Genomic DNA, 53377 nt, shown 5'->3' with positions numbered 1-53377 from the left:
AGGTAGATCGAGACACAACCCGGCCGGAGCGGGGCGAAGTCACGAATCTGCCGGGCGCTGGTGTCGTACAGGCGAATGGCCACGCGTGTCTCCCTGCTTCTCGCGGCAGTGACGCTCATGGTTGACGGGGGTCAGACGTGGGCACGGGCGGCCTTGATGAACGCTGTGATCAGCTCCGGGTCCTTGACCCCTCGGCTCTGCTCGACACCACTCGACACGTCGACGCCCCATGGACGGGTGACTTCCACAGCGTTCTGCACGTTGTCCGGCGTGAGGCCGCCGGCGAGAAGCCACTTCTCGCCGGGGCTGGTGAGATGCTTTCTGGTCCAGTCCCAGGGGGTTCCCGAGCCCGGAATGGGGGCGTCCAGGAGGAGGATGTCCTCTCCCATTTCCCCGCAGCGTGGGACGTGGTCGCTGAACGCGGTGCCGCGAATCAGCGTCCAGCCTTCATGCGCCAGGTCGTCGTAATATCCGCGGCCCTCCTGCCCGTGCAACTGGATGCCCGAGACGCCGGCGATGTTGGCCAGGGACCGCACATCTCGCAGTGACTGATTACGGAAGACTCCGACGGTCAGGACGCTTTCCGGAACGCGACGGCACAGCTTGGCGGCCGTGGTGGCGTCGATGCGGCGCGGACTGTCGGAGAAGACGAAGCCGATGGCGTCGGCTCCCCCTTCGACGGCCGTGTCCACGTCCCTTTCGGTTCGCAGACCGCAGATCTTGATGAACAGACGTTGTCTCACGCTGGGGCTCCGTTGCGGAGTTCGATGTGTCAGCCGGAGGTCATCGCCAGCTGAAGGCCGATGCCCACGAAGGCGGCGGCGAAGGTTCGGCGCATCCAGGCGAGGACCTTCGGCCGGGAGATCACGTGGTCCCGGACCGCTGCCGCGAACCCTCCGTAGAGGACGAAGACGACGAAGGTCATCACCATGAAGACCGTGCTCAGTTCGAGCATGGGCGGGAGGGAGTTCTTCGCGTCCACGGGGACGAACTGAGGCAGGAAAGCCAGGAAGAAGATCGACAGCTTGGGGTTCAGGAAGTTGATGAGGATGGCGGTTCCCGTGATCCTGGCGGCCGACGTGTTGCCTTCGTGACGGTCCTCGACCTTCAGGGTGCCCTGTTCACGCAGCGTGTTCCAGGCCATGTACAGAAGGTAGGCCACGCCCAGGTACTTGAAGGTCTGGAAGGCGACCGCGCTTGTGTGCAGGATGGCTGCGAGGCCCGCGATCGCCGCCGCCAGGTGCGGGACGATGCCGAGGGTGCAGCCGAAGGCCGCTACGACGCTCTTGCGAAAGCCCCGGGACAGCCCGGTTGCGATCGTGTAGAGAGCGCCGGTTCCCGGTGACACGACGATGACGAACGATGTGATCAGGAACTGGATGCTCACCAGTGCCGCTCCTTGGTCCGTGTCATGGCGTCCGCAAGGGAGGCCGCCTCCACGCCGGGTTTTGTGCATGGCCCCGGCGCGGCAGACCGCCGTGTGCTACTGCAGATGCCTGGTCTACTCAACAGGGCGAAGGCTACCGGGCGTTGATGCGAGGAGTTCGCGCGTTGCGGATTCGACATCGTCGCGTCGCATCAGGCTTTCGCCGATCAGGAAGGTGTGAATTCCCGCCTTGGCGAGACGGTCGAGATCCGGCCGTCCCTTCAGGCCGCTCTCGCCGACGACGACCCGTCCCTCCGGGACCTTCGGGGCGAGGAGCTCTCCGGTGGTGAGCGTGGTTTCCAGTGTCCTGAGATTGCGGTTGTTAATACCAAGGAGACGCGAGCGCAGTCGCATCGCGCGGTCGAGCTCCTGCTCGTCGTGAACCTCGACCAGTACGTCCATGCCCAGACCGAGCGCGGTGTCCTCCAGGTCCTTGGCCGTCGCGTCGTCGACGGCGGACAGCAGCAGCAGAATGCAGTCGGCTCCCCAGGCCCGGGCTTCGACGACCTGATAGGGGTCGTACATGAAGTCCTTGCGCAGCACCGGGAGCGCAGTCGCCGCCCGCGCGGCTGCGAGGTGTTCGCGGTCGCCGTCGAAGGACGGACCGTCGGTCAGGACGGAGAGGCAGGCGGCCCCGCCCCGCTCGTAGGCCTGTCCCAGGGCGGAGGGGTCGAAGTCGGTGCGGATGAGACCGGCCGAGGGACTGCGCTTCTTGATCTCGGTGATCAACGCGTATCGGCCCTGGGCAAGGCGCTGCTCGATCGCGGTGAGAAACCCCCGGGGCTCCGGAGCGCCTTCGGCGTGGCGCTGCAGTTCAGGCAGGGGGACAGCCTTCTTCGCGGCGGCAATCTCCTCGCGCTTGTAGGCTTCGATCCGCGTCAGAAGGTCACTCACATCAGTCTCCTGTCCTGTGCGAGGCCGCGGCCAGCCGGTCGAGACACCGCTTGGCCTGGCCGGAATCGATCGAGTGCTCTGCCATCGCCACACCGTCCGCCAGGCCGGTGGCACGACCGGCGGCCACCAGCGCCGCGGCCGCGTTCAACACGGCCACGTCACGATAGGGGCCCCGCTCGCCGTCCAGCACCGCGATCAGGGCCTTCGCGTTGCTCTCCGGCGGGCCGCCGCGGAGGTCCTCCGGCCGGCAGCGAGGAAGACCCACGTCCTCGGGTGTGATCTCGTAGGTCCGCACATCTCCGTCGAGAAGTTCGGCAACGGTGGTGGGACCGGTGCCGGTGATCTCGTCGAGTCCGTCCGAGCCGTGCACCACCAGAGCCCGCTTCGAACCTAGTTCACCCAGCACGCGTGCCATCGGTTCCACCCACTGCCGGGAGAACACTCCGACCAGGTGGTGGCGCACTCCGGCCGGATTCAGCAGCGGTCCCAGGATGTTGAAGATGGTCCGGGTGGCCAGTTCGATGCGTGCGGGCGCCACGTGTTTGAGCGCGGGGTGGTGGGACGGGGCGAACATGAAGCCCACGCCCGATGCTTCGATGCACCGCTCCACTCCGGCAGGGTCCAGCCCCGTCTTCACGCCCAGGGCACCGAGCACATCCGCCGCGCCGGACCGGGAGGACAGCGCGCGATTGCCGTGCTTGGCCACGGGGACGCCCGCACCGGCCACGATGAACGCGGCACAGGTGGAGATGTTGTACGACCCGGAGCCATCGCCCCCCGTGCCCACCACGTCCACGGCCCCTTCGGGGGCCGCGACGCGGCGCATCTGCGAGCGCAGGGCGGTGGCGGCTCCGGTGATCTCCTCGACGGTCTCGCCACGGACCCGCAGCGCCATGAGGACCCCGCCCACCTGAGCCGGCGTGGGCTCGCCGGACATCATCTTGGTGAACACGTGGGCGGACTCCTCGCGGGTGAGCGAGGCACCGTTGGCGACTTTGCCGATCAGTGACCGGAAGCGCTCCATCAGACCCCCACCCCCGCGTCGGCACTGCCGGCCGGGAAGGGCTGGTCCCAGTCCAGTTCGACGTTCTCGCGTCGGTACGGAGTCCAGTCGGTGAGCCCCGTGTCCAGGGTCCGCGCGAAGAGGTGGCCGCTGTGGACGGCGGCGGCGATGATGCCTGGACCCAGGCAGTCGCCGATGCGTACGACCTTGCGCACACCGGCCTGCGCCATTTCCTCCGGAGTCCACTGCCCGAGTTCGTGATACAGGCCGTCCCGGGGCACCATGCTCGTGGCCAGGACCACCGCGTCGGCCTGGACGGCCGTCTCCCGACCGGTGTAGACGCATGCCAGATGGGCCGTCCCCGCTTCGGTGCGGGACAGCGCGGTCGACGTGTGGACCGATGCGCAGAGTTCGAGCATGCGGCGGCCGACACGACGCTGCTCCGCAGTGTACTGGGTGAAGGCGGCGACCATGCTCTCCGGAGTGACGAAGGTGACCTCGCACCCCTCCGTCACGAGTCGTTCGGCGAGGACGGTCGCCATGTAGTAGTGGTCGTCGTCGAACAGGACGACCTTCCCCGCCGGAAGACGGCCGTCCATGATGTCGTCCGGCGTGAAGACCGGCAGCCGGTCCAGTCCCGCAAGGGGAGCGAGGTGATGGCGGCCGACGCCGTCCCGGCGCCAGCCGGCACCGGTCGCCACGGCCACGAGCGAGCATTCGGCCTCACGCACGAGATCGGCTGTGACCTCGTTGCCGGGGAGCAGCTGTACGTTGCGCATCGAGCGCAGCTGCTGCAGACGCCAGTCCCGGATCCGGGCATAGGTCCCGAGACCCGGCAGACGGCTCTCGCGGGTCACCCGGCCGCCGAGCTCGCGGTTGCTGTCGGCGAGTATCACGCTGTAACCGCGCTGGCCCAGCGCCCGAGCCGCCTCCAGACCGGCGGGACCGGCTCCGGCGATCAGAACCGTGTCGTTCGTCGTGCGAACCTCGATCTTCTCGGGGTGCCAGCCCCGGCGCCATTCCTCGCCGGTGGTGGGGTTCTGTGTACAACGGAACGGCGCCCCGGCCCGGTCGTAGGCCACGCAGATGTTGCATCCGATGCACTCGCGGATGTCGTCGAAGCGGCCCTCCTCGATCTTGCGGGGAAGGAAGGGGTCGGCGATCGACGGGCGCGCGGCACCGATGAAGTCGAGCGTTCCACCGCGGATCATGGAGACCATCGTGTCGGGCGAGGTGAACCGGCCCACACCGACGACCGGCTTGGTCGTGACGCTCTTGACGAACTTGACGTACTGCTCCTGGTAGCCCTCGTCGGTGAAGCGCGCGGTGGCGCCGTCGTTGTCGAAGTTGCTGACGTTCACGTCCCACAGGTCGGGCAGTTCCGCGAGCATTTCGACGACGTCGTAGCCCTCCCCGTCCGCGGTGAAGCCGCGCTCCCCCATCAGCTCGTCGACACTGAAGCGCACGGCGACCGCGCAGGTGTCGCCGACAGCCTCTTTCGTGTCCTCGATGAGCTCGCGCAGGAGACGGGCCCGGTTCTCCAGGCTCCCGCCGTACTCATCCGTCCGCTGGTTGCGCCGGCGGGAGAGGAAGTTGACGGGCAGCGTCATGTCGTGCCCGGCATAGATGTAGACGATGTCGAATCCGGCCCGCCGCGCATTGAGCGCGGCCTCGCGGTGCCAACGGCGGAAAGCCCGGATGTCGCCCTTGTCCATGGCCCGTGCCGTGCCCGGGAAGATGCCGCGGGTCGCCTCCACGCTCGGGGCGATCGGCACGGTACGCGACTCCAGGTTGCTCACGTGCGCGCCGTTGTGGGCCAACTCGACCCCGGCGAGTGCGCCGTGCTCGTGGATGAGGTCGGTCGCCTTGGCGAGGTAGGGGATGTCCTTGGCGTCCCAGAGGCGAATCTCACGCTGGTGGTTGCCGGAGTGGTGGATGTCGCACTGCTCGGAGCAGACGACCCCCCAGCCGCCTTCCGCCTTGACGGCGCGCATCGCGGCCATCGAGCTCGGATAGGCGCGCCCCATGCCGTTGCAGTGGGGCACTTGGTAGAAGCGGTTCTTGGCGGTGACCGGTCCTATTCGGACCGGTTCGAAGAGTATGTCGTAGCGCGCGGGGCGAACCATGGTGTTCCTTCGCGGTGTCGTGGTCGTCGTGCGGGGCCGAGGCCCAGACGGGGCTCCAGAGGGCCGTCGGCCCCAGGTGATCGACGCAGATCCGCGGACCTACCGGTCCTGACGGGGCGGATAGGCGCGTGCGCCGAAGATCGCGCTGCCGACGCGTACATGGGTGGCGCCGTGCTCGATGGCGGAGGTGTAGTCGCCGCTCATACCCATCGACAGCAGCTTGAGGCCGTTGCGTTGCGCGATCTCGGCGAGCAGCGTGAAGTGTGGTTCCGGGGGCTCGCCGACGGGCGGGATGCACATCAGGCCCACCACGTCCAGACGGTGCTTGCCACGGCAGGCCTCGAGGAACGCGTCGGCCTCCTCCGGCAGGACTCCCGCCTTCTGCGGCTCGGAGCCCGTGTTGACCTGGACGAACAGGCGCGGCCAACGGTCCTGCTGGGCACACTGCTTGGCGAGGGCGGTGCACAGCGAAGGCCGGTCGACGGAGTGAATGACGTCGAAGAGGGCCACGGCCTCACGGGCCTTGTTGCTCTGCAGTGGGCCGATGAGGTGCAGCTCGACCCCGGAGAACCGCTCCAGCAGGCCGGGCCACTTGTCGCGGGCTTCCTGGACGCGGTTCTCGCCGTACACCAGGTGGCCCGCCTCGACGGTCTGCGCAAGGACATCCGGCGCTACGGTCTTGGACGCGGCGACCAGTGTCACCGACTCGGGCCTGCGCCCGGCCCGGGCGCAGGCCGCCGCCATCTCCTCCCTGACACGCGTCAGGCCACTGGCCGGGGTGCCGGTGGCCGGCGTCTCGCGGGCGGTGGTCACAAGGGTGTCCCCTCTCAGGAGTACGAGAAGTCGAGGCGGCGATGGGAGGGATCGATCATCGCCGTGGTGACGATCCGGACGCCGAGGTCCACCAGGCCGCCGCGCAGCTCCGCCTCCATCGCGGCGAGGTCCTCGGCCGCCGCCGCGTGGTGGGCCTCCGAAACGATCAGCACTCGATCGGTCTCCGGGGAGACGACGGACTTGCCGCTCTGCCGGTACGTCCACCGCCGCGAGTGGGCGTAGCCCTCCGGGTCTGCGAATACGACCTCGCCCTCGGCCGGGTTCTCCGACTCGCCCTGGAACGTGAGATACGTCTCCGATCCGGTGGCGGGGCGGACCTCGATGCCCTCGGCGACCTTCGACATGTCGAAGGCGGCGATGGGGGTCCCGAAGGCCATCGAAACGTAGTTGAGATAGTCGACGAGAGGGTGGAAGCTCGGCATCTCCTTGCTCTTGCGGTAGCGCCGCAACAGAGCCTCGGAGGCGCAGCGGTACTGGGTGGGCTTGAGCCCCATCCGGGCGAAAGCCTCACGCCATGCGGCGATCTCCGGCATCTCGGCTTCGGCGGCCGCGGTCTGACGCCGGTCGATGTCCTCGGCCAGCTTCTTGATCCGCTGGTGGCCCTGCTCGGCCCCGAGCACGTTGTCGGTGACGACGACCAGGGCGCGCAGGTTGGGGTGTGCGTCCCAGATCTCGTCCGCATGGGTGAAGTACATGGTGGCGGTCCTCGGAATGAGTAGTGGTTCACGTGTGGCCGAAGCCGGGGTGCTAGGGGTAGAGACGTCCCTTCTCCCAGGCACCTTCGGGCTTCTCACGGCTGAAAACGAGACGATCGTGCAGGCGATACGGCCGGTCCTGCCAGAACTCCAGATAAGTTGGCCGAATGCGGTACCCGTTCCAGTGCGGCGGACGGGGCACGTCGTCGTCGCCGAAACGCGCCGTTTCCCGCTCGACGGCGGCCTCCAGCTCGTCTCGGTCGGCCAGCGGCCGGGACTGCCGGCTCGCCCAGGCCCCTATACGGCTCTGGCGCGCCCGGGAGGCGAAGTAGCCGTCGGCCTCCTCGTCGGTGACGAGTTCGACGGTCCCCCGGAAGCGCACCTGGCGGCGCAGTGACTTCCAGTGCAGGACGGCGGCCGCCTGCATGTTGGCATCCAGCTCCAGGCCCTTGCTGGACTGGGAGTTGGTGAAGAAGACGAAGCCCTCGGGACCGTAGTCCTTGAGCAGCACCATGCGGACATCCGGCAGGCTGTCGCTGCCGGTGGTGGCCAGGGCCATGGCGTTGGGGTCGTTGATCTCGCTCGTGTCTGCTTCTTCCAGCCACTGGCGGAACAGATCGAAGGGATCGTCGGCCAGGATCTGCTGGTTCTGCATGGAAGCTCCTTGCTGGTGGCGCGGGCCGGGAGACGGGGGTGGGCGGGCGGGGCTCCGGCAGCTACGGCTTCGGCCACCGGCCCGCCCGTGGGAAACCTCGCTAGGCGGCCGCAGACAGCCCGTCGAGCGACTGCTTTTCGGTGAGCAGGTTCCGCCACTTGTCCCGCTCGTCTCCGGGAGTGCTGATCAGCTGGATGACACCGTCCGCCGCGACCAGGACCTCGGCGGCCGGAGGCACGTTCAGGAACTCCATGTGCTGGGTGGCGCAGTAGGCGCCGACGTCGAGGATCACCATGTGGCTGTCGGCGCCGGTCCCGTCCGGCACCGCGACTTCCCGGGGCAGGATGTAGTCGTTGCGCAGGATGGTGCGGCCGCGCACGGCCGCGCTCGTCGTCGTCTCGCTCCGGATCACCTGCATCGAGGAGTCCAGGAAGAGGACGTTGTGGTTGCGGTCACGGAGCTGGGCCGAGGGCATGAGCATGCGGCAGCCGTCGGTGACGAGGATGTTCGAGACGGGCGTGGTGATGAGGGAACGCTCCACGCTCAGCAGGAGGACCCCCGTGTCGGCCAGAACGTCGCGGGCCGGCTCGAAGAGGAGCTTCACGTCCTGCGGAATGTTCATCCGCTTGGCCGAGTCCGCGATGCGGGCAAAGTACTCCTGCCAGTCGAAATGCTTCTCCGACTCGTCCCACGCGTCGTAGTCGAAGCCATGGCCGCCGGCGAAGTTGATCGACCGGGCGGTGGGGAAGTATTTCAGGTAGATGGAGAATACCTGCTCGACGATTCCGACCATGTCCTCCAAAGAATTTCCGCTACCGCAGTACACCTCGAGTCCTTCGAGGTCGCGGTCGTATTCCTCGAGGAGGCTCGCCAGCTGGTCCAGCTCGCCGAACTTGATGCCCGGCTTCCCCGAGTCGAGGCTGTCGATCCGGACGCTGATGGTCGGCGCCTCGGTGCGCAGCGAGTAGGCGACCTCGTCGAGGCTGGCCAAGAACGTGGGATTCCCCGTCCGGTCCCAGAAAGCGATCTCGTCGTCGGATACATGCCCCGGCGAGACGATGAACTTTTCGAATCCGAACTCTCGCAGCAGGCGGTACTCGCTGGGAAGCTGGACGAGTACGCCGACCCCGTCCATCTCCTTCAGGGGTGCTAACACATGAGGGTTCGAGTTCGGAAAGAACGGTATGTACAGCTCGACCCTGTCTCCCAGGCCGGCTGCTGCCGCGGCGTCCCTTACACGCCCGAGGTTCTTGCGGAACTGCGCTTCGCTGTAGACGAAGGCCGGAGTGCCGACCTGCCCGGCGATGCGGGCCAGGTCGGCCTGTCGGAGCCACGGATGAGCCAGTGCGGTCATGTAGATCCCCCAGAGCCGCGCGGCTTCGGGCGCACAGGTAATGCATAACTGCTCAATGAAGCAGGCAGATCCCCCGTGCGCACTCAGAAGCCGCTGCGGGATGACGTTGGCGACGGTCTGATGGCGCTGCTCAACGTCTATCAACCTTCTTCACAAAGCTGCAATATTTGACACCTTCACTGGCTGAAATCAGATACCGATGCGCCGGCTGGACCCGAAGGAGCTCCAGGCAGGAAGCGGGAAACGCCATCCGTCCGAATACTGAGATAACCCGAGCGTGGCCGGAATCAGTCTTTATCCCAGCATGTGGACATTCATTTGACGCTGCTCCAGGGGCAACCCGTAGCATTGCTTTGCTCCTTCGCGTCGCGCCGGGTTAGCCCGATAGTCAAGTACGCAACGGAGCGCTTTATTTCTTACCGTTTTCTTGGTCGGTGGGACCGAGAGAACGGGGAGGGAGACCCTCTGGGTATTCCCCCCGGCACGGCCGTGTGCCCGAGTGGTGAGGGAGCCGCCTGCAAAGCGGTTTACATCGGTTCGAATCCGGTCGCGGCCTCTGTAAAGCCCTGCTGTGCGGCCGGCGGCCGCCCCGTGCGACGGGGCGGCCGCGCCGCGCTACGACGCCGTGGGCTTCCCGTACCAGTCGCGCAGCCAGGTGCGCATCTGCGTGATCTCTGCGCTCTGGCCGGTCACGACGGAGCGGGCCAGGGTGGTCAACTCGCCATGGGTGGCGCGCCCGGGCACGGTGCCTGCCACGAGGACGGCCGCCTCATGGTGGGGGATCATCGCTTCCAAGAACGCCTGATCGACATTTCCGCCCACGGGCATCGAGGTGAGGTGGCTGGTCATGGCCCCCATGTCCGCTTGCATCGCCCTCATCGACTTCCAGACGTCCGCAGGCACACGGGCGGCTGCCTGAGCCTGCGTGAGCCCGTCCCAGCCCTTCAGCCAGCCGGCCATTTCGCTGATTTCCCGGTCCTGGGCGGCAACGATCTGTTGCGCCAAGGCCTTGAGCTGCGGGCGTGTGCCGTGGGCGAGTTCAACCTGGGCCATGGCCATGGCCATCCGGTGGTGTGGGATCATGCCGACCACGAACGCCTGCTCGAAAGCGGGCCCCTGCAGCTTCTCCAGGGCGGCGGCGTACTGCCGGGCCGTCTGCACCAGCGGATCCCCGTCGGATTGCTGCTGCGCATCGGTCATTTGGGGGGCGCAGGCGACTGGAACGGCCGCTACAGCGGTGGATGCCAACACGAGTGGCATGGCGAGGGTGACGGGTGCGAGAACCGCGGTGACCGCACGGCGCGCGGGAGATGACATGGGCTACTTCCTTTTGGGAGCGTATCCGGATACCCCGAGCACTCCCAACCTGCCATGGCCGGAAACGGCGGGCAGGGCGAATGGGCGTCGGGCGTGACAGCCGCCTCGGCGAAGAGCCTGGGAACGAGGGGCAACACACGTTCGCGATGCGCCGTACGTCATTGATCCGACCGAGTGACCCGATGCCACGGCGGAAGCCGGCAGCCGGCGATGTGCACAGGAGCCGGGAGGCGAATCGCGATGCTGTTGCGCGGCCGGCCGGGGCTGGGCTGATCGCCGGGGGCCGGCAAGCAACGATCCCGGAGGAGACGCGCGTCGGGGGGTGCGGCCACGCCCGGACCGCGGTGCCGTGGTCTGCCCGAACGGCTTCCGGCCGGTGCCCTCGGCACCGGCCGACTGTCCGGGTCACCTGGGGTGTGGCGTCGTCGAGGGGAGCGCCTGCTCCGTCCGGACGCTCTTGCCGTCCGGCGTGTACCGCACACCCCGGTTCTGGGCCAGTTGGGCCACCGTGAACCACCAGGAGTTAACGGGCGGGCACCCCACTGTCCAGCACAGTGCGGAGCATGCTCTCAGTACCGGCCGGGTCGGACAGGTCGTAGACGTCGGTGAGGCGACGACCCACGAGCTCTTCAGGAGACTCGTCGCCCAGGATCGGCGTGGTGAAGATGGCGCGGACTATGCGCAAGTGCCGGTCCAGGACATGCAGGCCCCACGACCTCGGCTGCGGTGCGCCCCGGCAGTTCCTCGGCCTCGTGGCTCCACCGCACCACCGTCCCGTCGCCGTTGACCACCATCAGGGGAGCGTCGGGCGTCACGGGCCATCACCTCCACTCCCAGCCTCCTCCTGGTTGCCACCGCGTGCCTGCGATACCGGGGGCGCGCGGAGGGCCGGGGCAGCGGGGTCTGCGATCAGGGTGCCGGTCTCGACATCGACCGCACGCCACCGCCTCGGAACGGCAGGGCATGCTCTCGGTCAGCCGCGGTCGCGGAGGCTGGCGTCTTCCAGGTCGAGTTCGCGCTGGATCCGGCGCCGGGTTGCGTTACTGATCTTGTTCGCTTCGTAGAGGCGCTGGAGTTCGGCTGCCTCAATGGCGATGAGTGTCCGGCGTATCTCACGGTAGGCGTCGGCGGGACGGGCGTCCGGGTCGCTGTAGTGGGCGTCTTCGGCCTGGTGGATGCGCGCTTCCAGATGTCGACGGGCCTGTTTCACAGCGGCCTCGGCAGCGGCACCCAGATCGGCGAGCTGGTCCAGGTCGCCGATCTGTTTGAGCTCTTCCAGAGCGGCGCGGGCGATGTGCCGGCGGGTCCGGGCCTCCTCACGGGCAGTGTGCTCCGGCTCCAGAGCGAGGCCGGAGCGGCGGACGATGGGGGCAAGGGTGAAACCCTGGAAGACGAGAGTGACCGCGATGGTCCCGGTGGTGAGCGTGAGGATGAGCGCCCGGTGCGGCAGCGGCGCCCCCGTCTGGGTGACCAGGGGGATGGAGAGCGCGGCAGCGAGTGGCATGACTCCTCGGGTGCCTGCCCAGGACAAGACGGCCGGAACGCGCCAGGAAAGCCGACTGTCACCCCCTCCGTGCCGGTAGTGGATCAGGGCGGACAGCGGGAAGACCCACAGCAGTCGGATCGCCAGCAGGGTGACGGCGATCACCGGGACCCACAGCGGCCAGCCGTGCTCGTCGCGCGCGAGCTGATGGACAAGGAAGGGGAGCTCGAGGCCGATGAGGGCGAAGACGACGCTCTCCAGCAGAAAGGCCACCGTGTCGTAGAAGGCATGGACCTGGAGGCGGATGGGGGCGTTGCTGAGCTTGTGGCCGGTGCTGCCGAGGACGACCCCGGACACGATGACGGCGGTCACACCGGAGCTGTGCGATTGCTCCGCGATGACATACGAGGCGTACGGAGTGACCAATGCGATGACGGTCTCCAGTATGGGATCCTCGGTCCGTCTGCGGATGAGGGCGACCACTCCGGCGACCGCCGCGCCGATGATGGCTCCTCCGCCTGCAAGGATCAGGAACTGCTCGACCGTCCCGGACACGGTGATGGCGCTGCCGGAAACCGCGGTGGCCACGGCGACCTTGTACAGGACCAGGGACGTCGCATCGTTGAACAGACTTTCGGCCTGCACCATGGCCTGCACGCGCGGTGGGAGAGACAGGCGCCGGCCGAGCGCGGTGACGGCCACAGGGTCGGTGCTGGCCAAAACGGAGCCGAGGATGAACGCGGTCGCGGCGGTGAGCGGAGTGATGGCTCGGGCGACGTACCCGACGGCGATGGCCGAGGCGACGACGAGGCCGAAGACCAGGCCGGTCACGGGCCGCCACACGGTGCGCAGGTCACGGAGGGACATTTCCCCGGCCGAGGCGAAGAGCAGTGGCGGCAGCACCAGTACGTTGATCACGTGAGGCGGCAGCCGAACTTCGGGAACCCAGGGCATCAGCCCGACGAGCAGACCGGCAATCACCAGGAGCGAGGGGGCGGGCAGGCTCCAGCGCCGGGCACCGGTCGCCACGGCGGTGGCCAGGACCACGAGCAGCAGGATGACGGTCAGGCCAGTCATGGAGCGTCCCCGTCGGGTTACGGCTTGTTACCCCCTCTGACCGGATGCTTTATCAACGTAACCGACCCCGAGCGGCGGCGCAGCCCGCATGGAGCCGCGCCCACCGGGGTGCGGCAGCCGTTGCGGCGGCGCGCCTGGGCATGGCTCTCGTCCTGGCGACGGGGAACTCCGGCGACGTCGCCTCGACTTCGTCGGGGTGGTCGTCGGTGATGCCGGTCGGCTGACGGTCAGCGGCCGGTTGCGGTCGAAGGCGCGGTACCGGTTGAGGGCGCCGCTGAACCCGGTTTCGGCGAACTCGGTCGCGAGAGTATCGATCTCTGGCTTGGTGAGCCGGGTCTCCGAGTTCGGCCAGCGAGTTCAGGGCTCGGATTCCGGGACGAGAAGTGCTCGGAACCTGACACGATGTCGCGGTCAGCACCGTCGTTGCCCAACTGCCCCGCGCCCGGGATGGGGGAGCCGAGGGGTTGGCGGAGCCGCGTTTACCCTTCCCGACGCCTCTCGGCCGACACCGGGCGGGCGGTGTCGGAGACTACTTCCCGGCGGCCGGGATGAGGCCAGGAGCGAACCTGTGGGAGATGGATTCCATCAGCGGCCTGCGCTTGGTGTTCTGGAAAGCCGCGATACGCCACTTCCCGTCGCCCTGCCGGACCAGCGTGTACGTCTGGATCTTGGCGAGTTTCTGCGGCCGCTTGCCTTTGTAGGTGTCGCCGCGCCCGTTGACGACGGCCACATCCGGCCCGAGGAAGCGGATGTCGAGGACCTCGTCCGCGAGCCGGGTGCCCTTGAGGAACGTCGCGAACAGTGTGCGGTGACTGTCCACGATGTCCTGGCGTCCCTGGTACAAGGTGCCGACGAAGGTGATGTAGGTGGCGTCCTCGGCGAACAACCCGCCGTACGCCTCGGCATCGTGCCGCTCCCAAGCGGCGACGAGTTCGTTCAGGACAGATGTCACGGCGGCGACATCATGCGTGGTCGTCATGTCGAACGATCCCCTTCCTTTGGTTAGACTGAAGCAGATACTCAACGATAGCAGTATCTGCACACATGCAGGTAATTTAAGAGGTGGTCCCGTCGATGGCAACCCCCGCAGACGCCGCAGATGAGCACGTGGTCTTCCGCCAGTACCTGGACGCAGTCGGACTTCAGGGCCTGGCCGGCGCGGAAGCCGCCGGACTGCACACGTCGGAGTGGTACGCGCTGAGCCTGATCACCCTGGAGGGCAGCCTTACGTCAGGTGAGCTGGCCTCCAGGACCGGGCTCACCACCGGGGCAACCACCCGTCTGATCGACCGCCTCGAGCGTGCCGGCTATGCCCGCCGCGCCGCAGACCCCAAAGACCGCAGACGCGTGATCGTCGAGCCGGTGCCCGATGGGCTCAGCCGCATCGAGGAAGTCCTGGCCCCGCCCCGCCGCCACATCGCCGAGGTCCTGGCCCGTTACACCCCCCAGGAGCGCGCCGTGCTCTTCGACTACTTCAGGCAGGCCGCCCCCGCATTCCGTGCGGCCACGGAAGAGATCCGCGCGGCCGCAGCCCCACGACGCCACAGGGCCGCCCGCGCCAAGGAGGACGGCTGACCGCGATCAGGACGGGGTGGACGTGGGGCGTCTGGCGGCCAGGCACCAGGAGGCTTCCCGCGGAAGGGCAGGCAGCAATCGGTGCGGCTCAGGCTTCGGCCTCGGGTGTTTGTCTGACAGATGATCTCTGCAAAGCTTCGCTGTCCGAGGCCGAAGGAGGGGGCATGGGGATCGAACCGGAACTGCACTCGGGGCGGCCCACGCCAAAGCGGTCGTCCCGAGCCACCTTGCTACGAGGGTCCTACCAGCATGGCGAGGCACTGGCCCGGGCGCTCGGCATGCTCGACCGGCACGGCTCGGGCAAGCTCGGCTGGGTGGACCCCTATGGCGACACGCTGTTCAACGACCAGGAAGCGCGAGTCGCCCGTCCGGAAGTCGCTGCCCTGATCCAGCTGTGTGCTGACGAGAAGCAGAAGGCGGCTCTGCTTGACCTCGCCGAGCTACTTGAAGCGTGCGCGGCAACGCCGGGCAGCTACTTGTGGTTCATCGGTGACTAGCGCGACATTCGTTGGCATTCCTGGAACAGCCCGCGAGCTTCTTCCACGACGGTGACCGCCCCCTGTCCGCCCGGGAAACCGACGACCCCTACCGCCGCGGCATGCTCACCATCGCTCGCGCTACCAGCCGCGCGGAGCGGTCCTGGCTGCGGGACGTCTTGGGCTGACGGGCTGCCAGGTGAGGTAGTGACCGGCTGGCTTTCATCGCCGGAATAGCTGGTGAGGTGCGGCGTCCCGGTCCATTGAAGGCGTCTTGAGGCCACCCACGTACCCGGCCCGGCAAGGCAACCCCGGCCGGCAGGTCTCCGCTGGGGTCACCCGGGCGCCCTGCCTTCAGGGCTGCGCGCGCCGTCCGGGTTCGGCACCGTCGCTGGCTCGTACTATCGGTCTGCGTATCGATGGTCGGCTGCCCTGAAGAAAGCAAACCGTCATGAACATAGCCTCGCACCGCAGCCCAGCCCGTGCGGTCGTCGTCGGGGGGAGCATCGCCGGCATGCTGGCCGCGGCCGCCGTCAAGGACTACGTCGATCACGTCGAGATCGTCGAGGCCCACGAGCTGCCCGATGGACCCGAGCCGCGCACCGGTGTTCCCCAAGCCGCCCACATCCACTTCCTGCAGACCGGCGGGGCCGAGGCAATTGAGACCCTCCTTCCGGGCAGCATCGACTTGCTGCTGGCCGCAGGTGCCCACCGCATACCTGTGACCACGAACATGCTGATCTACTCTCCCGAGGGCTGGTACCGCCGCTGGCAGCGCGCCACCCACTACCTGATCACCGCAAGCCGGGACCTGACCGACTTCATCGTCCGCGAACAGGTCCTCAAGGACCCGCGGGTCGGCGTGCGCACGCACACCAGGGCTGTCGGGCTGCTCGGCGACCGTCGCACGGTCACAGGTGTCAGGGTGCGCACCAATGACGGCGCAGAGGCCGAACTGCGTACCGACCTGGTCATCGACGCCTCGGGCCGGGGTACCCGCATGCCCCAGTGGCTCGCCGGGTTAGGAATCAACGGCCTTAGGCAGGCCCGCATCGACTCCGGACTCGTCTATGCCAGCCGGATCTACCGCGCCCCCTTCCCCACCCGCGGGTGGCCCGTGGTCGGTGTGCAAGCCGACCCGCGTCTGCCCCGTCCTGGCAGCGCAGGTGGCATCCTCCCGATCGAGGGCGACCGCTGGCACGTAAGTGTGATGGGCGCCCCTGGCGGACACCCAACCCATGACGCCGGCGCCTTCGAACCCTTCGCCCGAACGCTGCGCCACCCGCTCCTGGCCGACCTCCTGGCATACGCCGAACCGCTCACCGACGTCAGCCTCACCCACAGCACCACCAACCGGCGCTACTACTACGAACGGCTCACCCACTGGCCGGATGGCCTGTTGGCACTCGGGGACTCAGTCGCGGCCTTCAACCCCGTGTACGGGCAAGGCATATCAGTGGCGGCACAAGGAGCCGTCGCCCTGCGACACTTGCTCTCCAACGGCCTCGGCCCCGGGCTCGCCCACCATACCCAGCGCGCCATCGCCCGCCCCATCAACAGTGCGTGGGCCCTTGCCACCGGCCAGGACATCCACTTCTCCACCACCAAGGGCAAGAGCCCGAATCTCGCCGACCGTGTGCTGCACCGCTACGTCAGCCGTCTCTCCCGCACGTCAACAGGCTCCTTCCTCGCCGCCACGGCCTTGACCGACGTGCTCGCCCTTCAGACCGCGCCCACCACACTCATCCACCCCCGCGTGCTGCTGACAGCCCTGCTCGGCCCCCTTCGCTCGCCACTTGACCGCCCCCAGTTCACACCGTCCGAGCGTGACGCTCTGAACAGCCTGGCGAAGGCTTCCGGAGCCCTCGAATAGCGGTACGCCTTGGCGAGATCCGCGTTGGGGGCAGTCACCGGCCGACCTGGCCGTCCTGTTCCGGTCGATTTCTTCACGCGAGGAGAGGAGCAGCGTCGCCTTCCGCCTCCAAGGGGTCCTCCGGGGGCTGGGCCACGGCCTTCACCGACCCCACCACTGCGCGGCCATCCTCGACACGGGCCCCCCTCACGGCCCGACGAAGGACCCTGGAAGCCAGGGGAGACAGTCAGCGGCCTTCTACACCGGGCGGGCGTTTGCGGCAGCGTTGTGAGCGGCAACGGCCTTGCTATGACGGCAGATATGAACGTCCAATGCGAGCATTGCGGCGCGCACCCAGCAACACTCGCAGCGTCCTCACCAGTGGTGGTCTCGCGGAGCCGCGCAGCAACTTTGCGCCACGGGCCAGCGCGGCGTCCGCGGTAAGCAACTCCACTTCGACCAGCGCGCCCATGAGCGGGCGACAGGGGGCCAGAGCCAAGGCGGTCAGCTTCCTGGCCGTCTGCAGGGCGGTTCGAGCCTGCGAGATCTGGTGGCCCACCACCTCCCGTACGCCCGGAGCTTCGCGGCCGGCGGCCAAGTCGTCCAATGTGACTGAGAAGCGCCGCAGTATCTCCCCTGGTATGCCCAGCTGCCCCTCCCGCAGGTCCTCGGCGATGTCGTTGACGAAGTCCAGCCGCTGGCTGCCGTCGATGAACTCCCGGCACGCCGCCCGATACGGCCCGTCGTCGGTCTCCGGTCCCAGCAGCGCGCCGACCAGCATGAAGGCAGGCAGTGAGTAGGCATCCACATAGGCCTGGTAGTCGGCTTCGTCGAGGAATCCGGTGAATTCCAGCTCTGCTGTCGCGGTGGACAGGTACTCCTCTACCGGCCTTCGCAGCCGGGGGTACGCAGCAATGGTGTGAGCCAGCGCGCGGAGCAGGGGATCACCGCTGACTCCTGTTTCCAGCGCCCGACGCACTTGCTCTTCCCAAGACGCCCAAGCTGCGGCTCGTTGTGCCTTGGGACCGGTGTCCAGAAGGTTGTCGCCGTGGTGCATCACGGCCGTCGCCACCACCACATGGGGCAGCATCGGCCGTGGCAGCAGCATCTGCGCTGCCAGGTATGAGGTACGGCGGAAGCGCGATACCAGTCGCCGCTGGGCGTCGTAGTCCCCTCGCAGCTCCGGTTCCCGGATCCCCGCTGAGTCCAGGCTTTCTTGCCACGCATTCATGTCACGATCGTAGGCTGGCCGCATTGAGCACCTCGGCGGGGCGGGTTGCGGGTACCGGGCGGCGCATCGACCACCCAAGGCGGCGTCATCGCGACCTTCGACCGCGGCTGTTTGAGCAACGTGGTTACCGCGTGCGTCTGTCGGGCTGTGCGGTCCGTGTGGGGTGCCTTGCGGGTCGGCCGCCACCCCACGGCGGGAGGCGGCGGCCGGTGGCGGAGCCCGGTCAGGCCACCAGGGGCTGTTCCTGCAGCTCCTCGAGTCTCACGGTGCACAGGCCGCCGCGTTCGGTCTTGACATCCGTCACCTTCAGTTGGGTGCCCGGCGGGAGGATGAACTCCTCCTCGCCGGTGAACGCGGAGAAGTCGCGGATGCTCACGGCCCGGGCAGGGGTGACCTCGAACAGTGTCCGTTTGCCGCGGCTGCCGAGGAACGCCTTGGCGACGCTGAGCTCGGACGTGCAGGAGGACACGCCCCACCAGGTCACGGTCCTTCCGAGCGGGTACTGTGCACGCAGGTCCAGCGATACTCCGCGCCACAACGGCGCCTTCCTGGCGGGGAGTTGCGACACGGCCGAGAACAGTAGCCGCAGATACGGCAGGTAGGGGACGAGCCTGGTCCGGTCCGGAGAGCGCAGGGTGGCGTTGATCTCCCGGTAGAACGCGGATTCGCAGGTGTAGAGGTAGAGGGCGGCGATCGCGTCGGCCGACAGGCCGTCGGACGCTTCGTCCGTCCGCCGTTTGCCGAACTCGTGCGACCGGTCGACGTGCCGGCCCAGACCGGGCAGCAGCGCGGCGACCGGGGCGACCGCGTCGCGGAAGTCCATGAGTGGGGTGTCGAACACACCCGTGATGGCGGGGAGGACGAGCCCCTCGTCCTTGACGCTGGAGAGCCGGTCGAGGTACAGCTGGTGCAGCTCCATGGTGGACGCGATGAACGCGCCCATGCGGTCGGCGACGTCGCCGTCGGCCGCGCCGGTCTTGGCCGCGAGCTTGTTCCAGCCGGTGCTCGGCAGCCAGTCGATCTCGTCGGCGCCCAGCGATGCCAGGGCCGCGTTCACTGTGGCGAAGTGGTCGCCGTCGCAGAAGATGTCACCCTGTGCTGCGGGGTTGGCGTGGTCGATGTGCCGGACCTCGACCTCGGGGTACTTCTTCTGAAGGTCGAGAACGACCTTCTTCAGGCTCCGCGCGTGCGCCCCCCACCACGCGAAGACGACCCCCCGGTCCTCCTCTTCGGCGTTCTGCTTGGCCACGAGGATCTCCTCGACGATCCGCTCGGCGACCGGCCGCCAGAACCCGGTGTGCCGGTCGGTGCCGATCGCCCCGTCACTGTTGGCCGTCAGCGCCGCGTTCAGCAGCAGCACGCCCTGCGTGAGCATCGCCTGGAACCACTCCGGCGGCTGGACGGTGTCCTGCTTCTTCAGCAGCGCGCGGATATCGGCTATCGGGGTCTTCTTGGGAATGCCGTACTTCCACATCGCCGCCGCCTTGATGATGCAGCGGATGCTGACGACCCTGCCGAACTGGCTGTCCTTCCAGTCGTGGAAGGTGTTGTCGAACATGGCGATGCCGGTGGCGCTCTCCGGCCGCGGGTACGGGTTCTGACCGAAGATGACCACCTTCCACTTGTGCGGCGCGTTGGGTTTGAGTGCCTGGAAGGTCAGTTCTCGCGCGGGCACGACCTCCGGGCTGCGGCCCGGCCCTATGAACTCGGCCGCGTCCGGCTGTGCCTCGATGACCGGCCTGAGTAGCGGAAGCCACGGTTCACCGCCGCCCTTGAACAGTTCCGTGAGGTCCAGCGGGTCGTTCGGGTCGGGGGTGGCGGTGGTGTGGGCAGCGCTCATCGTGGAGGAACTCCGAATGGTCGAACTGTGCTGGTGGAAGGCCTGATCGGCGAAGTGCCCTGAGGATATGTCGGCCCACTGACAGCGGCCTTGGGGCTCTCGGGAGACGCCGCGCCGGCGCTAGCTGCTGTGTCAGTGGGGCGCGGTAGCGTCCCGATCAGTTGAGTGACCGTTCCGATGGGAGTGAACCATGACCGAGAACCGTGTGCAGTCGCCGCTCAGGGTGGTGCTGACCGACATCAACACCGCAGTGGTGGAGGCGTGGCGCGCGGCGTTCGCCGACACCCCCGAGATTGAGATCCGCAAGGGCTCGATCCTGGACGAGGACGCCGACGCCTGGGTCAGTCCCACCAACTCCCGTGGCCGGATGGATGGTGGTGTGGACGCGGTCATCAAGCGGTATCTCGGCGCGGGCATCCAGCTGCGGGTGCAGAAGGCCATTCACAGCCGGTTTGCGGGAGCGCTGCCGGTGGGCAGCGCGGTGTGTGTTCCGTCCGGCGCGGTCAAGCCGAGGTTCCTGATCTCGACTCCGACGATGGAGGCATCGTCGCAGAACGTCAGCGAGACCCTGAACGTGGCACTGGCCTGCGCAGCCGCGTTCCAGGCGATCCACCAGCAGAACAACAGGGCACCGGGCAGCATCCGATCGGTGGCGCTGGTCGGTATGGGTGCCCAGACCGGCCGGGTGCCGGCGCGGGTGTGCGCCAACTTGATGTGGTCGGGCTACACCCTCTTCAACGACCACTCCTTCGAGGACTACGACGACCTGCGCAGCACGATCGTCGCGCAGCTCGACGACATAGAGAGCGCACCAGTGGAGAAGCGGGTCCGCATAGCGCCGCCCAAGCGCGCCACCCCGCGCCGCTGACGAGGCTCGCTCCACGCCCGGTGCACCCGTGTGCGCCCCGTCGTCTCTGCCCCGACCCGACCCGGCCCGAGGACGACGGCGGCGGCGTGGGTCATGGGCCGGCGCTCCGGCGGATCCTCGCGCCACGCGCGGTCAGTGGTGGCGACCGCATCGCCGCCCTGACCGCCGACCCCGGGCAGTGGGACCGGCCGGAAGCCATCCGCGGGATGGCACCGCTCTCCCGGGAGCTCAAGCACACCCTGCCCGACGTCGACACCTCAGCCCTCGACGCGTGGTTCGCGCCGCTGGGCGATCGACCGGGCACCGTACTGCACTGACGGCTGGTCCAGCGCGGCCTGCGCGTTCATGGCGTGGACACCATCGGCGAGTACCTCAGCCGATGAGCACCCCCGGGTTCAGCACACCGTGCGGGTCGAGTTCCCGCTTCGCCGCTCGGAGCGCGCGGGCGAACAGCGGGGGACGCTGCCGGTCGTACCAGGGACGGTGGTCGCGGCCCACCGCGTGGTGGTGGGTGATCGTGCCGCCGGCGTCCATGATGACGTCGGAGACGGCGGCCTTGATGTCGTCCCACTGGGCGATCTCGGATCCGCGGCGTGCCGGCGCCAGCACCGTGTAGTAGACGGCGGCGCCGTCGGGATACACGTGGGTGAGCCTGCGGTGCACGGTGGCCGTCACGCACACACGGGCGGCGGCCTGCTCGGCGGCTCGGTGCACCCGCTGGTCGAACTCCTCGAAACGGTCCCAGGTGACGGCGGTCTCGAAGGTCTCTACGAGGATGTCGGCGGCGACCATCACGTCCCGCAGGTGCGGCGCCTGCTGGAAGCTGTCCTTCCACTGTCCCTCGGGGCGGGTCGGCGCGGGGGACTCCGCGTCGTCCGTCGGGTCCGGTCCGCTGATCCGAGGGTCCCCGAGCGGAGTCCCGCCGTACCGGCGGGCACACTCCAGCGCCTGGGCGAGCAACGCCTCCTGGCCTGCATGGGCCGACTCGAATCCGAGGATCAGCAGGGCGGAACGCCCGTCACCGGCGCCGTTCAACCGGGCCTCGCCGGGGTCGAGCAGCCTGCAGTTGGCGGGCTGCAGTCCGGAGCGCACGATGTCCCGGGCTGCGCGGGTGCCGTCGGCGAAGGTGGCATGGCTCAGGGCGGCGGACGCTCGGAAGCGCGGGCGTTCCTGGACACGGAGCCATGCCTGAGTGACCACGCCGAGGACCCCCTCGGAGCCGATCAGCATCCGGTCGGGGCTCGGCCCCGCCCCGGAGGCGGGCACCCGGCGGCTCTCCCACAACCCGGCGGGAGTGACCGCCCGCAGTGACTGCACGAAGTCGTCCAGGTGGGTGCGTCCGGTGGCGTAGTGCCCGCCGGCGCGGGTGACGACGGAGCCGCCCACGGTGGCCAGTTCGTACGACTGCGGGTAGTGACGCAGGGTGAGGCCGTGGGGGCGCAGTTGGGCGTCGGCGTGCGGCAGGGCGGCGCCGGCCTGGATGAGTGCCGCCCCGGAGACCGTGTCCACGTCGAGCACGCGGTCGAGACGGCCGAGGTCGAGGGTGACGGTGCCGGCGTACCGGTCGTCCACCAGCGGCTCGACACCACCGACCACGCTGGTGCCCCCGCCGTAGGGAATGACGGCGGCGCCGGCCTCTTGGCACCAGTCCAGGACCGCGGTGATGTCGTTCTCGTCGCGGGGGAAGGCGACGAGGTCCGGCGGGTGCGGGAACTCCCCGTGGAAGCCGCGCACCACGTCCCGGTAGGACTTGCCGTAGGCGTGGGAGGCTCGCTGGTAGGGGTCGGTCGTCATGACAGGGGCGAGGCTGCCGGGGATCGCCAGGCGTGGTGCGGGCAGGTCCAGGTCGGCCACCGCCGGGGGTGTTCTGACGTGCTCCGCGCCGAAGCCGAGCACCGAGCGCACCAGATCGGCCGTCTTGTGCGCCTCGGTTCTCCCGGGCTGTTCGTCCTCGTATCCCCAGCCCCAGAATTTCCTGCGTCGTGCTCCGGTCATGTCGTCCGTCGCTCCCGGTAGGTCGTCGTTGTGGATGTCTCCTGGACGCGCTGATGAACCGGTGCGCTGTCCGGAGACGAGCCGGTCACGACGGTAGGGCCGGAACGTGGCGGCGTCATTGCCCCGGTGGGCCACCGTGTTGACTCGGGCGGCCGCTCCGGCGTTGACTGTCCGCCATGCGTGCCGCCGCTTGGCCCACCGTCGCCGCCAGCTACGCACACGCGGTGGCGCACGCCCGCGGGCCGCAGGACATGGGAACCGGGGCGGCCGGCACGACGGGCGGTGCGTGGGCCTCCCCCACACAGAGGCTTCCCTTCGCGGAGGTCCGGCGGCTCTGGGAGCTGCTCCTCGGGCCGGACGAGGAGCCGCATGTGGGTCTCGTCGTGGGTTCCTCGCTGCGGCCGGCCGACCTGCACGTGCTCGGTCATCTGGTCCTTGCTTCCGCCAGCCTGGCGGAGGCGGCGGCAGCGGCGGTCCGGTATCACCGGTTGGTGAGCGAGGCGGGCGTGGTCAGCCTGGACCGCGGTCCCCAGCGGTCACGGCTCGTCTACCGGCCCACGGTGGCTCCGGGGGTGATGCACCCGCAGCAGGTCGAGGCCGTGGTCACCGGCATGGTCACCGCCGCGGGATGGATCGCGCCCGACTGGGCGCCCGTGTCGGTCGCATTCACCCACCGGGCGATCGGCGCCCCGGGCCGGTACACCGAGATTCTGCGCTGCCCGGTCGTCTTCGACGCCGCCGAGAACGCCGTCACCGTACGAACGACGGAGCTGGACCGCCCCCGCGCGCTGACCGACCCGGCACTGACCGCGCTGCACCGCCGGCACGCGGATGGCCTGCTCGGCGGTCTCCCGGCGACGGACATGCTGTGCGCACGGGTGCGCGGCTGGCTGGACCAGGCCGACCTCCTCCGGGCCCGTCCGGAGGACCTGCGGGACGTTCTGTTCCTCAGCCCCCGGACCCTGCGCCGAGCCCTGCGCGAGGAGGGCACCTCGTGGCGCGAACTCCTCGACGAGGCACGGCACATGCGCGCCTTGCAGTTGCTACGGACAACGGATCTGACCCTCGACGCTGTCGCCCGCCAGGTCGGACTGAGCGGAGCGGCCGCCCTGGTACGCGCCTTCACCCGCTGGCACCACATGACGCCCGGCGCTTACCGCCGGCACCACGCGCACAACGGAGTCACCTCACGCGCGGACTCGGTGTAACAGGCCCCTATGCTCCTGTTCGGATGCTTGTGCGAGGTGAGGAGGTATCACCAGGCGCCCGTCGGCGCATGCTTCAGACAGCCGGCCTGGAGGCGGCCGGGCGCCGCCGGAGCGCCGGCGTGGTGAGTGACGGCGGAGTCCAGACGCCGTCCGGAGGATAGACGTCGGTTCCGGGCGGCACGATGTCGTCGATCCGGTCCAGGACGGCGTCGTCCAGCATCACGGACATGCCCTTGAGCGTGCTCCGCAGGTGCTCCATCGTGCGCGGGCCGATGATCACCGATGTGACGGCCGGATGCGCGAGCGGGAAGGCGATGGCCAGCTCCGGGAGCGAGCAGCCCACTTCCTCGGCCACGGCAACGAGCTGCTCGACCACCTCCAGCTTGGCGGCGGTGAGCGGCGCCGACGGGTCGAAGCGGTTCGGGTGCAGGGTGGGACGTCCGCTGCTCAGATCAAGAGGCCGACCCCGGCGGTAGCGGCCGGTCAGGAACCCGGAGGCCAGCGGACTCCAGGTCAGCACCCCCATTCCGAGGCGTTGCGCGACCGGCAGCACTTGCCTCTCGACGCCTCGGGCCAGCAGCGAGTACGGCGGCTGCTCGGTACGGAACCGCTGGAGCCCACGACGGTCGGCCACGTGATACGCCTCGACGATGTCGTCCGCGGGAAAGGTGGAGCAGCCGAACGCTCTGATCTTGCCCTGACGCACCAGATCGGTCAGGGCGGAGAGCGTCTCCTCGATGTCGGTCGTGTGGTCCGGCCGGTGCACCTGGTACAGGTCGATCCAGTCCGTCCCCGGCCGCCGCAGGCTGTCCTCCACCTCCCGGACGATCCAACGCCGCGAGTTCCCGCCCCGGTTGGGACCGTCGCCCATGGGAAAGTGGACCTTGGTCGCGAGAATCACGTCATCGCGGCGACCCTTCAACGCCTTGCCCACGATGGTCTCCGACTCGCCGGCCGAGTACATGTCGGCGGTGTCGATGAAGTTGATCCCCTCGTCCAGAGCGGCGTGCATGATCCGGACGCACTCGTCGTGGTCGGCATTACCGACGGAACCGAACATCATGGTGCCGAGGCAGTAGGGGCTGACCTCGATGCCGGTCCTGCCCAGAACGCGGTAGCGCATTCAACTCTCCTTGGAGGTCGCTACGTTGGGGATGCCGCGACTCTACGAGTTGGAGTTCGCTCCAGGGCAAGCGTCTGGTGCGGCTGCGGGACGGATCCGGGAGGGGCCGTCACGCGGCTCCAGGCGCAGCACATGCGAGGCCATCACGTCCACAACGTGGGGGGAGTGGCCGTCATGGGGTTGCGGCCTGGTCCTTCTTCTCGCCGCGGAGCGGTAGTCCACCTGCCCGGTAGATGCCGTCGAGGACGCCCATGGTGGCCACGGCGTCCCTGGCGGAGGTGATGACCGGCCCGCCATCGAGTACCGCGGCGGCGAACGCCTCCAGCTGCCGGGCGTAGCTCGACGGGTTGCGCGGCACACGCTCCCGCCGCACCACCTGTCCTCCCGAGCCGCGCGGCGCGCGGATCGTCACCTGGTGGTAGAGCTGGGGCATCGCGAAGTTGGTCACGTTCAGTTCGCCGTCCGTCCCGATCGCGCGGGCCCGGATCGACAACAGCCTGCGCGACCACATCGACGCGCGGACCCGCCCGGTCACCCCCTTCGGGAAGGCGAGTTCGGCAGTCATCGCCCGGTCGATGCGCGGGTCCCTGCGCAGGGTCGTCATCCGTGCCGAGGTAACTGCCGGATCGCCGGCGCCGAGAAGCCGGGCGACGTGCACCGCGTAGCAGCCGGCGTCCATGGTCGCGCCGCCCGCCAGCGCGTAGTCGTACCGGATGTCGCTGAACCGGGGCAGGGGAAAGCACAACTCGGCCTCGACGCGACGCAGCTTCCCGAGTTCGCCGCTCGTCACGATCTCGCGCATCCGCTCGGCCAGCGGGTGGTAGCGGTAGTGGAAGGCCTCCATCACCACCAGGCCGTCGCGCGCGAAGGCGGCGTCGGCGGCGTCCGCGACGCGCTCGGCCTCGGCACGGTTGGCGGTGAACGGCTTCTCGCACAGCACGTGCTTACCGGCCTCGAGAGCCTTGAGTGTCCACTCGGCGTGCAGCCCGTTGGGCAGGGGCACGTACACGGCGTCCACCTGCGGGTCGGCGAGCAGCGCGTCGTAGCCGGCGTGCACAACCGGGACGCCGTGCTTGCGGGCGAACGCCTCGGCGCGGGTCCGGTCACGTGCCGCGACCGCGGTCACGTTGACACGCGGCGTGTGCCGCGCAGGTTTGATGAGCGCGCTCGGCGCGATGGCGGCTGCCCCGAGCAGCCCGATCCGAAGGTCGCTGGACACGGGGACAGTGTGCCAGCCCCGCTGCATCGTGCGGAACGGCCGGCGGTCCTCGTCGACACCGGAATGTCGGCCGGCAACTTCTGTCTGTCCGGGGCGGCCTGGGCGCCCTGACTCTGGCCTTTGCCCTTTGGCGTTGAGGGCACGGGAAGCCTTCCGGGCCAGGCGGGCCGCCGCGGTTTCTACTTCCAGCCGAGGGACTTCTCCGACGCCACCCATCCCCCGGAACCGCTCGCCGAGGCCGTGGCGAACGTCCTGTGCAGGGTCGTCGCCCCGGGTCCGCCAAGAAAATCTGGTCCAACCAGTTGACCACTGACCTCGGCCTGTCCACTCTGATCGCCATGACCGAGCGACACATCCGGCGTGAGGCGATCTCCGACCAGCTCTTCGCCTTGCTGCGCGACAGGATCCTGGGCGGTGAACTGCCGCCCGGTTCCGCGCTCACCGCCGAACGGGATCTGGCGGCCGAGTTCGGTGTGAACCGTCATGGCGTCCGTGAGGCCGTCAAACGGCTCCAGCAGGCCCGGCTGGTCGAGGTCAGCCACGGCGGCCGCACCCTCGTCCAGGACTGGCGGCGCACCGCCGGCCTGGACCTGGCCGTGGGGATCGCCTCGGCCGACGGCGGCCCCTCGGTGGCGGACCTCGCCCGGGACGCCCTGGAGATGCGGGCGTGCATCGGTGCGGACGCCGCCAGGTTGTGCGCGATCCGGTGTTCCGAGCAGGCCGCTGCGGAGATCGTCGAGGCCACCGGCCACTACGCGCGCAGCGGGCCCGACCTGGCGGAACTCGGCGCGGCGGACATCGCCTGGTGGCGGCTGATCGTCGAGGGTTCGGGCAACATGGCCTATCTGCTGGCGTTCAACAGCCTGGTGGGCGGGACCCTCCCGGTCGCCGCCGTACCCGGTGACCTGCGGACGGCCGAACTCCTCGACGTCGACGCCCATGTCCGGCTGGCGGCACACATCGCCGCACGTGAGCCCGAGGCCGCCGAACTGCTGGCGCGCGAGCTGCTGTCCCGCAGCGTGCCCGCGGTGCCCCGGAAGGCGGTGCGCTGACATGATCCCGGCCGTGGTCTACGCGATACCGGCGTTCGTGCTCCTGGTCGTCGTCGAGGCCCTCTCCTACCGCTTCCTCCCCGACGACGACGAGCGCGGTTACGAACTGCGCGACAGCATGACCAGCATGTCCATGGGTGCCGGCAGCCAGGTCATCGCACTGCCGTGGAAGGCGGTGACGGTCGTCATGTACGCGGCCCTCTTCACCGTCTCGCCATGGCGCCTCTCGCCCGCCTCCGGGTGGACGTGGGTACTGCTGTTCTTCGCCGAGGACCTCGCGTACTACGCCTTCCACCGCGCCCACCACCGGGTGCGGGTGCTGTGGGCGAGCCATGTGGTCCACCACTCCAGCCTCCACTTCAATCTGTCCACGGCCCTCAGGCAGAGCTGGACGCCGATGACGGCCCTGCCGTTCTGGCTGCCGCTCGCGCTGGTCGGCATTCCGCCCTGGATGATCCTGCTCGAGCAGTCCGTCAGCCTGATCTACCAGTTCTTCCTGCACACCGAACGGGTGGACAAGCTGTGGCGGCCGGTGGAACGGGTCTTCAACACCCCCTCCCACCACCGTGTCCACCACGGGTCGAACCGCGTCTATCTGGACCGCAACTACGGCGGGATCCTCATCGTCTGGGACCGGCTCTTCCGCACCTTCGAGCCCGAGGGCGAGCGAGCGGTGTACGGGCTGACGAAGAACATCGACACCTACAACCCGCTGCGGGTCGCTTTCCACGAGTACGCGGCCGCCTGGCGCGACGTCCGTGCGGCGCGGCGCTGGCGCGACCGCGCCGGGTACCTGTTCGGTCCGCCCGGCTGGTCGCCCAGGGCTGAGGGGTGAGGCTCCGCCGCGACTCCGGAGGCTGTGTGGGGCCGGCCGGCGTACGTCGTATCACCGTCGGCCTTCCCCCCCGAAAGTCCTTGAGCCCGGCGGTTTCCCTGCCGCCCGAACCATCGGGCAACGGGAAACCCGTCGACCCCGCGGTGCCGCGTGCCCAGGCTGGAGTCGTCAGCACCAAGCACGTCCTGCGGTCCGCAGGACACCGCAAGAGGGGAACAATCATGCGCACCATCTTCCGCGGCGCCGCCGCGCTGGCGACCGCCGCTGCGGCCGTGGTGGCACTGGGCGGTGCGGCTCAGGCCAAGCCGGCGGGCGACTGGGCCGGCTGCCCGTCCGGCGCGGTCTGCATCTACCCGCAGAACCAGAATCCGGCCGTCTCGCCCAGCCAGATCTTCTACAGCTACGGCCCCCACAACCTGAGCAACCAGTACGGGTGGCACTGGGTCCTCAACAACCAGTACGGCGGCGCGACCGCAAGCCTGTGCACCGGCTACAACGGCAGGGGCTGCGGAGCCCCGTTCGCCCAGCAGACAGGTGTGTGGGCCGATCTCACGCCCATCAACTCCGTCGCGCTGAACCGGCCCTGACCGGCACCGACAGCGCTTCCGGAACCGCCCCTTCCCGGGTGGTTCCGGAAGCGCGCGTTTGCGCCACTTACGAGTGAAGCGCTTCGCCTCGCGTCCCGCCCGGAAAGTAATCTGGGCACCCGCCCGACTCACGGCAAGGGCATGGGGTGCCATGGGGGACGCCTTGAGCGAGTCACAGCAGGCAGCGCACGATCACGAGGGCAACGAGCCGGAACCGCCAGGGGCGACCGCGCCGTCGTTCGCCGCCCAGCTGAGACGGTTGAGACGGCAACGGGGGCTGTCCCTGGCCGATCTGGCCCGGCAGACCCACTACAGCAAGGGCTACCTGAGCAAGATCGAGACGGGTGCGAAGCCTCCGACCGTCGATGTCGCCCGCCGCTGCGACCGTATTCTCGCCGCCGAGGGCGAGTTGCTCGCTCTTGCGGAGACGGCGACGGCACGGGTACAGGTTCGTGACAACGATATCGGCGCGACTGCGCCCGCCTGCCCCTACCGCGGCCTGTCGGCGTTCACCACGCAGGACGCCGAGTGGTTCTTCGGCAGGGAACGTGCGACATCCGCGCTCGTCGAGCGGCTCTTCCAGCGCATCGGCATCGGGCCGCTGATGCTGGTGGCCCCATCGGGGGCGGGAAAGTCCTCCCTGCTCAGCGCCGGGCTCGTGCCCGCACTTGGGTGTCCCGGCCGGTTTCCCATGCCGGGCGCGGACCGCTGGCCGGTGGTCTCCCTCACGCCCACGGCGCGCCCCCTGCAGGAGTTGCTGGAGCGCACGGCAAAGACGCTGGGCTGCGATCTGCGGCTGAGCGCGGCCGAACTCCGTGACAGGCCCCGGGCACTGCTGGACGCGGTCCACCGGATGACACACACGACGCGGCCGGATTCCGGCATGGACGGCCGCAGGCCGCCGCCGGTCTGCCCGGTGCTGCTGGTGGACCAGTTCGAGGAACTGTTCACCCTGTGTACGGACGAGCACGAGCGCCGCGCCTATGTGCGCGTGCTGTGCGCGCTGGCCACGTCCCCACCGTCCGGGCAGACGTACGACCCTGCCGTGATCGTGCTCGGGCTGCGGGCCGACTTCCTGGGACGCTGCCTGGAACTCCCGGAACTGTCAGCGGTGTTCTCGGACGGGCTGTTCGCGCTGGCGCCGATGTCGGTCGCCGAGCTGCGTGAGTCGGTCACCCGCCCCGCGGAACGCGCCGGCGTCACGCTGGAACCCGGGCTGCTCCCGCTGCTGCTGGGCGACGCCGGGCTACGCGACGAGCCTGAAACGGCCGGCCACGGGGGCGCCCAGGTCCAGGAGACGCCGTCCGGAGTGTTGCCGCTGGTGTCCCATGCGCTGCTGGCCACCTGGCAGCACCGCCGGCAGTCCACTTTGACCGTTGCCGGGTACGAACGCACCGGCGGCATTCGGGGCGCGGTCGCCCGCACCGCCGAGGAGGTGTTCGCCGGGCTGTATCCGGCCGAGCAGAAGACGGTCCGGCGGATCCTGTCCCGGCTGGTGCACGTCTCCAAGGACACCGGCGCGACACGGCGCCGGACGAGCCGGACCGTCCTGATGGAGCAACTCGGCGACACGGACGATGTCGCGGCGGCGCTCGACGCCTTCGTACGGGCCCGACTGATCACCGTGGACCACGACATGGTCGCGATCACCCACGAGGCGCTGCTGCACGCCTGGCCACGGCTGCGGGACTGGATCCAGGCGGACCTGGCAGGGCTCCTGATCCACCAGCAGCTCGCCCAAGCGGCCGCGGAATGGGAGCGCGAGGGCCGCGACGCCTCCGCCCTGTACCGGGGCACCCGGCTGGAGACGGCACGCTCCTGGGCCGATGAACTGGACGGCTCCAGCCGTCTCAGCCGGGGCGAGAGGGCGTTCCTTCGGGCGAGCTGCGCCGAGGAGGAGGCACGGCAGCGTCGGGCGCGGCGCCAGCAACGGCTGCGCGACGTCATGCTGGCCACACTCGTCGCCCTGCTCGGCCTCGCCCTGGCCGCGGGAGGCCTGGCCTATCAGCAGCGCACAGCGGCTCTCGCCCAGGAGCACGTCTCCCGCTCACGGGCCCTGGCCCTGCAGTCCACCTCACTGGCCGGCGGCCGGCCCGAGGCCTCGATGCTTCTGGCGGTCGCGGCCTACCGGGCCGGCGCCACGCCCGAGGCCCGCGGCGCACTGCTGAGCACCCAGTCCCAGCCGTTCGCCCGTCGGCTCGGCGGCCAGCGAGGACCGGTCAACGCGCTCGCCTTCGCGCCGGACGACCGGCTGCTGGCGACGGCGAGTTCCGACGGAACCGTGAAACTGCGGCGCCTGGCCGACCACCGCACCGTCGCCACGCTCACCCTGCCCGGGCGCGTACGCTCGGTCGCCTTCAGCCCCGACGGCCTCACTCTCGCGGCCAGTTCGACAGACGGTCCCGTGCGCCTGTGGCTGACGGCCGGCCGAGGGACCGTGACGGTGCTGCCCGAGCGGACCACGGGCGCCCGGGCGGTGGCCTTCGACCCCCGCGGCCGTACGCTCGCCCTCGCGGGCCGCGACGGAACAGTGCAGCTGTGGGACACCGGGCCCGGCCACCGGGCCCGGGCGGTGCTCCGCGGTCACTCCGGGAACGTCACCGCGCTGTCGTACGCCCCCGATGGACGGACGCTGGCATCGGCCGGCTCCGACCGCACCGTACGCCTGTGGAGCACCGACACGGCACGCCCCGTCGCCGAACTGCACGGCCACACCGACGAGGTGCTGGGCGTGGCATTTTCACCGGACGGGCGCAGCCTGGCAACGGGAGGAGTGGACCGGACCGTCCGGCTGTGGGACGTGGCCGCGCGCCGGGTGGCCGCCACGCTGACCGGACACGGTGACGATGTCAATGCGGTCGCCTGGACACCCGACGGTGCGAGTGTGGTCAGCGCGGGGGGCGACGGCACGACCAGGCTGTGGGACGTGCGCAGCGGGCGGCCGACGGCGACGCTGGCCGGACACACGGACTACGTCCTCGGTGTGGCCGTGAACGGCAGCGGGACCCTGCTGGCCACCGCCGGCTTCGACCAGTCCGTCGTACTGTGGGACCTCAGAGGCCGCGCGCTCGCCGCACCGCCGTTCACCGAGGTCTCTCACGCCGCCTACAGCCCGGACGGCAAGCTGCTGGCCACCGCCGACACCGATCACACGGTACGGGTGTGGGATGTGGACCGGCGACGGCCACAGGCCACCTTGACGGGCCATCGCGAGAGCGTTGTCTCGGTGGCCTTCGCTCCTGACGGCCGCACGCTGGGCTCGGCGGGATCCGATGGGACCGTCCGCCTGTGGGACGTTCCCGACCGCCGTCCGCTCGGCACGCTCGAAGGCCACCGTGGGAGCGTGTTCGCGGTCGCGTTCGCTCCCGACGGCCGCACTGCGGCGTCGGCTGGATCCGACGGCACCGTCCGCCTGTGGGACGTTCCGACCCACCACCCGCTCGCCGTGCTCACCGGGCACACCGACTTCGTCAACGACATCGCCTTCAGCCCCGACGGCCGCACCCTCGCCAGCGCCAGTGACGATCTGACCGTACGGCTGTGGGATGTGGCGACCCGTCGTTGCACGGCCACGCTCACCGGCCACACCGGTGCGGTGCGCGGCGTGGCGTACAGCCCCGACGGGCACACCCTGGCCAGCGGCGGCAACGACGGCACCGTGCGTCTGTGGGACCTGAGCCGGAACGGGCTGGAGGCGTCCCTGACCGGCCACGCCGGATCGGTGCGGGGCATCGCCTTCTCGCCGGACGGCCGCCTGCTGGCGAGCAGCGGCAGTGACCGGACGGTGCGGCTGTGGGACGTGCGCTGGCGACGCCCCTGGGCCGCCCTGACCGGTCACACCAACGCGGTGTGGGGCGTGGTCTTCTCCCCGGACGGGCGGACGGTGGCCAGCAGCAGCAACGACGGCACCGTCCGGCTGTGGGACCTGGACCTCTCCGCGCGGCTGGCTGCGGTCTGCCGCGTGCTCGAGTCCGCCGGCCGCAGCGCGGTTGTGGGGCTGACGCCCGAGTCCGGCGTGTCCGTGGCGCAGGCCTGCGCACGCATCTGAGTCCCGCCCGCCGGAGCGAGCGGGGGTTTCCCGAGGGTTTCCCGTCGCCTTCCCGAAGAGGGCGCCGCGCCGACGTCGACCGGTGGCACGGCCGGTCGGCAGCCTGGACGCCGATGCGGCGCCCGCACACCGGCGCCGTGGCGTGCTTCGCCGCGGCGTGGAGCCGCTCGTAAGCACCGCACATCCACGACACGAACGGGGGTACCGGCATGCGCGACAGGACCGGTCTCATCGGCGTCACCATCTGCTTGCTCACCCTGCTCACCTGGGCGTTCACGTCCTCGGCCCGTGCCGCCGAACGGACGCCCGGCACCATCGCCGCACCGCGGGCCGACGAACGGTGCGCCGCCCTGGCACCGGGCGCCTCCGCGGCGGCCGAGCAGGCGATCGCCGCGGCCTGTACGCAGGTGGCGGCAGGGGTCTGGTACACCTGGGGCGGCGGCCACGGCCCCCGGCCCGGCGCCACCTATGGGCAGGTCGACCCGACCGACCCGGCCAGCGAACACGACCCGGAACGGCTCGGCTTCGACTGCTCGGGGCTGGTGCGCTACGCCTACGCGCAGGCCGCCGGGTCCGACATCCTCAACGGCGACGCCGACGCCCAGTACTACACACCCCGTGCCGCCGCCCGCTTCACGGCCGCCCAGGGTCTCGCCCCACTGCTGCCCGGCGACCTGCTCGCCTGGGGCACCTCGCAGAACCTCCACCACATCGCGATCTACCTGGGCGCAGGCAGAATGGTCGAGGCAAGGCAGTCGGGCACCAAGCTGATGGTCAGTGACGTACGCCTGGGCGGGGACTACTTCGGTGCGCTGCGCGTCGACACCGGCGCGGTGAGCGGGCATGTCTTCCGCACCTGGGGCACCGGTGTCTGGACGAAGGCCCAGCCGTCCACGCGTGCAGCCCGGGTGTACGCCTTCCCCGGGCCGACCACGATCCGGGTCGAGTGCCAGAAGCACGCGGAACTCGTCACCGCCGACGGATACACCAACGACGCCTGGTCCTACCTGCCGGACTACCGGGCCTGGGTCACCAACATCTACATCCAGGGCCCGGCCTGGCTCGACGGCGTGCCCACCTGCACGTCCTGACCTCCGGGACGACGGGGCCGCCGGACACCACCGAGACCGTAGCCGGCCCCGTCAGCAGTTCGTGATCGACCAGACCCTCGCCCAGTTGCCGTGGGTGTCGTGCGAGCCGGGCCGGCGGTTCTGGGCCGCGAACACGGAGTGCGTGTCAGGAGCGGCCGCGGCTGTGGCGGCAGGGGCGGCAAGCGCGCCGATGCCGGCCAGTGATGGCGCCGCTGTGCCTAACGAGAGACGCGACCGAAGTTTCACTTCGGAGCTCCTATCGTCGTCGTGGTTGGTCTTCGGCGCGCAGCTCCCGCCCCGGCACAGGAGCACCGGGCGGCAATCGCGGCCGTCGGGCGATCCGGGACCCCGGTTGCCGCGCGTCCGGTGCACGGTCGAGGTGTCGGGCTGACCCGACCAACGGTATTCCCGGAGGATGGCGTCCAGACTGTGCCGTACGGGTCGGGGAGCAGAGCGGGGACTTCCCTCATGGAGCGGCGGGCTGCTTCCGGCAGTGATGGGCGACGCCTTCCGCGAAGGAGCGGGCCAGCGGGGAGAGGGCGTCCCAGCTGCGCACCGCCCATCCCGCGGCGAGGGGCGGGAGCGCGGGGATGGGGATCAGCCGCAGGTCCGGATGGCCCGGGCCGCTCCAGTCGGGCAAGGCCGGGACGACGGCGCGGCCGAGTCCCAGCCCGGCGAGGAGGACCGCCGTGTCCCAGTCGGTGACGCTGGTGTCGAAAACGGGCCGGATCCCGGATTCGGCGAGCCGGGAGCTGAGTTGGGAGCGGGAGGTCGAGTTCTCCGGGAGCCCGATCAGCCGGGCCTCCTGAAGGTCGGCTGGATCGATGAACGCTCTGCCCGCCAGCGGATCCCGCGCCGTGACGGCGAGCGCCCAGGGCAGCTCGACGACGGGGTGCTGCTCGGCGGAGCGGATCGAGGGCCCGAGCGTGACCCAGGCGAGGTCGACGCTGCCGGCGGCCAGGGCCTCGAAGCAGCCACGGCTGGAGGGCTCGGTCTGGAATTCCAGGCTGGCCTGGGGAAAGCGCCGACGGAAGTCGACGACCGCGGCAGCCATGAAGTGCCGGACGGTGGTCGCCCCGGTGGTGACCCGTACCGATCCGCCTTCTGCGTGGGCGAGATCGTTCAGCTGGCGCAGTGCCTGATCTATGCACCCGAGGCCTTCCGTGACCGCTGCGTGCAGCCGTCTTCCGGCGAGGGTCGGTACGACGCCTCGTGGCTGCCGCTCAAGCAGGCTGAGGCCGATTTCACGCTCGAGCCGCTTCACATGCTGGCTGACCGCCGACTGTGTACGGGTCAGGTCGCGGGCGGCGGCGCTCAGGGAGCCGGTCCGGCAGACCACGGCGAAGACGCGGAGATCGTCGAGTGTCACAAACCCCCAAGGTATTGCTTGGGGCCTTCCCAGTGAACCCCTGGATTGACTTGGGTTTCCGGAGTGCTCGATCATCGACGCAGGGCCCAGGGCGGCAACCCGCCCGATGCTTCCACAACGGTCCGGACCCGTGGAGGCAGGGCGGGTGCCGACCCGCTGGACATCGTTCTCCCGAGGACAAGGAGTCCACGTGACCACATCCGCTCTGACGGTGGCCGTCCTCGGCCCAGGCGGCATCGGCGGCCTGGTCGGCGCGCTGCTGGCCCGCGACGGGCACCGCGTCGTCTGTCTGGCCGGCGAGGAGACCGCCGCTGTGCTGCGCCGGGACGGTCTGCTTCTCGAGAGCAAGCGGTACGGCGAGTTCACCGCGCCGGTGGAGGCCGACACCCGGCTGCGCGAGCCGGTGGACGTGCTGTTCGTGACGGTCAAGCAGACCGCTCTCGCGGCGGCGCTCGGCCGGGTGCCGCCAGACGTCCTCGGCGACGCCGTCGTGATTCCGCTGCTCAATGGCCTCGACCACCTCGCCGTGATCCGCGGGCGCTACCCGGCGGGCGAGGTCGTCGCCGGGACGATCAGAGTCGAGGCGACCCGGACCTCACCTGGGCGCATCGTCCACACCAGCCCGTTCGCGGACGTCGAACTGGCCGCTCCGCCGAGCGAGTTGGCGGATCGGCTGCGCCATTCCGGCCTCGGCGTGTCGGTTCGGGACGACGAGACGGTGATGCTCTGGGACAAGCTCGTCTTCCTCGCCCCCTTCGCCCTGCTGACAACCCGGCACCGGACCGATATCGGCACCGTCCGCACCCAGCATCGACCGGAACTGCTCGCCGTCCTCGACGAGATCACCGCAGTGGCGCGTGCCGCCGGCGCGGCCGCAACGACGGACGGCGTGCTCTCCTTCTTCGACCGCGCCCCGCAGACGATGAAGTCCTCGATGCAGCGCGACGCCGAGGCCGGCCGCCCGCTCGAACTCGACGCCATCGGCGGAGCCGTCCTGCGGGCCGCCACCGCTCATGGCGTCGGTACCCCGGTCACGGCACGCCTGGTGGCCGAGGTGGGCCGCGCTGCACATCAGGAGTTGTGATGCAGGGTCCTTCACCTGCCGACGGAAGCACCACGGCAGGTGGCCCCAGCCGCGACGCGGACTGGCCGCAGATCACAGGCTTCCTGGTCACCCGAGGCGCGGACCGGATGCCCCACCCCGGAGGAACACTTCTGGAACACCTGATCCGTGTGGCGCGGGTGCTGAGCCGATGGGGCGCCGATCCGGACGTCCAGGTCGCGGGGCTGTGTCACGCGTCGTACGGGACCGCAGGATTCGATCAGGCCCTGCTCGGCACCTCGGAGCGCGCCGTGCTCGCCCAGCTGATCGGCGAGCGGTCCGAGGAGTTGGTCCACCTCTACGCAGGCTGTGACCGCGGTGTCGTGTATCCGCGCCTGGCCGGCGTGCGGCCCGTCGTCTTCCGTGACCGCTTCACGGGCGCTGAACACACACCACCGGAGCCCGACGCACGCGCGTTTCTGGAGATCACCGCGGCGAACGAGCTCGACGTACTCACACACAACACCGAACTGGCGGAGCGATACGGCCCCGATCTGTACCGGCTGTTCAGCGGCGCACGCGATCTGCTGTCAGCCGCGGCCTGGCGGTCGTGCGTGCAACTGCTCGGCCGGTACGCACCCCTATCCGGTGCCGCGGACGAGGATCACCGGTTCGGACTGTCCGGCGCACCGGACTCCAAAGGCCCATGACCAGCACCTGACTGCATGACCCGGACGGCAGTCTGATCGAGATCGGCACCTCGGACTGAGCCGCGCCTCGTCCGTCGGTCGGCGCAGGGCCGTGGTCGCCGGCTCGGGCGGGGCTCGTCGCTCCGGTGGCCGCCACGGGTGCCGATACAGGCCGTCGAGTACGGCGCGCTGCGCGGGGACTCACGTCCGCACGCCCGCTCTTGCCAGGGTTGCAAAGCACCCGGGTAGTCCTCAGGATGGAGCCGTGCCGACCATCGGCCCGAAGGGAGCGCCTGCCGGCGAGCTCGGGAAATGGCAGATGGCAACCCTTACATGCGGCGCCATCCACCGGGACGGGCCCGGTGCGTTGGGGACTTCAGGCGGGCCCCAGACGCCGTGACCCACCGCGTCCGCACGCCCCAGCCCATCCGTTTCATGGCACCGTCCACACGCTGAAGGAAGCGCGGAACACACGCACGGTGTGTGCGGTCGGGATGACGCCGCATCCCCCGTTCAGCGCAACCGAAGCGATGCGAGTTCCGCCGGTTCGGACGGTCCGTGGTGCATCCAGGACAGGAGAAGAATCGATGACGATACGCACCCGGCGGCTCGGAAAACGCCGCTCCACGGCTCTGCGCACGGCGGCCCCGCTGGTCTCCCTGGTGCTGGCCGCTTCCGTCTGTGGCGAAGCGGCCGCGCACGGGGGTGCCGCCGGTTCCGTCAGAGCTGCCACGACCAGCCGTGGCGCGGATGCCCCCGGCGCCACCGGCTCCCTGCCCGGCTACTCGACCACGGGAAGTGCATCGGCCGCATTCACAGGTCCTTCGGCCGCCACCACCTGCGTCGACAGATACTTCACCGCCATGACCTCAGCGCAACGGGTGGGGCAGCTCATCATGGGCGGCGTCTCCGCTACCCGTCTCGACCAGACGCAACTGCGTACTCTGCGGAACAACCATGTGGGCTCCATCATGCTGACCGGGCGCAGCACCGCCGGGACGCGGGCGACCCGAACGCTGGTCGACAGCGTCCGGAGCCAGGCGGACCAGGTGGGCGGGCACCGAGTGGGAATGTTCGTCGCCACCGACCAGGAGGGCGGCCAGGTGCAGGTGCTGAACGGCCCCGGATTCTCGACCATACCCAACGGGCTGACCCAGGGCAGCTGGTCGACCACGACGCTGCGCACCCGGGCGACCGACTGGGCCAATCAGCTGAAGGCCGCCGGGGTGAACCTCAACCTGGCTCCGGTCGCCGACGTGGTCCCGGCGAGCCTGGGCACACGCAACGGCCCGATCGGCCACTTCTACCGGGAGTACGGCCACACTCCGGACGTCGTGAGTTCCCACAGCAACGCGTTCTCCAGCGGTTTCGCGCAGGCGGGCGTCATGACCACGCTCAAGCATTTTCCGGGGCTGGGCCAGGTGATCGGCAACACCGACACCACCGCGAACGTGAAGGACTCGGTGACGACCTCCGGCAGCGCCAGTCTCACACCGTTCCGGACCGGCATCCGTGCCGGTGCTCCGTTCGTGATGGCCTCACTCGCCACGTACACCAAGATCGACTCACGGCACATCGCGGCCTTCTCACCGACCGTCATCGGCCAACTGCTGCGCAGCCAGTTGGGCTTCAAAGGCGTGGTCATCTCCGACGACCTGGGCAACGCGGTGGCGGTACGGTCCTTCACCCCCGCCCAGCGAGCGGTGAACTTCCTTACGGCGGGCGGAAACATGATCCTGACGGTACGGCCGGACGTCGTACCGGCGATGGCGCAGGCCATCCAGACCCGGATGCAGCAGGACGCGGGCTTCCGAGCCAAGGTCAACGACAGCGTGCATCGGATCCTCGCCGCCAAGCGCAACGCGGGTCTGCTCGTCTGCAGCTGAACGCCCGGTGGACGGGCGCGCCTACATCGCGCTGAGGGGCCGGCGCGGTAGGAAAGGCGGCGGCGGGCTGCGGACTGAGCATCACACGGCTCCGCGTAGTGCGGCCTAACGGCCAGGGCGCCTCGCCGCCGCCCCGAACCAGAAGAGGCCCAGGGTGGTCCGATTCGCGGAATCCGTTCCTGCCCGTCTGGACGGCCTCGGAAGACGGACGATGCCGGTCGTCAGCCTCGGTGGCCTGCCGCCCGAGCAGCCGACCTGTTCAGCCGACGCCGTTCGGGTGAATCTCTTCCCGAGCCGTCAGGGTTCGGGAGCCCGGCTGGGGATGATCCGGTCGAGCCGGCTCCGAGACCAGTCGGTTCTCCGATCACCTTCCCTGCCTCGCCGCGTTGACCCGGCAGTGGCAATGTGCCCCGCATGCGCTTGCGCCTGCCCCTCGGCAGCCCCGCCACACTGCACAATCCCCCTGGTCAAAGCTTACGGACGTGGTCGAGCGGCTGAGGAGAACGACCGATGGACACAGCAGGACACCCGGACCGGAGAACTCTGCTTGTCGGCGGGCTTGCGGGCGCCACGATCACCCTCGCGGGCTGCTCATCGACGAAGGCCGTGCCGACGGCAAGCAGCCTCTCGCCGGAAGCCCGGCCGGCCTCGCCCGCCACCGCACTCGCCAGACTGATGGAAGGCAACAAGCGCTGGGTGAGCGGAGATCTTCGACACCCCGACCGAGACCCGGACCGGCGCCAGCTCGTGGCGCAGCAGCAGGAGCCCTTCGCGGCGATCCTTTCATGCATCGACTCCCGTGTGCCGCCTGAACTCCTTTACGACGCCGGCCTGGGTGACCTCTACGTGATGCGCACGGGTGGGACGACGGTCGGCCCGGTCGTCACCGGTTCAGTCGAATACGGGCCCATGACGAGTGGCACTCCGCTCATCGTGGTCCTCGGGCATCAGCGCTGCGGCGCCGTCAAGGCGGCGTACGACTCCCTTCGTGGCGGCAAGTCGCTGCCCGGCAATCTCCAGGCGATCGCCCAGGCTCTGCGGCCGGCGTACCGGCAGGCCGTCCGGGAAGGAGGTGCCGATCCGGTCGAGACCATGACCCGGGCCCAGGTCAAGCTGACCGCCACCGCTCTGCGTTCCAACCACGACCTGGCCCCGCTCGTGGCCAAGGGAACCCTTGCGGTGGTCGGCGCCTACTACTCCCTGGACACCGGCAAGGTGGAAGTCCTCAACGGCACGCCCTCCTGACACCCCATCGGGCGGGGCCCGGTGCGGCGCCCGGTCGCGGATCACGCCTCCGGCGCGACTCCGGCTTGCCTGGGCCCGGGCGGTGACGGCCAGGACCGCGGTGCTGACGGCCGGCGCACTGATGCCTTCTCGCGGGCTCTTCAGCCAGGCGGTGGCCACGTCGCGTACGTCACTGTCCGGCTCGGGGTAGGTGCCGGGATCGGAGCTTGAGTGATGCGGGGCATCCTCCCGGTCGGGTTCCCGGTGGTCCCCGGCTCGGCCGTGGCCGGTTGTCGTCGACAAGGCCGGCCAGGGCGCCGCCGCCGCGGGCCGTGGGCACGGTCGCCGAGCAGGACCTCGGGCGTGTGGGCGGCCTCGGAGCCGCCCCTGTGCTGTACGGCGAGGCTGGGTGGAGCGAGTCAAGGCCGCCGTCCCGGTCGGCGTGGACTTCCCGTTCGCCGCCACCGGGGCGTACGTACTCTCCGGCTCCGTCGCCCTGATCGGCGATCCGGTCAAGGTCGTCACCATCGCCGACCCCGCTGCCGGGCAGCGCGAGGTGCGGTTCACCGGCAGGGGCCCAGCCTACCGCTTCCGGCAGGCCCTGCCGCAGCCGGCCGGCCTGATCGACGCCGGCAGGCTCGACCTGCCCGTGTGGCAGGCGTACTCACTCGTCGAGGCCGCCCAGGCAACGCCGACCCCCGCGTCCGCGCCACGCGTTCACGAACAACTCGGCATCTCGACTTGATAACAAGTCTGGTCCAAAGCGCTTTTGAAAGGTTCATGCCCATGTTGGCTGGCCCTCGGTGTTCAGCAATGGAACGGACGCAAAGTAGCGCCGCCCCCTCTCTCCTCCCACCACCCTTCGGAGGTCCATGTGTCACCGCTCGACCGCCGTACGTTTCTCAGAGGCGCAGCCGTCGTCGGCACCGCTCTGGGGCTGGACGCACTGCCCGCCGGGGAGCACACGACGGCATCCGCCGCCTCCGGGTCGATCACCGATGTGAAGCACGTGGTCATCCTGATGCAGGAGAACCGCAGCTTCGACCACTACTTCGGCGCCCTCAAGGGTGTCCGCGGCTTCGCCGACCGCAGCACCATCACACTGCCGGGCGGCCATTCGGTCTTCAGTCAGCCGTCCGGATCGGGGCGTCAGTACCCCTGGTCGATGAGCGCCACCTCTCCTTGGCTGGGCGTCGACGGCGAGCGACTCGCCCAGTGCGACGGCTCGCTCGACCACGGGTGGTCCTCGCAGCACAAAGCCTGGAACAACGGCAAGATGGACAGCTGGGTGTCCGCGAAGGGCACCAACCGGACCATGGGCTTCCTCAAGCGCGGTGACATCCCCTTCCACTACGCCCTCGCCGACGCCTACACCATCTGCGACGCGTACCACTGCTCGATCCTCAGCGCCACCGGCCCCAATCGCACCTACCTGTGGGGCGGCATGATCGACCCCGACGGCACCGCCGGCGGCCCCGCGTACGACGGTGCGGACGAGTCCGGCCTGAAGTGGCAGACCTACGCCGAGTCTTTGCAGAACGCGGGCGTGAGCTGGAAGGTCTACCAGAACGCCGGCGACAACTTCGGCGACAACGGCCTCGCCTACTTCTCGGTGTTCGAGAACGCCTCCGCCGGCAACCCGCTGTACGACCGGGGCATGGCTTCGGTGCCGCGAACCTCCGGGTCGACGCCGGACGACATCGCTGCCGCGATCCGGCACGACGTGCTCAACGGCAGCCTTCCGCAGGTCTCCTGGATCGTCGCCAATCAGGGATTCTCGGAGCATCCGTCCGCCCCGCCGAATGACGGTGCGCACTTCATCAACCTGGTGATGCAGGCACTCAACGCGGATCCGGCCGTCTTCAACTCCACCGTCATGTTCATCAACTACGACGAGAACGACGGTTTCTTCGACCACGTGCCGCCGCCGGTCCCGCCGGCCGGGACCCCGGATGAGTTCGTCAACGGCACACCGATCGGGCTCGGCTTCCGGGTGCCCATGTTCGTGATCTCGCCCTGGAGCCGTGGTGGCTGGGTCAACTCACAGGTCACCGACCACACATCGGTCATCCAGTTCATGGAGGCCTGGACCACGGCGCTTGGCACCCCCGCGCGCTGCTCGAGCATCAGCGCCTGGCGCCGCAAGGTGACCGGGGACCTCACTGGTTGCTTCGACTTCGGCTCTCCCGTCTACGGGATGCCGTCCCTGCCCTCCACCAGTGCGGTCATCGGCCAGATCAACTGTTATCTGCTGCCGAACCCCAGCGCCAACACCAACGCGCTGCCCGTGCAGGAGACGGGCACCAAGCCGGCCCGGGCACTTCCCTACCAGCCGAACGCCTACATCAGCCGGTTCGACTACAACGCGAACGGTCAGGTCCTGGTCTGGGTCGACATGGCCAACCAGGGTGTCCAGGCCGGCGAGGCGGTGCACTTCTCGGTCTACGCCAACGCCTACCGCAGCGGCGGTCCGTGGCAGTACACCGTCGACCCCTACAACGCCGCCACACGCACCGACGGCCAGGCGGAGGACTACTTCAACGTCGGCAGCGGCTACGGCAACGGGCTCTACGATCTGAGCGTCGTCGGCCCCAACCGCTTCCTGCGCCGGTTCACCGGCAACGCTCTCGGCCCGGCCAAGAACATCGAGGTCGGCTGCTACTACGCCCCGGCCCCGACCACCGGCAAGCAGGCGGTCTGGTTCCGCATGACGAACCAGACCGCTGCAAGCGTGACCTTCACCATCAAGTCGAACAACTACCGAAGTGACGGTCCCTGGACCTACCAGGTGGCTGCCGGAGAGTTCACGGACGACTTCTTCAACGCCGTGGCCTACCAGGGCGGCTGGTACGACTTCACCGTCACGGTCAGCGCCGACGGTTCCTTCTCGCGGCGCTTCGTGGGCCACATAGAGACGGGCGCCCCCAGCGTCACCGGCTGAGCCATCGGTCCGCACCCCCTCCGGGGTGCGGACCGAACCACCCGTGTCTCCGATGCCGGCAGTCTCGGCAACTGGGATGGCTTCTGGGTGTCGAGTCGTTCAACGCCAGGACCCGGCTGCACCCACCGGTTGAGCCGCGAAAGGACTAGGCGCCGATGGCCCGTACCTTGCCCGCGCGCATCGGCCGACGCCGGGAGTCACCCTGCCGGCATCAGCCGCCGGTCAGCTGCCGGACGGCCTTGAGGACCTGGCCTGCTCCGTCCTCGGTCACCATGTGCTGCGCCACTCCCGCGGCGGCTCGTGTGTATCCCTGCTGCTGCACGACTCGGCCGAGTGCCTCGGCGAGCCGTTCGGCGGTGAGCGTTCGGAAGGGGATCGGGTCGGTAGCGGCGCCGACGGCGGCAAGTCGTCGCGCCCAGAACGGCTGGTCCGCGGTCACCGGCACCGTGACCGCCGGCACTCCGGCACGCAACGCCGCGGCCGAGGTGCCGGCCCCGGCGTGGTGGACCACGGCAGCCAGTCGTGGGAACAGCAGGGCGTGCGGTACGGCCCCGATGGTGAGGATGTCGTCGCCGTCCGCCGCGAGCCCCGCACTGCCGGCTTGGAGGATGCCGCGCAGCCCGGTGCGACGCAAAGCTCGTACGGCGATCTCGCTCAGCCGTTCCCCGTCTCCGGCCGCCATGCTTCCGAAGCCGATGAGGACGGGCCGGGGCCCGGCGTCAAGGAAGGCCTCCAGGTCCGTGGGCAGCCGTTCGGTCACGTCGAGGTGGGGCCACCAGTTCCCCACGACGTTCAGGCCGGAACGCCAGTCGCAGGGACGTGGCACCAGTGCCGTGCTGAAACCGTGCAGGATGGGCCAGTTCGCCTGTTCCTGCCGTCGGCGCATCGCGGGGGCCGAGACCGGTGGCAGCCGCAGGCGGTGGCGTAGCCGCGCGACCGCCTGCTCGTAGACACGGTCGGCCATACGGACAGCGAAGCGTCCGGTCGCGCGGTTGGCGAGGCGGCCCAGTGAGCGGGAGCCTGTGATGACGGGAGGGAAGTCGCGGGTCGGAGCGTTGGGTTGGAGGTACACGCCGAGGCTGGGTATCCCCCTGGCCTCGGCGAGATGCCAGCCGAGCGGGGCCGTGGTGGCCGACAGCAGGAGCAGATCCGTGCCTTCGTCCGTCACGTCGGCGAAACCCTGACCCAGTTCGGTGATGAACGTGGTTGCGACGCGCATCAGTTCACGTCTGCCGGTGACGCCGCTGCTCCCCCGTGTGTCGCCGGGAAGCCCGCGGAATTCCAGTCCGGCGTCACGGGCGAGGGGTGCGAAGGCGTCCGTGGTGGCGAGGGCGACGTCGTACCCGGCCCGGCGCAGTTCGGCGCCCAGGCCCGTGTACGGCGCGATGTCGCCGCGCGAGCCGGCCGCGGCGATCAGGATCTTCATCGGTCCCCCTCGGAGTCGGTACGGACGCCTGCGCGGCGGGCCGCATTGGCGTGAACCGCCTTGCACAGGTAGGCGGCCAGGCCCGGACGTTGCTGTGACGGCGGCACGACCAAGGCGAAGGCGCGTGGGTCGGCGACGAAGTCGTCCGCGATGCGCCGGTGCATGCCGGGTGGGCAGGAGGTGAACCAGCGTGAGACGTGCAGACGGTGTTCCTCGGCCAGGTCCATGGCCCGCTCGCCGTCACTCGGCTCCCCCTCGTCGAAGGCCGCGAGCAGTTCCGCGCGCCAGGCGGAAGACTCGCCCATGAGCTGCCGCCAGTCCTCCTTGGTGTGGGCGGCCGCGCGCGCCATCGCCTCGCGCTGTCCCTCCGAGTGCGCCCACTTGAGCTCTGCCTGTGTGGCGTAGCTCAGGTCGAAGGTGATCTCACCGAAGACCTCGAAGCGTTCCTGAGGGGTCAGGGACACCCCGGTCCGCTGGACCTCGATGGCCCGTTCCGCCACCTCGGCAAGCTGCTGCAGCCGGTCGATCTCCGCACGCAACTGCCGCTGCCGGGCGTGCAGATGCTCCAGGGCGTTCGCCTGTGGATCCTTGAGGATCGCGGCGATCTCATCGAGGGTGAAGCCGAGCTCGCGATAGAAGAGGATCTGCTGGAGACGGACCAGGTCGGCGTCGCTGTAGAGCCGGTAGCCGGTTTGACTGCGGCCGCTCGGTGACAGCAGCCCCGCCTTGTCGTAGTGATGCAGCGTTCGCACCGTCACCCCGGCGAATGCCGAGACCTGTCCCACTGAGTAGCTCACCCACCTGCCCTTTCGTCGGCATACAGCCTGAAGCCTGACGTAGGGGGAGGGTCAACTCAGGAGCGTGCCGCCGTCACGCCCATCGCAGAGGGCAGCAGTATGCGTCTGGTCGCCCAGGAGGGGCCGGCCACGCTCGAGAGCGATGTGGCCGTTCGCGTACTTCTTCTGGGGACGTCGCCCTGCGGACCCCTCACGCTGGCACAGTGACGCGGGGCCTGAGGCACTGCAAACGGTGCGCACTCTCCTCAGTGGTTACTGATCCCGCCGAGGAGGAGGTGGCGGGGGCCGCGGAGCATGGCGTTCTGCCGGTAGGGGGGGCGGGTCCTGGACCAGGGCCGCGGTACCCAGCAGGGGGATCAGTGCGCCGAGTGCGGTCTGGGCTTCGATGCGGGCGAGCGGTCCGCCGTAGCAGAGGTGGATGCCGCTGCCGAAGCCCAGGTGCTGATTGTCCGGGCGGGCCGGCTCGAACCGGTCGGGGTCGTGGAACCGCTTGGGGTCGCGGTTGCCCGAGGCCAGCGCGAGCACCACGGTGCTGCCGGTGGGAAGCGTGGTGCCGGCGAGGCCGATGTCGGCCAGGGGGATACGTTCCCGCATGTGGACCGGGGGCTCGTAGCGCAGCAGTTCCTCCACCGCGCTGGGCAGCAGGCCGGGTTCGCGGCGCAGCCGGTCCAGCTGGTCGGGCTGGCGCAGCAGGGTGAGGACCCCGTTGGTGATCAGGTTGACCGTGGTCTCGTGCCCGGCGATCAGCAACAGGACCGCCGTTTGCGCGAGTTCCTCGCGGGTGAGCCGCAGGGCCGGGTCGGGTTCGTTGACGAAGGCGGACAGCAGATCGTCGCTCGGATGGGTGCGGCGCCGTTCGGCGAGGTCCAGCAGGTACCGGCCCATCTCGGCCCGTGCCTGTTGGGTCGCCTGGTTCCGCTCGGTGGTGTCCTCTCCGGGCTTGACGTCGGCGCCCGCGACGAGGACGTCGGACCATTCCCGGAAGAGCGGTTCGTCCTCTCGTGGCACACCGAGCAGTCGGCAGATCACCGTGACGGGCAGCGGGTAGGCGAAGTCGTCGACGATGTCGATCTGTTCGCGGTCCCGGAACCCTTGGAGCAGTTCCCGGGTGATGTCGGCGATCTGGCCGCGCATGGCGTCGACCCGGCCCGGGCTGTGCGGTGGTCCGAACGGCCGCATGGCCAGGGTGCGCAGTCTGTGGTGTTCGGGGTCGTCGAGCCGCAGGAAGGGCGGCTGCGCACCTTCCTCGTACAGATCACCGGCCGAGGCCGGACGGCTTCTCGGATCGGCGCTGATCCGTGGATCGTGGAGCAGAGCGGCGATCTCGTGGTACGTGCCGACAAGGTAGCTGCCGTCCGCCTGCCGCACCACGGGCCCCGCTTCGCGGAGTTCCGCGTACAGCGGGTAGGGGTCGGGGCGGTTGGCGTAGTCGGTGATCCGTTCCAGCAGGGTGTCCTCGGTCATGTTGGGGCTCCTCGGGGACGGGTGGAAGCGTCAGCCTCAGTGCTGCACCACGGTCAGCCGGCGGTCCGGCAGATAGCCGGTGAGCGCGACGGTGGGGCCGTGGGAGAGCCCCTTCGGGTCCGGCACATCGGAGGGAACCGGGATCTCGGCCGCCATCGGACGGTCCGCCGCGCCGGGGGCGGGCGGGAACGGAGCGGCGGTCTCGATCAGGTGCTGGTAGTACTCCAGCGACTTGGCCATGTTGACGGTGACCGCGGCGGTGACCCTCCCCCGGTAGCCGTACACCATCGCCAGACGGCGCGCCTCCAGGGAACCCTGGGCGATGACCACCTGGTCGGAGAAGGAGGGGACGCCCACAGATTTGATGTTGAGCCCGAACTGGCTCGACCAGAACATCGGCACCGCAAGGTGGGGACGCCTCAGCGGGCCCGGACTCACCATGTTGTGGGCCGCCACCTCGGCCTGCGCGACCGCGTTGCCCCAGTGCTCCAGGGAGAGCATCTGGTACTCGAACAAGGGGTGCGGGAAGCGGGAGACGTCACCGGCCACGAAGACGTCGTCGGTGACGATTCCGTACATGTTGAAGGCCCGGCACCCCGCGTCGCAGGCGACACCGCGCGGGCCCGCGGCAAGGCCGGCGTCCGCCAGCCATTCGACGTTGCGCACCGCGCCCAACGCCACGACGCACACGTCCGCCTCCACACGGCTGCCGTCGGACAGGTCCGCTCCGATGAACCGGCCGCCGCCGTCGCCGTGCAGGGCGGTGACCGTCACCCCGCACCGAAGGTCCACCCCGTGGCCCCGATGCATCGCGGCGGCAAGCTTCGACAGCGTCCCGCCGAGCGCCCCGACCAGGGGGCCAGGGCCGCGTTCGGCGACCGTCACCTCCAATCCCCGTTCCCGGCAGGCCGAGGCGATCTCCGAGCCGGTGAAGCCCCCGCCGATGACCAGCACCCGCCGTGGCCCGGCGGCCAGCCGCGCGGCCAGGCCCCCGGCGTCATCGCAGGTGCGCAGAGTGAACACCCCTTCCAGGGCGGCCTCCTCCGGGTTGGGCCAGGGCCGCGCCCGGGTGCCGGTGGCGATCAGCAGCCGGTCGAACGGCAGCGGGTCTCCATCGGACAGCAGCACCCGCTTCCCCATCGGGTCCAGACCAGTGGCCCGCACCCCCAGCCGCCACTCGGCGTCCGGGTCCCGGCGTATCGGCAGCCCGGTGGCGTCCGGCGCCGTCTGGCCGAGCAGCACCTGCTTGGACAGCGGGGGCCTGTCGTAGGGCGGGTAGGCCTCATCCCCCACCACGGTGAGTGAGCCGGTGAAACCCTCTTCGCGCAGCGTCTCGGCGGCCCTCAACCCGGCCAGCGACGCGCCGACGATGACGATTCGGCCCTTGCGCAGGTCATCGGTCACCCGCGCTCACCTCCTCACCGACGAGGATGGCCTGCACGGGACACGCCGCCGCGGCCTGGCGTACGCGCTCCAGCTGATCGTCGGGGACGGTCGGTGTGTAGAGCAATGCCTCCTCCCCGTGCAGCCGGAACACCTCCGGGGCGAGGAACACGCACTGCGCATAGCCCTGGCAGAGCGTGAGGTCCACAACGATCTGCATCTCGCCGCTCCCTCCGTCGTCCCATCCCCCTCCTCCACTACAGAGTGAGGGAAGAAGCGCGCTCTCGCCCGGCTGCTATGCCGGAGGCCGGGCAGGCTCGGGGTGCGGGGGCGGGAGATACGCGGACACCGACGGGTCGACGAGGCACAGCGGAGTCCGGAGGCGGTTCACCCGTTCAGGTCCGTGCCCCATCGTGGGTGGTTCGTCGAGGTTGCGGGTCAGGGCGTCGCCGGCCGCGATGGGCCGACGGTGCGCGGACACGAGAGAGCGCCGCGGGCGCTTCGGGTCCGTAGGGCCTGGATCAGGAACCAGCCGATCCGTGCGCCTCCGCCTTCGAACCTGCGATGGCGGTCCGGGTGTCACCGGCTGCCTGCTCCAGGGCTCGGGCGGCCTCCTGAGCGGTGGAGTGGGTGAGCAGCATGACGATGGCGGTCTTGGCGTGGCCGCCGGCCGCCTGCAGAGCCTCCGCGGCCGTGTCGGGGTCGGTGCCGGTGGCCTCGACGACCATGCGGCGGGCGCGGTCGACGAGCTTGTCGTTGCTGGCCCGGACGTCGACCATGAGGTTCCCGTAGACCTTGCCCACGCGCACCATCGACGCGGTCGAGAGCATGTTGCAGACCATCTTCTCGGCGGTGCCGCCCTTGAGGCGGGTCGACCCGGTCAGGAGCTCGGGGCCGGTGGAGACCTCGATCGGGATGTCGGCGTAGCGGCTGACGACCGCGTCGCGGTTACAGGCGACCGACACCGTGACGGCTCCCTTGGCGGCGGCGTGCTTCAGGCCGCCGATCACATAGGGGGTACGGCCACTGGCGGCGAGTCCGACGACCGTGTCCTTGTCGTCCACGCCGACCTCGTCGAGGTCGGCGGCCGCCCTCTCGGGTTCGTCCTCGGCCCCCTCGACCGCCACGACGAAGGCGTCCGGGCCTCCGGACAGCAGGCCCACCACCTGCTCGGGGGAGGTGCCGAAGGTGGGCGGGCACTCGACCGCGTCGAGCAGGCCGATGCGGCCGCTGGTGCCGGCACCGATGTAGATCAGCCGTCCGCCCCGGCGCAGGGACTCCGTGATCGCTTCGACGGCCGACCCGATCTCCGGGAGGGCATCACGGACCGCGAGGGCGACGGTCTGGTCCTCGGCGTTCATGACCGAGAGCAGTTCGGAGACCGGCATGCGGTCCAGCTCTGCGGTCCGCTCGTTGCGGCTCTCTGTGGCCAGTGTGCTGAGGTCCACGGCGCGGTCGTCCTTTCAAGGATGGTGCTGAGGGGCGGTGCTGAAGGATGCGGAGGGAGAAGCGGCGTCGGCGGTCAGTCGCCGGCGGATGTGCGGCGGGGAGGCTGCGGGCGCCTGCGGCGCTGGATGGCCCCGTAGGCCTTCTCCAGCGCCGCGGTCGTCTCGTCGAAGGAGCGCTGCGCAACCCCGACGAACAGGCAATCCACCAGCGCGAGTTGCGCGATGCGGCTGACGGTCGCACCGGAGCGGAAGGGGGTCTCCCGGGCGCATGTCGTCAGCACGAGGTCCGCGCTCTCCGCGAGGGTGGAGCGCGGGACGTTGGTGAGGGCGATGGTGGTGGCGCCGCGTTCGGCGGCGGCCTGGAGGGGCTCGAGGGTGTCCTCGGTCTCCCCGGAGTGGGAGATGGCGAGGGCCACGTCACCGGGCCCGAGGAGGGCGGCGGCGGTGAGGGCGGCGTGCCGGTCGGTCCAGATGAAGGCCATGTGGCCGATGCGGTGCAGCTTCTGATGCAGGTCCTGGCCGACGAAGGCGCTGGCGCCGACGCCGAAGATGTCGATCCGCCGGGCCCCGGCCACGGCGTCCACCGCACGGCCCAGCGCCTGGAGATCCAGCCCGGCCCCGGAGTCCTCCAGGGCGCGCACCTCGTTGTAGATGATCTTCTTGACGATCTCGTCCAGTGTGTCGGTGGCGCTGATGTCGGTGCCCGGCGCCGGGCGTTCGCCGCCGACAGCGTGCTCGTGGGCGGCGGCCGCGGCCAGGGCGAGGCGCAGCTGGGGGTAGTTGGTGATGCCTATGGCCCGGCAGAAGCGCATCACGGTGGCCACCGAGGTGTCGGCCTTCTCACCGAGGGCGCTGATGGACAGCTCCGAGGCCTGCCCCGGATCGGCCAGGACGGCGTCGGCCACCCTCCGTTCCGAGGGGGCGAGGGTCGGCAGCGCCGCGCGGATGCGCGCCAGGGTGGCGGCGGGAGTGGTGTCCTCCGCCGGCCGGGCCGGTGTGCGGGATCGTTCCTGGCGGGCCATGGGCCGTTCCCTCCTGAGTGGGTGGGCGACACATTAACCACGCCTCGGTGGTGCGTCAAAAAGTTACGCGCCTGGCTATGAGAGGTTACTTATTGACATTCGGAGGTCGGCCTTCGGATACTCGCTGGACCGCGATCCGGCCGGTCACCGGCCCGGCGGCCGTCCCGTGACCGTCCGACGCGCCGGATCCCTGGAGACACGAAGGCGTGCCCCATGACAGCAGCAGTGGCGGTGGACCTCGGCAAGACCGGCTGTCGTGCCGTGCTGTGGAGCGGCGGCCAACCCGCCCATGACGTCCACGAGGTACCCGGTGCCCCCGGGCTCGCCGCCGACAACGGAGTGGCAGCGGCCCGTGCCGCCGTGTCCGCCGCGGTCCTCCCGCTCCTGGAGCAGGAGCCCCCACAGCGGCTGGCGACGGTCTGCGTCGGGGCCGCGGGGGCGGCCGCCGCACCGGAGGCGGCCCGTGAACTGGCCACCCTGCTCCTCGACGACCTGCCCACGGAGGAGGTGGCCGTCACCAGCGACGCCGTAACCGCCCACGCGGGCGCCCTCGGCGGCCGCACCGGAGTGGTGCTCGCGATCGGCACCGGCTCCGTCGCCATCGGCATCGGGGACGACGGATCGTACGCCCGCGTCGACGGCTGGGGACCCTGGCTCGGTGACGAGGGCAGCGGCGCCTGGATCGGTGCGGCGGGACTGCGGGCCGCGCTCCGCGCCCACGACGGACGCGGACCGGACACCGCGCTGCTGGCCGCCGCCGTCGAGCGCTTCGGCGACCCCGACCGGATGCCCTCGGCCGTCGGACGGGACGGCAACCCCGCCCGTACCGCCGCGTCCTTCGCCCCGGACGTGGCCCGGGCCGCCGCCGCGGGTGACGCCGTTGCCTCCGCGATCGTCCGGGACGCCGCCGCCGCGCTCGGCGAGGCCGTGCTCACGGCCGCGCGCCGGATCGGCGGCGGCGACACGCTGCCCGTCACCGTCACCGGCGGGCTCACCGGCCTGGGTGAACCGCTCCTCGGCCCGCTCAGGACAGCGCTCACCGGCTCTCCGCGCCCCCTTCACCTGCGGCCCCCGCTCGGGGACCCACTGGACGGGGCGCGCCTGCTGGCGCTGGACGCCTCGGCTCCGCACGAAGCCCATGTCGCCCGCGTACGGCGGACGGCACCCCTCCCCACTGTCCCCACCCCGCCGGTGACCCCGGCGGCCGATGCCTAGGAGAGAGCGTGCGCCGACTCGACCTCGTGGTGGTCGTCGTCTATCTGGTCGCCATCGCCGTGATCGGACTGCGCCTGGCCGGACGGCAGAGAACGGCGAAGGACTACTTCGTCGGCGAAGGCCACATGCCGTGGTGGACCGTCTCGTTCTCCGTGGTCGCCACCGAGACCAGTGTGCTCACCGTCATCAGCGTGCCCGGCGGTGCCTACAGCGGCCAGGGGTTCGGCAACGTCGAACTGGCCCTCGGCTATGTGATCGGACGCGTCGTCGTGGCCACCGTGCTGATTCCCCTGTACAAGCGCGGCGGCTTCGTCAGCGCGTACCAGTACCTGGGAAGCAGATTCGGGCTCAAGCTGCAGGGGCTCGCCTCGGTGACCTTCGTCTTCACCCGGCTCCTCGCCGAGGGCGTCCGGCTGTTCGCCTCCGCGATCCCGATCAAGCTGCTGCTCGACGAGTTCGGCGTGCACTCGAGCTACCGCGTCATCATCATCGTGCTCACGGTGATCACCGTCGTCTACACCTACCTCGGTGGCATCAAGGCGGTCATCTGGACCGACGCCATCCAGATGGGTCTGTACCTGGGCGGAGCGATCCTCACCATCGCCGTGCTGTCCGGCCACGTCGGCGGTGACGGCCTCGCCGGCGCACTGCACACCGGCCACTTCAGGCTCTTCGACACCAACTTCGACCTGGCGCACATCCTCACCAGCCCGTTCGCCCTGCCGACCGCGATCATCGGCGGCGCCATCTTCGCGATGGCCAGCCACGGCTCCGACCAGCTGATCGTCCAGCGCGTCCTGGCCACCCGCTCGCTGCGTGACGGCCAGAAGGCCATGATCGCCTCGGGTGTCTTCGTCACCCTCCAGTTCGCCGCCTTCTCCCTCGTCGGCGCGCTGCTGTGGTCGTACAACCAGGGCAAGGGCTTCAAGGACCTGGGCCTGACCAGCTCCGACAACCTCTACCCGAACTTCATCCTGCACGGGCTGCCCGTGGTGATCTCCGGTCTGCTCGTGGCCGGCATCCTCGGCGCCGCGATGGGCTCGCTGTCCTCGGCACTGAACTCCATGTCGAACTCGACGGTCGCCGACATCATCCACAGCTTCTTCCGCAGCACCCCCTCCGAGGAGACCCTGCTCAAGCTGGCCCGGGTGATGACGCTGGTGTGGGCGGTGCTCATGGCCGTCTTCGCCTGTGCGTTCAGCGCCGGCACGGGCAATGTGTATCTGACCGGCCTGACCATCGCGGGCTACACCTACGGCGCACTGCTCGGCGCGTTCCTGCTGGGGCGGCTGGTCAAGCGGGCCAACGAGGTCGACTCCATGGTGGCCTTCGTGGTGACGGTCGCGGTGATGACCTACATCGTGCGCGAGGTCAAGATCGACGTCACGGTGGCCGGGGCGATGGTGCCCACCGCGATCGCGGCCCAGTGGCTCGTACCGATCGGCGTGCTGATCACGCTGGTGGTGGGCGGTGTGACGAGCCTGTTGCATCGCGCGCCGCAGGTGGCCCAGGTGAACGAGGTGGGGCTGCCCGGCGGTGAGCCGGAGTCCGGTTCCGGGTCGGGCCGCGTGGCGGCGGGAGCCGGCAGGGAGTGACAAACGCCCGGG

General features: G+C 69.7%; 44 protein-coding genes, 1 tRNA gene and 2 pseudogenes. 21 read left to right on the top strand and 26 right to left on the bottom strand.

Annotated features, from left to right (window positions below; all coding sequences use genetic code 11):
• Positions 1–131: 131 nt before the first annotated feature.
• The 9 genes from LZ604_RS19820 to LZ604_RS19780 form a co-directional block, all read right to left on the bottom strand.
• The gene (locus LZ604_RS19820; RefSeq protein WP_234516722.1) at positions 132–743 is read right to left on the bottom strand and encodes a phosphoribosylanthranilate isomerase; all 612 of its coding nucleotides are present in this window, start codon (positions 741–743) and stop codon (positions 132–134) included.
• A gap of 29 nt (positions 744–772) precedes the next feature.
• Positions 773–1387: a LysE family translocator gene (locus LZ604_RS19815; RefSeq protein ID WP_234516721.1), complete on the bottom strand. Its 615-nt coding sequence runs from the start codon at positions 1385–1387 to the stop codon at positions 773–775.
• 114 nt (positions 1388–1501) lie between these two features.
• Entirely contained in the window at positions 1502–2320 is an 819-nt protein-coding gene (gene trpC, locus LZ604_RS19810) for an indole-3-glycerol phosphate synthase TrpC (protein ID WP_234516720.1), read from the bottom strand.
• Position 2321: 1 nt separating this feature from the next.
• Positions 2322–3344: an anthranilate phosphoribosyltransferase gene (trpD, locus tag LZ604_RS19805; RefSeq protein WP_234516719.1), complete on the bottom strand. Its 1023-nt coding sequence runs from the start codon at positions 3342–3344 to the stop codon at positions 2322–2324.
• Positions 3344–5449: an oxidoreductase gene (locus LZ604_RS19800; RefSeq protein WP_234516718.1), complete on the bottom strand. Its 2106-nt coding sequence runs from the start codon at positions 5447–5449 to the stop codon at positions 3344–3346. Before LZ604_RS19800 ends, trpD begins: the two co-directional genes overlap by 1 nt.
• A 99-nt stretch (positions 5450–5548) precedes the next feature.
• A complete protein-coding gene (locus tag LZ604_RS19795; RefSeq protein ID WP_234516717.1) occupies positions 5549–6262 on the bottom strand; it encodes a YggS family pyridoxal phosphate-dependent enzyme in 714 nt (237 codons plus the stop codon).
• A 14-nt stretch (positions 6263–6276) separates the two neighbouring features.
• Positions 6277–6978, bottom strand: coding sequence for a B3/B4 domain-containing protein (locus tag LZ604_RS19790; protein ID WP_234516716.1), 702 nt, complete (start codon positions 6976–6978; stop codon positions 6277–6279).
• A 52-nt stretch (positions 6979–7030) separates the two neighbouring features.
• Positions 7031–7633 (bottom strand): pyridoxamine 5'-phosphate oxidase, encoded by a 603-nt coding sequence (gene pdxH, locus LZ604_RS19785; protein ID WP_234516715.1) that lies wholly within the window; start codon positions 7631–7633, stop codon positions 7031–7033.
• A 100-nt stretch (positions 7634–7733) separates the two neighbouring features.
• Entirely contained in the window at positions 7734–8987 is a 1254-nt protein-coding gene (locus LZ604_RS19780; protein WP_234516714.1) for a hypothetical protein, read from the bottom strand.
• 485 nt (positions 8988–9472) lie between these two features.
• Between LZ604_RS19780 and LZ604_RS19775 the strand changes: the two genes are divergently transcribed.
• Positions 9473–9543, top strand: a tRNA-Cys gene (locus LZ604_RS19775).
• 59 nt (positions 9544–9602) lie between these two features.
• On the opposite strand, the gene LZ604_RS19770 is transcribed toward LZ604_RS19775, so the two are convergent.
• From LZ604_RS19770 to LZ604_RS19755, 4 genes are all read right to left on the bottom strand, one after another.
• On the bottom strand, positions 9603–10187 hold the full coding sequence (locus tag LZ604_RS19770; protein WP_234516713.1) for a DUF305 domain-containing protein: 585 nt from the start codon (positions 10185–10187) through the stop codon (positions 9603–9605).
• 640 nt (positions 10188–10827) lie between these two features.
• A complete protein-coding gene (locus LZ604_RS19765) occupies positions 10828–11010 on the bottom strand; it encodes a PAS domain-containing protein (protein WP_267971581.1) in 183 nt (60 codons plus the stop codon).
• A gap of 267 nt (positions 11011–11277) precedes the next feature.
• A complete protein-coding gene (locus tag LZ604_RS19760) occupies positions 11278–12864 on the bottom strand; it encodes a Na+/H+ antiporter (RefSeq protein ID WP_234516711.1) in 1587 nt (528 codons plus the stop codon).
• A 529-nt stretch (positions 12865–13393) separates the two neighbouring features.
• Positions 13394–13843: an SgcJ/EcaC family oxidoreductase gene (locus LZ604_RS19755; RefSeq protein ID WP_234516710.1), complete on the bottom strand. Its 450-nt coding sequence runs from the start codon at positions 13841–13843 to the stop codon at positions 13394–13396.
• A gap of 95 nt (positions 13844–13938) precedes the next feature.
• Here LZ604_RS19755 and LZ604_RS19750 point away from each other — a divergent pair, with 95 nt between their 5' ends.
• The 4 genes and pseudogenes from LZ604_RS19750 (at position 13939) to LZ604_RS19735 (ending at position 16788) form a co-directional block, all read left to right on the top strand.
• Positions 13939–14439 carry a MarR family winged helix-turn-helix transcriptional regulator gene (locus LZ604_RS19750; protein ID WP_234516709.1) on the top strand — a complete coding sequence of 167 codons (501 nt, stop codon included), beginning with the start codon at positions 13939–13941 and terminating at the stop codon, positions 14437–14439.
• A 164-nt stretch (positions 14440–14603) separates the two neighbouring features.
• Complete coding sequence (locus LZ604_RS19745) at positions 14604–14936, top strand: hypothetical protein (protein WP_234516708.1); 333 nt, start codon at positions 14604–14606, stop codon at positions 14934–14936.
• A gap of 2 nt (positions 14937–14938) precedes the next feature.
• A pseudogene (locus LZ604_RS19740) lies at positions 14939–15103 on the top strand (PadR family transcriptional regulator); the annotation flags it as partial.
• Between the two features lie 263 nt (positions 15104–15366).
• Complete coding sequence (locus tag LZ604_RS19735) at positions 15367–16788, top strand: FAD-dependent monooxygenase (protein ID WP_267971564.1); 1422 nt, start codon at positions 15367–15369, stop codon at positions 16786–16788.
• A gap of 286 nt (positions 16789–17074) precedes the next feature.
• On the opposite strand, the gene LZ604_RS19730 is transcribed toward LZ604_RS19735, so the two are convergent.
• Together LZ604_RS19730 and LZ604_RS19725 are read right to left on the bottom strand one after the other, a co-directional pair.
• On the bottom strand, positions 17075–17998 hold the full coding sequence (locus tag LZ604_RS19730) for a squalene/phytoene synthase family protein (protein ID WP_234516707.1): 924 nt from the start codon (positions 17996–17998) through the stop codon (positions 17075–17077).
• A 223-nt stretch (positions 17999–18221) separates the two neighbouring features.
• Positions 18222–19838, bottom strand: coding sequence for an ADP-ribosyltransferase domain-containing protein (locus tag LZ604_RS19725; RefSeq protein ID WP_234516706.1), 1617 nt, complete (start codon positions 19836–19838; stop codon positions 18222–18224).
• Positions 19839–20028: 190 nt separating this feature from the next.
• Here LZ604_RS19725 and LZ604_RS19720 point away from each other — a divergent pair, with 190 nt between their 5' ends.
• Together LZ604_RS19720 and LZ604_RS19715 are read left to right on the top strand one after the other, a co-directional pair.
• Positions 20029–20706 carry a macro domain-containing protein gene (locus LZ604_RS19720; protein WP_234516705.1) on the top strand — a complete coding sequence of 226 codons (678 nt, stop codon included), beginning with the start codon at positions 20029–20031 and terminating at the stop codon, positions 20704–20706.
• A gap of 86 nt (positions 20707–20792) precedes the next feature.
• The gene (locus LZ604_RS19715; RefSeq protein ID WP_234516704.1) at positions 20793–21023 is read left to right on the top strand and encodes a hypothetical protein; all 231 of its coding nucleotides are present in this window, start codon (positions 20793–20795) and stop codon (positions 21021–21023) included.
• A 55-nt stretch (positions 21024–21078) separates the two neighbouring features.
• On the opposite strand, the gene LZ604_RS19710 is transcribed toward LZ604_RS19715, so the two are convergent.
• The gene (locus LZ604_RS19710) at positions 21079–22701 is read right to left on the bottom strand and encodes an FAD-binding oxidoreductase (protein ID WP_234516703.1); all 1623 of its coding nucleotides are present in this window, start codon (positions 22699–22701) and stop codon (positions 21079–21081) included.
• Between the two features lie 176 nt (positions 22702–22877).
• Between LZ604_RS19710 and LZ604_RS19705 the strand changes: the two genes are divergently transcribed.
• Positions 22878–23909: an AraC family transcriptional regulator gene (locus LZ604_RS19705; protein ID WP_234516702.1), complete on the top strand. Its 1032-nt coding sequence runs from the start codon at positions 22878–22880 to the stop codon at positions 23907–23909.
• Positions 23910–23982: 73 nt separating this feature from the next.
• Here the strand turns inward: LZ604_RS19705 and LZ604_RS19700 are convergent, their stop codons facing one another.
• Together LZ604_RS19700 and LZ604_RS19695 are read right to left on the bottom strand one after the other, a co-directional pair.
• Positions 23983–25032 carry an aldo/keto reductase gene (locus LZ604_RS19700; protein WP_234516701.1) on the bottom strand — a complete coding sequence of 350 codons (1050 nt, stop codon included), beginning with the start codon at positions 25030–25032 and terminating at the stop codon, positions 23983–23985.
• Between the two features lie 172 nt (positions 25033–25204).
• Positions 25205–26251 (bottom strand): Gfo/Idh/MocA family protein, encoded by a 1047-nt coding sequence (locus tag LZ604_RS19695; RefSeq protein WP_234516700.1) that lies wholly within the window; start codon positions 26249–26251, stop codon positions 25205–25207.
• Positions 26252–26589: 338 nt separating this feature from the next.
• On the opposite strand from LZ604_RS19695, the gene LZ604_RS19690 reads away from it, so the two are divergent.
• The 5 genes from LZ604_RS19690 (at position 26590) to LZ604_RS19670 (ending at position 33864) form a co-directional block, all read left to right on the top strand.
• Positions 26590–27303, top strand: coding sequence for a FadR/GntR family transcriptional regulator (locus LZ604_RS19690; RefSeq protein WP_234516699.1), 714 nt, complete (start codon positions 26590–26592; stop codon positions 27301–27303).
• A gap of 1 nt (position 27304) precedes the next feature.
• The gene (locus LZ604_RS19685; RefSeq protein ID WP_234516698.1) at positions 27305–28138 is read left to right on the top strand and encodes a sterol desaturase family protein; all 834 of its coding nucleotides are present in this window, start codon (positions 27305–27307) and stop codon (positions 28136–28138) included.
• A gap of 221 nt (positions 28139–28359) precedes the next feature.
• Positions 28360–28725, top strand: coding sequence for a hypothetical protein (locus tag LZ604_RS19680; protein ID WP_234516697.1), 366 nt, complete (start codon positions 28360–28362; stop codon positions 28723–28725).
• 163 nt (positions 28726–28888) lie between these two features.
• Complete coding sequence (locus LZ604_RS19675; RefSeq protein WP_267971562.1) at positions 28889–32773, top strand: nSTAND1 domain-containing NTPase; 3885 nt, start codon at positions 28889–28891, stop codon at positions 32771–32773.
• Between the two features lie 209 nt (positions 32774–32982).
• Positions 32983–33864 (top strand): NlpC/P60 family protein, encoded by an 882-nt coding sequence (locus LZ604_RS19670; RefSeq protein WP_234516696.1) that lies wholly within the window; start codon positions 32983–32985, stop codon positions 33862–33864.
• A 466-nt stretch (positions 33865–34330) separates the two neighbouring features.
• Here the strand turns inward: LZ604_RS19670 and LZ604_RS19665 are convergent, their stop codons facing one another.
• The gene (locus tag LZ604_RS19665; protein WP_234516695.1) at positions 34331–35233 is read right to left on the bottom strand and encodes a LysR family transcriptional regulator; all 903 of its coding nucleotides are present in this window, start codon (positions 35231–35233) and stop codon (positions 34331–34333) included.
• Positions 35234–35423: 190 nt separating this feature from the next.
• On the opposite strand from LZ604_RS19665, the gene LZ604_RS19660 reads away from it, so the two are divergent.
• From LZ604_RS19660 to LZ604_RS19635, 6 genes are all read left to right on the top strand, one after another.
• The gene (locus LZ604_RS19660) at positions 35424–36317 is read left to right on the top strand and encodes a ketopantoate reductase family protein (RefSeq protein ID WP_234516694.1); all 894 of its coding nucleotides are present in this window, start codon (positions 35424–35426) and stop codon (positions 36315–36317) included.
• Entirely contained in the window at positions 36317–36985 is a 669-nt protein-coding gene (locus LZ604_RS19655) for a DUF6817 domain-containing protein (protein WP_234516693.1), read from the top strand. The genes LZ604_RS19660 and LZ604_RS19655 overlap by 1 nt, the downstream gene beginning before the upstream one ends.
• Before the next feature lie 566 nt (positions 36986–37551).
• Positions 37552–38850, top strand: coding sequence for a glycoside hydrolase family 3 N-terminal domain-containing protein (locus tag LZ604_RS19650; protein ID WP_234516692.1), 1299 nt, complete (start codon positions 37552–37554; stop codon positions 38848–38850).
• Between the two features lie 510 nt (positions 38851–39360).
• The gene (locus LZ604_RS19645; protein WP_234516691.1) at positions 39361–40095 is read left to right on the top strand and encodes a carbonic anhydrase; all 735 of its coding nucleotides are present in this window, start codon (positions 39361–39363) and stop codon (positions 40093–40095) included.
• A gap of 388 nt (positions 40096–40483) precedes the next feature.
• Positions 40484–40819, top strand: coding sequence for an MDR/zinc-dependent alcohol dehydrogenase-like family protein (locus tag LZ604_RS19640; RefSeq protein WP_234516690.1), 336 nt, complete (start codon positions 40484–40486; stop codon positions 40817–40819).
• 129 nt (positions 40820–40948) lie between these two features.
• The gene (locus tag LZ604_RS19635) at positions 40949–43015 is read left to right on the top strand and encodes a phosphocholine-specific phospholipase C (RefSeq protein WP_234516689.1); all 2067 of its coding nucleotides are present in this window, start codon (positions 40949–40951) and stop codon (positions 43013–43015) included.
• 211 nt (positions 43016–43226) lie between these two features.
• Here the strand turns inward: LZ604_RS19635 and LZ604_RS19630 are convergent, their stop codons facing one another.
• The 7 genes and pseudogenes from LZ604_RS19630 to LZ604_RS19600 form a co-directional block, all read right to left on the bottom strand.
• The gene (locus LZ604_RS19630; protein ID WP_234516688.1) at positions 43227–44441 is read right to left on the bottom strand and encodes a glycosyltransferase; all 1215 of its coding nucleotides are present in this window, start codon (positions 44439–44441) and stop codon (positions 43227–43229) included.
• Positions 44438–45238, bottom strand: a complete 801-nt coding sequence (locus LZ604_RS19625; protein ID WP_234516687.1) for a MerR family transcriptional regulator — start codon at positions 45236–45238, stop codon at positions 44438–44440. Before LZ604_RS19625 ends, LZ604_RS19630 begins: the two co-directional genes overlap by 4 nt.
• Positions 45239–45483: 245 nt before the next feature.
• Positions 45484–46702, bottom strand: a pseudogene (locus LZ604_RS19620) (cytochrome P450).
• Positions 46703–46738: 36 nt separating this feature from the next.
• Positions 46739–48106: an NAD(P)/FAD-dependent oxidoreductase gene (locus LZ604_RS19615; RefSeq protein ID WP_234516686.1), complete on the bottom strand. Its 1368-nt coding sequence runs from the start codon at positions 48104–48106 to the stop codon at positions 46739–46741.
• Positions 48096–48305, bottom strand: a complete 210-nt coding sequence (locus tag LZ604_RS19610; protein WP_234516685.1) for a ferredoxin — start codon at positions 48303–48305, stop codon at positions 48096–48098. Before LZ604_RS19610 ends, LZ604_RS19615 begins: the two co-directional genes overlap by 11 nt.
• Before the next feature lie 301 nt (positions 48306–48606).
• On the bottom strand, positions 48607–49533 hold the full coding sequence (gene murQ / locus LZ604_RS19605; RefSeq protein WP_234516684.1) for an N-acetylmuramic acid 6-phosphate etherase: 927 nt from the start codon (positions 49531–49533) through the stop codon (positions 48607–48609).
• 74 nt (positions 49534–49607) lie between these two features.
• Positions 49608–50555: a MurR/RpiR family transcriptional regulator gene (locus LZ604_RS19600; protein ID WP_234516683.1), complete on the bottom strand. Its 948-nt coding sequence runs from the start codon at positions 50553–50555 to the stop codon at positions 49608–49610.
• A gap of 213 nt (positions 50556–50768) precedes the next feature.
• Between LZ604_RS19600 and LZ604_RS19595 the strand changes: the two genes are divergently transcribed.
• Together LZ604_RS19595 and LZ604_RS19590 are read left to right on the top strand one after the other, a co-directional pair.
• Positions 50769–51770, top strand: coding sequence for an N-acetylglucosamine kinase (locus LZ604_RS19595; RefSeq protein ID WP_234516682.1), 1002 nt, complete (start codon positions 50769–50771; stop codon positions 51768–51770).
• Between the two features lie 8 nt (positions 51771–51778).
• Positions 51779–53365 carry a sodium:solute symporter gene (locus tag LZ604_RS19590; RefSeq protein WP_234516681.1) on the top strand — a complete coding sequence of 529 codons (1587 nt, stop codon included), beginning with the start codon at positions 51779–51781 and terminating at the stop codon, positions 53363–53365.
• Positions 53366–53377: the final 12 nt, after the last annotated feature.

Source organism: Streptomyces glomeratus (assembly GCF_021462825.1).
GTDB classification, from domain to species: Bacteria; Actinomycetota; Actinomycetes; order Streptomycetales; family Streptomycetaceae; genus Streptomyces; species Streptomyces glomeratus.
Note: the sequence above shows the minus strand (reverse complement) of the source record. Positions and strands in the feature narration are given on the sequence as shown.

Coding starts and splice junctions, on each gene's coding strand:
- LZ604_RS19595 (WP_234516682.1), top strand. CDS start 50,769: ATGACAGCAGCAGTGGCGGTGGACCTCGGCAAGACCGGCTGTCGTGCC.
- LZ604_RS19650 (WP_234516692.1), top strand. CDS start 37,552: ATGACGATACGCACCCGGCGGCTCGGAAAACGCCGCTCCACGGCTCTG.
- LZ604_RS19780 (WP_234516714.1), bottom strand. CDS start 8,987: ATGACCGCACTGGCTCATCCGTGGCTCCGACAGGCCGACCTGGCCCGC.
- LZ604_RS19600 (WP_234516683.1), bottom strand. CDS start 50,555: ATGGCCCGCCAGGAACGATCCCGCACACCGGCCCGGCCGGCGGAGGAC.
- LZ604_RS19710 (WP_234516703.1), bottom strand. CDS start 22,701: ATGACCGGAGCACGACGCAGGAAATTCTGGGGCTGGGGATACGAGGAC.
- LZ604_RS19645 (WP_234516691.1), top strand. CDS start 39,361: ATGGACACAGCAGGACACCCGGACCGGAGAACTCTGCTTGTCGGCGGG.
- pdxH (WP_234516715.1), bottom strand. CDS start 7,633: ATGCAGAACCAGCAGATCCTGGCCGACGATCCCTTCGATCTGTTCCGC.
- LZ604_RS19705 (WP_234516702.1), top strand. CDS start 22,878: ATGCGTGCCGCCGCTTGGCCCACCGTCGCCGCCAGCTACGCACACGCG.
- LZ604_RS19680 (WP_234516697.1), top strand. CDS start 28,360: ATGCGCACCATCTTCCGCGGCGCCGCCGCGCTGGCGACCGCCGCTGCG.
- LZ604_RS19725 (WP_234516706.1), bottom strand. CDS start 19,838: ATGAGCGCTGCCCACACCACCGCCACCCCCGACCCGAACGACCCGCTG.
- LZ604_RS19760 (WP_234516711.1), bottom strand. CDS start 12,864: ATGACTGGCCTGACCGTCATCCTGCTGCTCGTGGTCCTGGCCACCGCC.
- LZ604_RS19735 (WP_267971564.1), top strand. CDS start 15,367: ATGAACATAGCCTCGCACCGCAGCCCAGCCCGTGCGGTCGTCGTCGGG.
- LZ604_RS19685 (WP_234516698.1), top strand. CDS start 27,305: ATGATCCCGGCCGTGGTCTACGCGATACCGGCGTTCGTGCTCCTGGTC.
- LZ604_RS19670 (WP_234516696.1), top strand. CDS start 32,983: ATGCGCGACAGGACCGGTCTCATCGGCGTCACCATCTGCTTGCTCACC.
- LZ604_RS19630 (WP_234516688.1), bottom strand. CDS start 44,441: ATGAAGATCCTGATCGCCGCGGCCGGCTCGCGCGGCGACATCGCGCCG.
- LZ604_RS19770 (WP_234516713.1), bottom strand. CDS start 10,187: ATGACCGATGCGCAGCAGCAATCCGACGGGGATCCGCTGGTGCAGACG.
- LZ604_RS19800 (WP_234516718.1), bottom strand. CDS start 5,449: ATGGTTCGCCCCGCGCGCTACGACATACTCTTCGAACCGGTCCGAATA.
- LZ604_RS19755 (WP_234516710.1), bottom strand. CDS start 13,843: ATGACGACCACGCATGATGTCGCCGCCGTGACATCTGTCCTGAACGAA.
- LZ604_RS19750 (WP_234516709.1), top strand. CDS start 13,939: ATGGCAACCCCCGCAGACGCCGCAGATGAGCACGTGGTCTTCCGCCAG.
- LZ604_RS19690 (WP_234516699.1), top strand. CDS start 26,590: ATGACCGAGCGACACATCCGGCGTGAGGCGATCTCCGACCAGCTCTTC.
- LZ604_RS19790 (WP_234516716.1), bottom strand. CDS start 6,978: ATGTACTTCACCCATGCGGACGAGATCTGGGACGCACACCCCAACCTG.
- LZ604_RS19700 (WP_234516701.1), bottom strand. CDS start 25,032: ATGCGCTACCGCGTTCTGGGCAGGACCGGCATCGAGGTCAGCCCCTAC.
- LZ604_RS19730 (WP_234516707.1), bottom strand. CDS start 17,998: ATGAATGCGTGGCAAGAAAGCCTGGACTCAGCGGGGATCCGGGAACCG.
- LZ604_RS19720 (WP_234516705.1), top strand. CDS start 20,029: ATGACCGAGAACCGTGTGCAGTCGCCGCTCAGGGTGGTGCTGACCGAC.
- LZ604_RS19610 (WP_234516685.1), bottom strand. CDS start 48,305: ATGCAGATCGTTGTGGACCTCACGCTCTGCCAGGGCTATGCGCAGTGC.
- LZ604_RS19655 (WP_234516693.1), top strand. CDS start 36,317: ATGCAGGGTCCTTCACCTGCCGACGGAAGCACCACGGCAGGTGGCCCC.
- trpD (WP_234516719.1), bottom strand. CDS start 3,344: ATGGAGCGCTTCCGGTCACTGATCGGCAAAGTCGCCAACGGTGCCTCG.
- LZ604_RS19745 (WP_234516708.1), top strand. CDS start 14,604: ATGGGGATCGAACCGGAACTGCACTCGGGGCGGCCCACGCCAAAGCGG.